The sequence below is a fragment of the Gordonibacter massiliensis (ex Traore et al. 2017) genome (assembly GCF_019731765.1).
Taxonomy (GTDB): domain Bacteria; phylum Actinomycetota; class Coriobacteriia; order Coriobacteriales; family Eggerthellaceae; genus Gordonibacter; species Gordonibacter massiliensis.
The window spans coordinates 1-57,671 of record NZ_JAASIO010000014.1; the positions used below are offsets into that span (position 1 = coordinate 1).

The following is a 57,671-nucleotide window of genomic DNA, read 5'->3' on the forward strand; positions in this document are numbered from 1 at the left end:
CAGTTGCATCGTAAGACGGAGAGCCTTTTTTGCTGTCCCAAAATAGGGACTATGTCAATATTGGTTTAACAGCGGAACGACCTTGAACATGCATTCGCTTTGCATGCCTGAATTCTGCTGCAAACACCACGACCGTCGGGGGCCGTAGAACGGGCCTAGCCTCTCTGCACATGGCGTGAAGCACGGCGTTGCGCCATTTCTTCATGAGTTGCCAGCACACGCCCTCAGCAGGAGTTCGCCGCCCACCCGTCGCGATGCCGCACGCGGAAGCGCCAGACGCAGGGGTTTCGACCCTGCGCGGTTGCGTCGCCCGTCAATGGAGCACCATCGCATCGACCCCCGCGATATTGGCCGCCGTGGTCGGCATAGGAACCAGTTACCAGTGGCACACCACCACGTCGCCGGTTGCGATGAGGTCGTACAACGCTGTCGCCTTGTCCACCGGCAAGTTCACGCAGCCGTGGCTGCCGTAGCCCGACGAGTACCGCGAATCGCCGAATGCCGGCTGCCATTCGGCGTCGTGCAGGCCGATGTAGTTCTCCACGAACGGCATCCACGCCTTCACTTCGGTTTGGTACTCCGGCTCGCCCGTCTCGGGCTTCATCTGGCCGATCAGCTTGGACGGACTCTCCTTGCTGTTGATGACGTAGACGCCCTCGGGCGTGTCGTGCTCGCCGTCGGGCGTGCCCGTGACCACGTCGGACTCCCACGCCAAATTGCCGCTGTCGTCGTAGAAGCGCGCATGCTGCTCGGTCAGGTCGATGTCGATGTAGCGGTTGCCCCAATCGCGGCCGTGCAAGCCGTTGAAGGCGCCGGCCTTCTGCTCGCAGGGGATGGGCACGTCGCCGGTCTGGGCCGACTGCACGCCGCTCGCCACCGTTTCCTTCAGCTTGTCCTTGTCGACGATCCAGCCGTACACGCCGCCCGACACGGTGACCTCCTTGCCGTCGGCGCGCGTGAAGGTGCGTCGCGCTTGGTACGTGTTGCATTGGGAGGCGATGTCCTGAACCCAAGCCGCCAGCAAATCGTCGTCGACGCCCACCGACACGTCCTCTTTCAGGCGCATCCAGCTAGCTATTTGGTCGGCGTTCACCTGGGCGACGGTCGCATCGGCCAGTTTCAAGGAGAAGTCGGCTTTGAGCAGCGCGTTCGCATCGGTCGCCGCCTTCGCCAAACGCTCGTCGTTAGAAAGCAGGGTGGGCTTTAGCAGCGCGTCTTCGGTGAGCGTTGCGGAGGGTTCCAGCTTGGCGACGGACGCGTTCACCGCCTCGGCCACGCGGTCGGCGTCGAGCGCCTGCCCGACGGTTTCGGTGCGCACCACGAATTTCTTGCCGCCCTCGTCGTAATCGAGTCCGGCATTGCGCGGCGGCTCGGCGGTCTCGTTGAACGCCTCCACCGCTTTGTGCACGGCGTCGTCGAGCTTGCCGTTCGAAGTGGCGAACTTGTCGGTTTCGTCGTGGGTGCCGAACACTTCAACCGGCCAGGCCCATGGGTTCATGTCGGCGTGCATGGCGTCCGTCACGCTTTCGCTGTTAACCCCCGTGCCCATGTCCGCAGCCGTAAGCTTCAGCGAAAAACCTTGGCCGGACACGTCGAGCGTGTAGCTCTTGGCCACATCCACCAGCATGTCCTGCACCTCGGCGGACGTTTTGAGCGACACGTCTTTGCCCATGACGGTGGTGTTGGGCATGAAGCGGTCCATGAACACGACCGCGCCCGCCACGTAAACGATCAAAAGCACGGCAACGAGGGCTCCGCCGAACACGAGGGCCGCCCTCTTCGGAGGCAGCTTCGGCTTCTGAGGTGCCGAAGCTCGCTGGTCGACATGCCCGTGGCGCGCCCTCTGAGCAGCCGGCACGAACGATGCGTAACCGTCGGAAGACACAGGATCGACGGAACTTGTCGGGCGCTCCGGATGCGGCGCGGCCCGATGGGATCCGTGCTCGCCGCGCGTATCGTGTTCTGGCGTCATCGTGCGCCTCCTCGCCTCTCACCGTGCGTCATGCTTCAATCCAACTTAGACGGTTCGGGCACAGAGTTCAATGATTCGCGTTAATTTACCGAAAGAAACGGTCAACCGGAGACGCCGAAAGGAAGCTCGGAGGCCGAGCCGCCGGGCCTTCCGATTCGTCGCAAGCTCAGGCAACCGGAAGGCCCGGATCGCCGCAAGCGGCGATACCAAGACGAGGGCTCCGCCGAGAGCCCGCAAGCGTCAGCTCGTGGCAGGCCTTTCATCGGAGGGGCTCTTCGCGGCCGACTCGGTGGAGGGCTCGGGCGCTTCTGTTGCGGAAAGCACTGCGGCGCCGGCAGATTCGGAAACCTCAGCGGCAGAAGGCGCGGACGGCCCGGCTGCAGAGGACGCCGATGCGTCGAGCGACGACCCAGGGGTCTTCGCGGCGGAAGGAGCAGGCGGCTCGCCGATTTCGTCGAGCATGCTGCGGGCCTCCTTGAACTGCTTCGACAGCTCTTCCATGGGGTCGACGCGCTTCTCGGCGGCGCGCAGGGAGTCCTCGGTGATGGCCATGGCGCAGGCCACGGCCTCCGCATGCGTGAACGACAGGGAAATCGGCAGCTCGCGCACGCCCTGCTCGTGGGCGATCTCCTTCGCGCGCCCCGACAGCACCACGTAGGGGCGCCCCTTGGCGTTGCGCCGCACCTCGATGTCGCGCACCCCGATCCCGCGCGAGAACCCGGTGCCGAGCGCCTTCACCACGGCCTCCTTCGCCGCGAAGCGCGTGGCGAAGTGAACCTCGGGCGACGCCGTGCCCTCGCAGTACGCCCGCTCCTCGTCGGAGAACACCCGCGTCGCGAAGCTGGGCGTGCGTGCAAGGATGGCCTTCATACGCGCGATCTCCACGATGTCCACGCCCAGCCCCACCTGACCTTCAAGAGCATCGCCGAACGTGTCGGCGACCTTGTCGGTTGCGGACGCCTGCGCGCTCGCGCGCCGCACGGAGACTTGCGGCTGTGCGGCTTCTGCAGCTCCCGCTTGCACATCCGACCCGGGTCCGAGATCCTTCGGCTCCGCGCTACGCGTCATCGCTTCGCGATGCCCCCCTGCGCTCGCTTCGCGTGCTCGGGAGTTCGACAGTCCACTGGACTGTCGAATGCTCAGGATGACAGGGGGGGCGCTTTCCGCACCACCCGAAACGACAGGTGAAACGCTTTCCGTCCCAGCAATATTATCACTCACAGGTTGACCTTCTCTTCTCTCCTCGCCGAAACCTGGCTGCCCCAGCCCGACGGCCACGCCTCGACCCGCCCCGAACCGACCGGACTCACCGTCGCCTGCTTCCACCTTGGAGCGAAAGGGGCCGGCGGCGTTCACCAAGCGAGTTCCGCAGCGCAGCGAGGACTGTCTGAGCGACTGGACGCCGCCGGCCCCTTTCGCGGTCCCGCAGGTCGCACGCCCGAGCGACTGAACGCCGCCGACGTCTTGCGCGGTCTCGCAGGTCGAAGCGCTACTCCACCGTCACCGACTTCGCCAGGTTTCGCGGTTGGTCCACGTCGCAGCCGCGCGCCACCGCGATCGACCGCGCGAACAGCTGCAGCGGTACGCTGGCCGTGATGGCGGAGAACGCGTCGCGCACCTTCGGAATGTATATCACGTGGTCGGCGTGCTGTTTGATGTCCTCGTCGCCCTCGGTGGCAACGGCCACCACCATGGCGCCGCGGGCCTTGCTCTCCTGCAGGTTCGACACGAGCTTGTCGTACACGGGGCTCTGCGTGGCGATGGCGATGACCGGGAACCCGTCGTCCAGAAGCGCGATGGGACCGTGCTTCATCTCGCCGGCCGGATAGGCTTCCGCGTGCAGGTAGCTGATCTCCTTGAGCTTGAGCGCGCCCTCCTTGCTGATGGCCGCCCCCATGCCGCGCCCGATGAACAGCGCGCTCGCCGCATCCTTGCAGGCGAGCGCCGCCTCGTCGATGGCGGCGGTGTCGGACAGGATCACCTCCACCTGCTCGGCCGTGTCGGCCAGTTCGCGGAACAGCAGGCGCACCTGGTTCGTGGTGAGCTTGCCCTTCGACTGCGCCAGCAGCAAGGCCAAAAGCGTGAGGCTCACCACCTGGCCCAGGAACGACTTCGTGGAGGCCACGGCGATCTCCTTGTTGGCCTTCGTGTAGATGACGCCGTCGCTCTCGCGCGCCACGGGCGAGCCCACCACGTTGGTGATGCCGAACACCTTCGCGCCCTTCACGCGCGCGTCGCGGATGGCGGCCAGCGTGTCGGCCGTCTCGCCCGACTGCGACACCGCCACCACGAGCGTGGACGGCGTGATGATGGGGTTGCGGTAGCGGAACTCGCTGGCCACCTCCACTTCCGTGGGAATGCGCGCCCAGCCTTCGATAAGGTTCTTCGCGATAAGGCCCGCATGGTACGACGTGCCGCACGCGATGACGTACACGCGGTCGATGAGGTTGAGCTCCTCGTGCGACAGGTCCAGCTCGTCGATGGCCAGATGCCCGTCCACCAAACGGCCGGCCAGCGTGTCGCGGATGACGCGGGGCTGCTCGTGGATCTCCTTCAGCATGAAGTCGGGGTAGCCGCCCTTTTCCGCCAAATCGACGTCCCAGTCCACGTGCGCGACCTTGGGCTCGTATATCTCCTCGCCGAACGCGCTGAAGTAGCGGATGCCCTCGGACGTGAGCTTGGCGGCCTCGCCGTCGCCCAGCACCACCACGTCGCGCGTGGCGTCGATGAGCGCGATCATGTCGGAGGCCACGTAGGCGCCGTCGGCCCCCTGCCCCACCACGAGCGGGGAGTCCTTACGCATGGCCACGATGACGCCCGGTTCGGCGTCGCACACCACGGCCAGCGCGTAGGCGCCGACGAGGCGCGCCGCCGCCTCGTGGACGGCCTGCAGCAGATCGTCCACGTACGCCTCCTCCACCAGGTGGGCCACCACCTCGGTGTCGGTGTCGCTCGTGAACTCGTGGCCGCGGGACGCCAGCTCGTCGCGCAGCTCGGCGTAGTTCTCGATGATGCCGTTGTGGACGACGGCGATGTGCCCGCCGCAGGACGTGTGGGGATGCGCGTTGCGCTCGCTCGGCTTGCCATGTGTGGCCCAGCGCGTGTGGCCGATGCCGCAGGTGCCCGCGATAGCAAGGTTGGCGACGGTCTCGGCGAGGCCGCCCACCTTGCCCTTGCGGTGCACGACCTCGAGCTTGCCGCCCTGTTCGACGGCGATGCCCGCCGAGTCGTAGCCGCGGTACTCGAGCCGTCGCAGGCCCTCGATGAGGATGTCCTGGGCAGGGCGCCCTCCGGTGTATCCGACGATTCCGCACATACGATCGCTCCTTCTCCGCTTTGCCGCCGCGTCGCGCGGCACGAAGAACCGGAGCGACCGGGGTTGCTTTCGCCAAAATTTTAAGGCAACAGCCCCGGACGGGCGTTCGCATGGCGGACGAAGTCGCAAATTCGCTCAATAAACGCATCTTTGGCGCGCTGTTGGTCGGCGTGGGAGAAGGCCTCTGCCACCGAGCACGGCTCGCCCTCGCCGTGGGCGCCCGACGCGTTCACGGGGAAGGCGGCCGGGCCGGATGCCGCCGCCTCGTGCGCACCGCCGATGGCGAAGCCCTGCGCCGTCCCGGACCCTCCGGCGGCAAGCGCCCCGCCCATCGAGCCGCCCAGATAGTACAGCGCGGTGGTGAGCACGAGTCCCACCAGCGCCACGGCCTCGAACGCCGGGTCGATCTCAAGGCGGATGAAACCCTCGTCCTGGCCGCGCTTCAACTGGCCTTCCAGCAAGTGCAGCAACCGATCCTCGAAACCGCGCATGGCGTCGGACCAGGCACGCCCCTCGCGCCACAGCTCCGACACGAAGAAGCGCCCGAACGCCTTGTTCTCGAAGATGCGCGTGGCGAACCGCTCGATCATGCCCGTGAGCGCCTCGGGGGCGTTGGGAGCCTCGGCCGCGATGGCCTCGAAATCCTCGATGAGCTCGTTGATGCCCTCTTCCAAGATGCTCTCGGCCATGGCGGCCTTGCTCTTGAAGTGGTAGTACGCCACGCCCTTCGACACGCCGGCCGCCTCCACGATCTCGTCGACCGTGGCGGCCGAGTACCCCTTCTCGCCGATGACGCCCAGCGCCGCCTCGAGCAGCAGCTTCCGCGTCGCGTCCGCCTTGCCGCCGCGCTTGGACGGCTTTCCCGCACGCGCCGCGTCCGACGCCGTTTCATCGTCGCGCGCGCGACCCGTCGGCGATTCCGCCTTCGCGACCCTTGCCGCAGATCCCGCACCCGCCTGCTTCTTCCCCATGATCATCACCTCCGCGGCCCGGCGCATCGCGCGTCGAGCCGCTCCATTATACGTTACCGGCACCTCGCGCGCGTCAACCCAGTTGCAGCACCGGATGCAGATCGTCCATGCGCACCGTGCGCTTGCGCCAAGCCACGAGGCACGTGAGCGCGAAGCACACCGCCCCGATGGCGAACAGCACGAGGCAGTCGAAGCCCACGATGCGGTAATCAAGGCCGGTCATGATCTGGCGCATGCCGGACACCACGTACGTCATGGGCATGTACGGGTTGATGGCCTGGAAGAAGTCCGGCGTCGTTTGGATGGGGAACGTGCCGGCGCAGGCCGTGAGCTGCAGCATGAGCAGGATGATGGCCACGAACTTGCCGGGGAACCCGAAGGCCGCCATGAGCATCTGCATGATGGCCGCGAACACGAGCGCCGTGAGGTACCCCATGGCGTAGAACGCGGGCACGTTATCGATTTGCAGCTGCAAGCCGAACTGGAGCACCACCATGAGCAGCGTCGCCTGGATGAGCGAGAAGAACGCCACCGGCAGGTAGTTGGCGAACGCCACCGTGAGGGGGCTTCCGCCCGACATGATAAGGCGGTTGTTGAGCGGCTTGAACACGAAGCCCGCCACCAGGCCGCCCACCCACAGGCCCAGCGCCATGAAGTACGGGGCGAAGCCCGTGCCGTAGTTCTTCACGGTGGTGTAGTACTCGTTCACGAGTTCGACGGGATCGCTCATGACCTCGGACTTGCCTGCGATGTTCGAGGTCTGGTCGGCCGCCGTGCGCGCGCCTTCGGCAAGCTTGGTGGAAAGCTCGCCCGAACCGTCCACGGCGTCGGTCAGCCCCGACGTGAGCGTGGCGCTGCCGTCCTTGAGCTGGCCCGCGCCGGACGCGATCTGCGCGGAGCCGTCCTTGGCGCTCGCCGCGCCCGAAACCAGCTGCGCGGCGCCGTCGTTCAGCTGGTTCGCGCCCGAGACGGCCGAGGAGGCGCCCGCGTCGACCTGCGACGCGCCGTCGGCCACCTGCGAAGCGCCGGAGACGAGCTCGGACATCTTGCCGTTCACCTGGTTGGCGCCGGCGTCGATTCGAAGGACGGCCTCGCGCAAAGCGGGCGACTGCTGAACGAGCGGGAGCAGCTGCGAGGAAAGGCTGCCGTAGCCGGCGGCGAGGTTGTTGAGGCCGCCGTAGAGCGTGGCGGTCGACGCGTCCTGCGGCGCGCCGATGCCGGCCGCGAGTAGGTTCGCACCGCCGAAAAGCGTCTGGTCGGTCGTGTCGGTCGCAGAACCGATGCCGTCCGCCACCTGGCCGACGCCCGCCTGGAGCTTCGCGACGCCGGCAGCCGCCGCGCCAACGCCGGTTTGGAGGGTGGAAGCCCCGGTCGCCAACTCCGAAGCAGCCTTGACGCTGGAGGGAGCGATGCTCTTTGCCTCTGCAAGATATTTGAGAGCCGTGTCCGGGTCGCCCCCGTCCAACGCGGCATAAGCCGCATCGACGGCGGCCTTCTCCGAGTTCACGACACCGTAGAGCGTGCCCGCCGTGTAGTCGTCCGACGCAGAGCCCACGCCCGCGACGAGCACGTTCGCGCCGCCGTAGAGCGTTTGATCGGTCATGTCGCCCGATGCGCCGATGCCGGCCGCAAGCAGGTTCGCGCCGCCGTAGACGGTCTGGTCGGTTTGGTCGGACGAGGTGCCGACGCCCGCCGACAGCCGGCCTGCCGCCCCCTGGATGCCCTGCGCACCCGCAGCAAGCTTGCCCGCCGCGGCTTGCAGCCCGGCTATGCCGCCGGATATCTGCGCCGAGCCCTTCTCGGCTTCCTGCACCTTCTGCTCGTCGGGCAGGCCGGACGTCCTGTTCGCCAGCTCGCCCGCGCCTGCGGCCAGGGCGCTCGTGCCCTCGGACTTCAGCTGCGCCGCACCGGAGGCCACGCTGCCCGCACCGCTCGCCACCTGGCCCGCGCCGCCCTTCAGCTGGTTCGCGCCCGACACGAGGGAGAGCATGCCCTGCCTGAGCGTGAACGCGCCGCTCTCCAAAGCGCCCAAGCCGCTGTCGAGCGCCGTGGCGCCGTCGGCCAGCGTGCCGAGGTTCGTCGTGATGGCACGGCTGCCGTCTTGGGCCGTCACCAGGCCGTCCTTGAGCGTGCCGGCGCCATCGGCCGCCGTCTGGATGTCCTTGCCGGAATCGGCCACGCGGTCGAGCACCGTGGTCCAATATTCGGTGGCCACCGAATCGCTCACGCGCTGGCGCACCTCTTTCCACACCGTCTCGCCGATCTGCGAGGCCAGCATGTTCTCGCTTTGATTGTACTCGATGTTCAGTTGCGCCTTCTCGGGCGCGCTCGTATCGACCGACGAGACGCTCTTCGAAAAGTCGGCCGGAATGGTGCACGTCATGAAGTACGCGCCGTCCTCCAAGCCCTTTTGCGCCTCGTCGGCCGAGACGAAGTTCCATCCCAGGCCGTCGTCGGTCCCCTTGAGCTCGTCCACCACGTCGTCGCCCAGGTTGCGGCTCTCGCCTGCTATGACGGCACCTTCGTCCTCGTTCACCACGGCCACCGGCACCGTGTTCAACCGCGCGTAAGGGTCCTGGAACGCGGCCAGGTACAGCGCGCCGTACAGAAGCGGCATGATGGCGATGGCGGCTATGACCACCCACATGACCTTCGAGGCCGTGATGTTCTTCCACTCCAGTCCGGCGAAGCGCAAGCCCTTGAACGCCATGGTTCACTCACCTTCCTTCGACAGGTACACGCACGCGTCGGCCATGGCGGCCAGGTCGCGCTCGACCACGCCCATGACGATGGCGACGCCGCGCGTGCGCGCCGCGTCGAGCAGCAGGTTCACAAGACCCTCCGACTGCGTCATGGTCAGCTGGTCCTCCACGTCGTCGACCACCACGGCATCGGGCTCCCCCGCGAACGCGAGCGCGATGCCCAGCTGCGTGAGCTTCTCGGACGTGAGGTCCTTCACGCGGATGGTCGCGACGTCGGCGAGGCCCCATGCGCGCAGGTAGTCGAGCACCGCGTCGTGGCGCGCCTTGCGGCCGTACAGCTCGAGCTCGGCGCCTGCGGCGGATGCCGCCGTCAAACTGTCTTGCAGGTCGTTGACGCCCTTGAACAGACTCAACCCCACGTGCCGGGCAACCTTCGCGCGCTGGCGCGGAAGCTCGAAGCCGCCCACGGTCAGCGTGCCCTCGGATTGCTTCATGCGGCCGGCCAGCGTGAGCAGCAGCGCCGTCTTGCCGCTGCCGTTGCGCCCGCGCACGGCCACGAGCTCGCCCTTGTGCACGTCGACGTCCACGTCGTGGTACGCATACCCCGCAAACGTCTTCAACCCCAAGCCGCGCGCGGAAATGTACGGCTCGCCCACGAGCTCGACGCCCTCGCGCACGAACGTGCCCGACTCGGGGCGGCCCTGCGCTTGCCCGCCCGACGCCGTTCGAACCCCGATCGGCGCGCTCGGCGCGAGCCGCGCCGACGGCTGTTGCGTCTCCTGCATGCCTTCACATCCTTCCCTCGCTAGGTCAGTCGTATCATTTTTGACTGACTAGTCAGTTTATTTTCTGCGCCAGTATAGCACCACCCACGAAGCATGCAAGCCTCCCCCGCACGAACGCTTCCCGATCGCCACAAACGGCGAAGGCAGAGCAGGGCGCAAAGATGCCCGCCAGCACACAAGCAAGGAAACGCTCGACGGCAAACGACGCCGCGCGAAGGGTGAGGACAAGCGTCGATCGGCCGCGCGGAAGGCACGCTTGCTTTATACTGTGGAATCACGCAGCGTCGCCGAACCGCTACCGGCGCTGCACGAACACGACAACGGCCGCGCCTGCGGACGGCCGGGAAAACGAAGGAGCGCCCATGAAAGCGAAGATGGTCCACGAATGCATCCACGTGCTCGACCTGGAGGCTTCCCTCGCGTTCTACGAGCGCGCGCTCGGCCTGACCGTGCAGCGCCGCATGGGACCCGACGACGGATCGTGGGAGAACGTGTTCATCGGCAACGACGAGGCCCCGTTCCAGCTGGAGCTCACGTGGAACCGCGGGCGCACGGAGCCCTACGACAACGGCGGGCGCGACACGCACCTGGCCTTGGAGGTGGACGACCTGGACGCCGCCCGCGCTTTGCACGACGAGATGGGCTGCGTGTGCTTCGTGAACGAGCGCATGGGCATCTACTTCATCCAGGATCCGGACGGCTGCTGGCTCGAGATCCTGCCGGCGGATCGCGCGGAGTAGCGCATGGCCGAGTACGCCTCGCCCGAAGAGCTCGTCGACTCCGAGCAGGGCAGCGTTCACGTCGAGTGCGGGCGCGACGTTTCCACCGCCCTGCTGGCCGTGGTGCGCGCACGCTTCCGCACGCGGCGGCTCGCCTTCGCGGTGGAGACCGACCGCGGCAGCGCGGTGGAAACGGTGACCTCGCATTTGCGCCTGTACAGCCGCCTGGCCGGCGGCGTGCACCACGAGGACGCCATCGCCCACTTCGGCCTGCGCGACGCGGCCAAGCTGCGCCTGCGCGACGCCTCTCCCGCCCAGATGGCGCTGGTGAACCTGGCCCGCGCGAGCCTGTTCGAGCCGGAGGTGTGCTTTCTGGAACGGCCCCTCGCCGACCTCGACGCCGAGGGGCGCAAGGCGGCGCTGTCCTGGATAGCCGAGCGCACCGAGCACGGGTGCCGCTTCTTCACCACCTTGGAGCCCATGCGCGAGGCGCTGCTCATGCCCGGAAGCGTGTTCTGGCACGAGGACGGCCGCTTCATCGAGGTCGAGCAGGACGACGGGAACGAGAGCGGCGCCGACGAGGACGGCCCGGCGTTCGCCGGCGACGAGGTGCGCGTGTGCAAGATCCCCGCCAAAACCGACACGGCCACGCTGCTGTTCGACCCGCGCGACATCGACTTCGCCGAGAGCATGAACAAGGCGAACTACGTCTCGGTGCACGGAACGCTCTACCCCACCCCGCTCACCATGGACGAGTTGGAGGCCCAGCTGGGCCGCTTCGGGTTCTTCCGCTGCCACCGCTCGTTCGTGGTGAACGTGCAGCGGGTGGCGAAGGTGGAGCGCTACACGCGCAACAGCTTCAACCTCACTTTGAACGACGCCGCGAAGACGTCCGTGCCGCTCGCCAAAGGGCGCGCGGACGAAATGCGCGAGAGATACGGCTTCTAGAGGCCGCACCGAGAAGACGGAGGAGACGAAACGATGCAAGGAACGCTGCGCACGACCGGCGCGCTGGTGGCGAAGTGCCTCGAGGACACCGCGAAGAACCTCGGCCTGCTCGTCATCTGCATCCTGCCTGTCGGGTTCACCGTTCTGTACCAGGCCGTGCTGGGAGGAGCGGAAGATGCCCGGCACGTTATGAGCTGGTTCGTGTTCCCCACCATGCTCACGTTCGCCACCACCATGGCCCCGCCCACCATCGCGCTCTACACCACGGCGCTCGACCGCGAGAAGGGCGCATTGCGCACGCTGCTTTTGGCCGGCGTCAGCCTGAAGCGGCTTCTGCTCGCGCGCGGCATCGCGTCGGTCCTCTTCACCGCCGCCGTCACCGCTGCGTGCTTCCTCTGCGCCGGCGAGCCGCTGCATCGGCTGCTTCCGCTCGTCGCGCTCGGCGCTGCCGGCGCGACCGTCATCACGCTGCTCTCGCTGGTGCCCGCCGTGTTCGCCCGCAACCAGACGGACTCCAGCCTGTACAGCGTGCCCATCCTGTTCGTGGGGCTCGCCCCGATGTTCTTCCAGTACAGCGAGGCGCTCATCCCGTTCACCGCCTTCCTGCCCACCGGCGGCATGTTCGCGCTCGCCCAGCTGCTCGCGCAGGATGCCCTCTTCTCTGCGGAGGCCGTGCTCCCCGCCGTGCTGACCGTCGCGTGGATCGCCGTCGCCGCCATCGCCTTGGCCGTCACGCTGCGGCGCGCCCCACGCGACGTGTGAGGGGAACAACGCCCTCGCCCTGCTCCTTTCGTACCCTCCTGCGCTCCTGTCGTCGCACGGGCCGCTCCTGACGTCGCGTCTCCCTTGTTCAGCGGCTTGCCCAATGCGTTAATGGGACCCGTCAACCAGCCGACGGGCCGCCTCGAGCGAGCCCCTGAGACGAAGGAGCGCTCCGTGCTCACCATCAACCAGTTGGCCATCTTGCTGCTCGCGGTCTCGTTCGCCTTCGTGGTGTACGTCGTCGCCAGCCTGTGGCTCCACGTCAAACTGGACGTCCGCGTGAAAAAACTCGAAGCCCGCGCCGTTGAAAGGAGTCGCTCATGAACCCCCTGCTGTCCATGGAGGACGTGTCCCTCAGCTTCAAGACGAAGCGCGTGCTCGACCATCTGGCGTTCCAGGTGGAGCGCGGCGAGTGCTTCGGCTTCCTCGGCCCCTCGGGCGCCGGCAAAACCACCACTATCAAGCTGCTCACGCGGCAGCTGGTGAAGGACTCCGGCCGCATCACGCTGTTCGGGCGGCCCATCGAGCACGCATCGAACGCCGACTACGAGCGCATCGGCATCCTGTCCGACACGAGCGCCCTGTACGAGCGCATGAGTATCGAGGACAATCTTCGCTTCTACGCCAAGATCCGCGGCGTGACCGGCAACAACCTGCCCACGCTGCTGGAGCGCATGAACCTGGCTGTCGACCGCAAGACGCTCATCAAGAACTGCTCGAAGGGCATGCGCCAGCGCGCGGCGCTGTTGGCGGCGCTCGTGCACGGCCCCGAGCTCTTGTTCCTCGACGAGCCCACGAGCGGCCTCGACCCGGCGGCGCGCGCCGAGGTGCACAAGATGCTGCGCGAGCTGAACGACGCCGGCACCACCGTGTTCCTCACCACCCACGACATGGCCGAGGCCGAGGACCTGTGCCGGCGCGTGGGCATCTTGGACGAGGGCCGGCTCGTCGCCTGCGACGCCCCCGAGGCGCTGCGGCTGCGCTTCGCCAAGAACGAGGTGCTCATACGCCTGGCCGACGGGCGCGTCGTGCGCGCGTCGAAGGACGCGGCGGGAGCGCCCGCCGTGGCCGAGGCGCTGGCCTCGGGAGGGTGCCTGTCCATCCACTCGGTGGAGCCGAATCTGGAAGAAGTGTTTCTCGAACTGACGGGAAGGGAGTTTTAAATGGAAGCCACGCTGCGCAAGACCGGGGCGCTTCTGGGCAAGGACCTCAAGGACGTGGCGCGCAACCCCACCATGCTCGTGTGCTGCCTGCTGCCCGTCGGGTTCATGCTGTTCTACCGCTACGCGTTCGGCGACACCGTGGGAGGCGAGATGGGGGCGGAAGGGCTGTCCCTCATGCTGGTTTCATGGTCGCTGCTGTTCACCACCACCATGGTAGCCTCCATGGCCACGCTCACGGCGCTGGCCGAGGAGAAGGAGAAGCACACGCTGCGCACGCTCATGCTGGCGAACGTGAGCGCCGAGCAGGTGCTGGCCTCCCGCGGCCTGGTGACGCTCGCGGCCATCGCCGTGGTCGACGCGGCCTGTTACCTGGTTATCGGCCAGCCGCTTGGGGGCCTTCCGGCGTTCGTCGCCATCGGTATCGTGGGCTCGGTGCCCCTCGTGCTGCTGTCGCTGCTGCTGGGGCTGGCGGCGCGCGACCAGATGTCGGCCGGCGTACTGAGCATGCCCGTGCTCATCTTGGGAATAGCCCCCATGTTCGCCCAGATGGTGGACGGCTTCTCGGAGGTGGCCGCCTACCTGCCCACCGGCGGCATGAACGAGCTGGGGCTGCTGCTGGCCCAGGGCAACCTGTTCACGCCCGACGCGCTCGTGCCGCTGGCGGTCACGCTCGCCTGGGTGGCGGTGGCCGCCGTGGCCTTCGCCCTGCTCTACCGACGCTTGACACGGGACAATTAGGAGCTCCATGGGAGCATGGGTCGAAACGGATGCTTTCCTCGCTTTGATCATCCTACGATATAATGGACTTTGGGACGTCGTTCGACGTCCCAAAGTCCATCGAGGAGACGCCCATGAACCCAGCATGCGAGGCGCAGGACGCGCTCATCGCCGACTTCGAGGAGCTCGACGACCCCTTTTTCCGCTACGAGTATTTGCTGGGATTGGCGGCGGAGCTGCCCGTCATGTCCGAAAAGGACAAGAAGCGAGCAGCGAAAGTGGAGGGTTGCCAGTCCAGCGTGTGGATGATCGTCGAGCGAAACGACGACGGCACGCTTTCGTTCGCGTTCGAAAGCGACACGCTCATCGTGCGCGGCATCCTGCGTGTCATGCAGATCGTCTTTTCCGAGCGCACGCCCGCCGACATTCTGAATTGCCCCTTTAACCTGCCCGCACGCGCCGGCCTCGACGACCTGTTCGAAACCCAACGCCGCAACGGCATGCGCGCCATCGCGTCCGCCATCTTCACCCAAGCCGAGCGCGCCCGCTAGCGTACGGCACTGGAAGGAGCTCAGCAGCGGGGCGGGCGGGGAGACCGCACGGGACGACGAGGTTTCGCGAAGTGTCCGAGGAGTTCCGTGCGGCTTCCCCGCCCGCCCGTCCCGCAGGTCGACACCCTCCTACCGACCCCTGCTCACCAGCGGCACGACGCGCTCGAGCGCCTCGATGCAGGCGCCGATCTCTGCATGCGTGTTGTAGAACGCCGGCGATACCCGCACCACCTTGGAAATGCCCAGCGTCTCATCCAACAGCGGCTGCGCGCACTGCGAGCCCGAGCGCACGGCCACGCCCAGCTTATCCATGAGCATGGCCACATCGAACGGTTGCGCGCCCTCCACCGTGAACGACACGCAGCCAGCTCGCCGCGCGGGCGCCCCCACCACCTGGACGCCGGCCACGCCACGCAGGCGCTCCTCGGCGTACGCCACGAGACCGGCTTCGCGCGCGGCCACGGCATCGCGTCCCAATCCCTCCAGGTATTCGAGCGCCGCAGCCAAACCGATGGCGCCCACGTAGTTTGGCGTGCCAGGTTCGAAACGCAGCGGAGGCTCCTCGAACGTCGTGAGCGCGGTCGCAACCTGTGCCACCATCTCGCCGCCGTACCAGGCAGGCTCCATCCGATCCAGCAGCTCCTTCTTGCCGTACAGCACACCGATACCCGTAGGTCCCAGCACCTTGTGCCCCGAGAAGCACAAAAAGTCGCAGTCTATCTCCCGCACGTCGACGCGCTCGTGCCGCACGCTCTGCGCCGCGTCCACCAGCACGGCCGCCCCGTGCGCGTGCGCGAGGCGCGCCACCACATCCACCGGCACCACGCACCCCAGCACGTTGGACACGTGCGCCACGCATACCATCGACACGCCGCCCTTCGCGAGCCGCGTCTCCAACGCGCCCAGGTCAACGTCGCCCGTCCCCGCAAGCGGGCACACGAAGAACTCGGCACCAGAGCGCGCGCACGCCTGCTGCCATGGCACGAAGTTCGCATGATGCTCCAATGCCGTGACGATCACGCACGACCCCGGCGCGAGCTGGGCTTCCCAAGCGCGCGCCACCGTGTTCACCGAGGCCGTCGTGCCGGACGTGAACACGATCTCGTCCGCCGAGGCCGCATTCAGGAACCTTCGCACGGCCTCCCGCGCCGCTTCGAGCTTCGCCGTTGAACGCTCGCTCAGCGTATGTATGCCGCGGTGCACGTTCGCGTTGTCGGCATGATAGTGGGCAACGATGGCGTCGAGCACGAATTCGGGCATCTGCGTGGTGGCGGCGTTATCCAAATACACGAGCGCCCGCCCGTTCACCTCTTGGGACAAAATGGGAAAGTCTGCCCGAATGCGCGCGCAATCGAGTGCCGTATCGGCGTTCATACCTGCCTCCTCATAACCGGATGCGCCCATGATAACAGGGCGGGCGCCCCCCATCGGAGAGCACCCGCACCCGACCAACAGGCAAACCGCAAACCGTCGGCTTTAGCCAACCGCCAACGGCTCCAAGCCCACGCTCTCGGCGAACAGCACCATCTCGTCGAACCAATCTCCGTACACGAGCGCCGTGTGGTTGCCCGTCCACATGGTGGCCTCGCGGAACGCGCGGCCGTCGGACACGCTGAAGAACACGCCCTCACTGCAGTTCTCGTCCAAGGCGCCTATGCCGCCCACGATCGTACCGCGAGCCACGAGCAGCTTCGAGCACGTGGGATCGAACTTGGCCAGCGTGATGGGCTCGCCGATGTCGCGCTTGAAGTCGTAGCGCACGGTGGCGCCCCAACGCCCGTCCATGGCGAACGGTCGGACATCGTAGGGAGCCTGCTCGGCATCGTAACCCTTGAACTGGCGGTTCGGCACCGCATGATAGATGGACATGATGGCATCGGCATGCTGTTCCTCGAGACGCGGCGTCTCCTCGTCGCACGAGTACGGGCGGAACATGATGCGCGTCTTGATGCGCAGCTCGTCATCGGCGTCCAACTTCACCGGCACCGTGTTGCCCATGTAGGGTGCGCTCTGCGACACGGCGGACAGGGCCACCATGGACAAAAGCGCCGACACGTCCTGCTCGCAGGCGGAGCACACGCCGTTCTCGTTGTTGAGCGTATGGTTCAGGCAAAGCGTGGTCTGCTCATGGTTCAGACGGCGGGTGGCGCACATATCGGGGCAGGGTGCCGCGAATGCATTGCAGTCCAGCTTCTTCAACAGCTTGTTCACCAAGTAGTGCGCGCGCATGGAGGGCACGATCTTGTCTCGGTCCATGTCGCAGACCGTTGCGCCCGTCATGAACTCGTCCACCATCGCCCCGACGGCCTTCTCGTCCTCGTCGTTGATGTTGTCGGCCACGCGGCCCGGCAGCGTGGGATTCGTGTCGGGAGCGACGTTGTGCAACTGGTCCAGGAACTCGTGCAGGTTGTAGTAGGTAAACGACGTGCCCAGCTTCTTCGTCACCTCGAAATGGTCGAGGAACGAATCGTAGTTCGTCACCGGATGCACGGAGTTGTTGCGCACCACCACGAGTGCCCGCGTGTTCGCCATGACCTTGCGGGCCCGCAGGGCCACGAGCGTCTTCTTGGCTTCTTCGAGCGTTGCCGGGCTATGCATCTCAAGGCCGCGTGCGCGATAAGCCGCCGACATATGGGCGTCGTTGTTCGGCGTGGGCAGGATCATGGACGGCTTGCCGTACTTCTGCGAGAACGCGATAGCAAGGTCGGCCCCGAACACGGTGAAGTTGAACACGTACAGATCCACGTCGTCGCGATCGGTCGCCATCTTCTCGAGCATAGCATCGTTCAGCGGGAACGTCTCGTCGCGCTTGATGACGATCTGGTCCATGACGTTCACGCCGGGGATGCCGTCGAACAAGTCGTGCAGCATTTTCTCGTCGTTCTTGCTCTTCATCTCTATGACCATCATGTCGTGCTCGCGCGTGAGCTCGTCGCCGCGCCCGAAGCGGCATGGCCCCTCGAACACGTAGTCGTGGTACAGGCCTATCTCGATGGGACGCACGTTGAGCGTGACTTCGCGGTTGTTGCGCAGTTCGAACTCGTCAGCAAGTTTCATGTCTCTCCTCTCTATCGCCAAGGCGCGCTAGGCGCGCACCTCGTCCTGATCGGCCGCGGCGGCTGAGCCCTTCTTGGGAAGGCGCACGAACAGCGAGCAGATCGTGCAAACGGCCACGATGCCGGCGCTGATGAGAAAGCCCGTCGTGCAGGCCCCCGTGGCGTCGAACGTGGCGCCCACGATGGTTGCGATGGGAGCGGACACGATCGTGGTCACCATGATGCCTGTGCTGAGAATCTTCGAGTAGTGGCCCGCGCCGAAGTAATTGGCCAGCGCCGTGGGGCCGACCGTGTTGATGGCGCCGAAGAAAAAGCCCAGCAAAATGTAGTAGCCGAACATCATGACCGGCGCGCTCGGCGTGGCAAACGCCCCCAACAGGATGGCGACGAACAGCATGACGCCGCACAGCCCCATGAGGCGGATGGGCTCGAAGCGGTCGGATATGACGCCCACCACCAAACGGCCGGTGAGCATGGCGAATCCCATAACCGACACGGCGGTGACGATAAGGCCGTTGTCGAAACCGAGCTGCGTGAAGTTCATGACGCCCTGCGAGGTGTTCAAGCTGAAAGCGGTGTAGCCGCCAGCCAGCGTAAGGGCGATAAGCCACATGGCCGGCGTTTTGAGGGCTTTTTTATACGTGATGCTGTCAGCGTTCTTGTACACCTTCGACTCTTTGGCCTCGGCGACAACGGCTTTGCTGTCGGCAACGCCGTCAGGCAGCTGGCCGATGGAAGCAGGCGTGTTCTTCACCAGGAAGACGGCCAGCACCAAGCCAATGAGGGCAGCGGCGATGAGTGCGTACCAGCCGGCCTGCCACGCGCCGCCGGCGGCGTCGATGGCGGCCTTGACGATCTGCGGGGCCAAGATGGAGCCCGCGCCGCCGATAACCATGACGATGGTCATGGCCTTGCCGCGGTTCGCGATGAACCAGCTGCCGGCCACCGTCTGGGTGGACAGCTGCCCCAGCGCCATGGAGCCCATGGACATGAGCACGCCGAAGAACAGGAAGTACGACCACGCCTCATGCACGAAGAACGACATGGCCAGCGTGCCCAGCAGCATGACGCAGCCGCCGATGATCATGGTGAAACGGGCGCCTTTCTTCGCAATGAGCTGGCCCAGAAGCGGTGTGGGGATGCCCTGGCACAGCACGAACAGCGTGAAGCCCATGCCGAGCATCGTGGCGTCCATCTGGATCTCGCCCGACTTGAACATCATGGGATTCACGATCTGGGCAGCCGCGAGCACGAACGCGCTCGAGCAGAAGTAGATAATGCCCAGCACCACGGCCAACTTCCAACCGTAGAACGATTTCTTTTGCTCCATAAAATTCTCCTCCAAGTAGTCATGGGTCTCCGTGCAAAGCCCCTTGCACTGCACGGACGGCGTCGGTCTTCGGCATTCCCCCTCTCGGTCGATGCCCTCCAATGCGCGCGTTGCACGCGGAACAGCCAGCCAGTCGGTCGAACCTCCCCCTTTCTCGCTTATTTGCGATAGCCGAATCCTCGCGCCGCCGGGCCGCTTGCGCATCGACTTCGCATGTTGAAACGCGCGCGGGCTTCATACGCAAAGGTTGAAACGGTTCCGCAAAGGCAAATCCGCTCGCCATGTTGATGCCCCCGTCCGCGAACGATCCTAGAATGGATGCCGCTATGCGGCGCTGACGCGCGCCAAGAACGGATACGACCGAAGGAGAGGAGCGGAGATGGGCTCTATCGAACACATCAAGCGGGCGAAGGAGCGCTCCAACGCCGTGCTGGAAGAGCTGCGCAGCGAGCCCGCCACCTACGAGGGCGTGTACGAGCGCCTCAAGGAGTTCATCCGCCTGCGCTACCTCATCAACGACGGGTTCTGGAGCGACGACGTGAACCAGCTGGCCGAGCACAGCATCGAGCTCCGCCTTGCGGCGCTCGAGGACGGTGGCGGGCTGGGCGATCTGTCCATGAACTGCGCAGGCGCGTCGTCCGTGGAGACGAAGTACGCGTTACTGCTGATCACACTCCGAAAAAGCCTGGATCTCACCATCGAGCCGCGCATGGCGGCCACGCTCGACACCGTGCCGCTGCTGGCAGCGGAAGTGACGCGGCAGCTTGCGCAACGCGCCCGAGCTTGCTAAGATGGCGCCAGCCAGTCAACGTCGAACCTCCTCGCGCCCCTCAGGCGCATAACGTGTCTATCGACAAAGGAGGATTCACCATGACGAAATTCCGCACCGTTGAAACCGAAGAAGCGGCCGACATCTTGGCATGCCAGGTCTACCAGTTCTTCGACGCCGACCTCATCGTCTACAAAACGCCCACTCCCGAAGAAGCCACCGGCGAGGGCCTGTGGTTCGAAGATCCGGCAGCCGACGATGCCGTGAAAATATTCTGGCTGAGAAACGACAACCGTGCGGACATCCGCATTTTCTTCGCCAACGCCGCTTTCGAAGCCGGCTGGAAGCCCGACAACGAAGTGCACGCGAAATACGACGGCGTGCTGTAGAAATCGATCGAGAAACATCGAACGGCCCGGCGAGGATTCTCGCCGGGCCGTTGTCGTCTCCGCGAACGCCTATCGAGGGATTACCGGACAGCCCTTCCCCATCTACTCCTCTTCGCAATCGTCGACGATGTTCATGAGGTGCTGCTGCGAGTTGATACCGAGCTTGCGGTAGATGTGGTAGATATGGGATTTCACCGTGGCCGGGCTCACCACCAGCTGCTCGGCGATGTACTCGGCGTTGCGCCCCTTGGCCAACAGGAAAAACACCTCGTCCTCCCGCGGCGTCAGACCGTACTGTTCGGAGGCGCGTTCGCAACGCTGTTTGAACGAGCGGGGCGGAGCCGTCGGCGCATCCTCGCCCTGCACTCCTCCGCCCGACACGAGCGCCTCCACAGGAGCAGGCGTCAACAGCGCATTCAGCCTCTTCTTCGTCTGCGACTCGTTGCCTCCGTAAACGGAGAACGCCACCACCACCACGAGCGCGAACACCGCCATGGCCAGATCGTACGCCCACCCGTCAATGTGAACCGTGAAGATGAACACGTACGCGATGATGGACCCCAGCAAAAAACCGACCCAATTAGGCGCCTCGCGCAACGCGAAGCGGTCGACCGGATGCAGACGGAACTCGTAGTTGTCGATACTCGTGGAGTACCAAGCGATGATGGAGGCGTGTGCGAGCGCCGTGATGACCAGGCAGCCGCACACCATACGCCCTACCCCTTCGAACAAGGGAAACAGCAACACGCCCGCCACAAGAAACGGCAGGGATATGCGTTGCACCACGCCGGTGTCTATATCCACCTTCGGCCCTAGGTATCCCCACAGCAGTGCGAACCCGCCTCCCACCAAGCCGCTGGCGCCGCCCACGAGAGCGGCGACGGGACCCATGGAACACAGTGCAATGGCCATGAAGCCGTAGACCGCCCCATGGCACGCCACCGACAGCGACGCCGGTACCGTGAGGACGGACGTGCGATGGAACGCGCTTACCGGCAGAATGCGATCCGGAGGGATGCGCGTGGACAGGAACGCCACGAGCGTCACCGACCCGATAATGAGCAACGCGATCTCGGCCAAGTTCATCCATAGCGCGTCGGACGCGTTCGCGAACACGAACATGAGCGTGCCGAGCGCCGATCCCAAACCGATGGACACCGCCGTGCGCCGGGTGGGAATGAGGCTGAAGAACACGCACCAGTACATCATGATGCTGCCCTGCGCGAACCCGAAAAGAGCCCATGCCGCCACCGACACCGCAAGCGGTATTCCGGAAAACGCAAGGTTCGCCACCGTGTTCGCCACTGCCACGAGGGCCAGCAACGATCCGACGGTGAGGAAGCGGTTGCGGTGCTCGAAAACCCAGTCGGCCTTCCAAGCATAGAACCCGAACGTAGCCGCCAGCGTGAGCACCGAAACGATGCGCAGCGCCGCCGCCTCGCGCATGTCGCAAAAGCTCAGCAAAGCAAGCGACGGGCCGAACACCGCCGACAGCTCCCACCCGATAAGGCAGGCGAAACCGAGCCCCGCCAAGATGTACGTCGAAAGCAAGTCGCCCGGCGTGTGCGTGCGCTCAGGACAAGAAACCGCAGGTGAAACCCCCATAAATACATCACCTCAACATTTGCGTATGACATTGAAATTCCGAAAAACCCTTTTTCAACCTTAGCAGTTGTAGATTATTTTGGCCAGACGAAAAATACTGTGCCCCACGAACTCGGACCAAACGAGAGGACTCGCCGCAGAGCGCGAAGACGCCCTGGCGGACCTCGCGAACCGAGGCGCGAAAGGTCCGCTCGCAAACGCCGCGCAACGACGACGACCACGGGCGAACCCGCATCAGAAGACGAGAAGGGGGCAGGGTATCACGATGGAGGATCGAGGATACACGTTCGTCGAGCACGAGAAGCCGCTGCGCTACGAAGAGGGCGACCTCACCGTCACCCGCGGCAGCGCTTGGACGGGGCCGGGGTGCCATCTGGGCTGCGGCGTGCTCATGTACACCGACGAGGACGGCCGGCTCGTGAAGGTCGAGGGCGACCGCGAGAACCCGTTCAACCAAGGCAGGCTGTGCGCACGGTGTCTGGCGCTGCCAGAAGTGGTCAACCATGAGAACCGTCTGACGCACCCGATGAAGCGCGCTCGCGAAATGCGCGGCAAAGACACCTGGGAGCGCATCTCATGGGACGAGGCATTCGACCTGATCGCCGATACGTTCCTGGCGCTGCGCGATCAGTACGGGCCCGAATGCGTGACGTTCTGGCAGGGCACCGGACGCGACATCGCACCGTGGATCACGCGTTTGGCCTGGTCGTACGGTAGCCCCAACTACACGGTGGCGCTGTCCGGAACCGCATGCTACGCACCGCGCATCGCCGGCTGCCGCGTGTCGAGCGGGGCGTTTTGGCTGGGCGATTACTCCCAGCAGTTCGCCGATCGCTACGACAACCCGGAATGGAACGTGCCGGGCATGATTCTCATCTGGGGCAACAATCCCGTCGTGTCCAATTCCGACGGTCTGTACGGACACTGGGTCACCGACTGCATGAAGCGCGGCAGCAAGATCATCGTGGTGGATCCGAAGCGCACGTGGCTCGCAAGCAAATCCGAGGTGTTCCTGCAGCTGCGCCCCGGCACCGACGCGGCGCTGGCCATGGGCATGCTCAACGTCATGATAGAAGAGGGCATCTACGACAAGGACTTCGTTGACTGCTGGTGCTACGGCTTCGACGAGCTGGCCGAGCGCGTGAGCGCGTTCACGCCCGAGAAGGTGGAGAGCATCACCTGGGTTCCCGCCGACAAGATCCGCGCCGCGGCCCGCGCGTTCGCCGCGGCCGACGGAGCCATCGTCCAGTGGGGCGTAGCCGTGGACATGACGAAGGAGACGTTGCCGGCCGGCCAGGCCATCAGCGCGCTGTTCGAGATCACCGGCAACGTAGACGTGCCCGGTGGCATGATAGCCCCGCCGTCCATCCTCTACTATGCCGCCGGCTGGGGCCGCGAGCTCATCCCCGAGGAAATCCGCCAGCAGAAGAAGATCGGCAACGACGTCTATCCGCTGTTCAAGGCAGCTATGGGCCCGGCTTCCACCGACGAGACCATCAACACGTTGGAAACGGGCAAACCCTACAAGCTGCGCGCGGGCTGGTTGCAGACCACGAACCCGCTGGCCTGCACGGGTCCCGACCCGAAACGCACGTTGGCCGCCCTCGACACGCTGGAGTTCATCGTGGTGGTGGACCTGTTCATGACCCCCACCGCCATGGCGCTGGCCGACGTGCTGCTGCCAGCATGCACGTTCCCTGAGCGCGACGGCATTCGCGTGGGCGACGGCGTGCAGCGCGGAGAGTCCATCAACAAGGTGACGACCATCGGCGAATGCAAATCCGACATGGAGATAAACCTGGAGATGGGCAAGCGCTTCAACGCCGACGCCTGGCCATGGGATACCGTCGAGGACATGTTCACGTTCATCTTGAAGGACACGGGCATGACGTTCCCCGAACTGCAGGAAAACGCCCCGGCCTACCTGCCCTTCACGTACAAGAAGCACGAGAAAGGCCTGTTCCGAGCCGACGGGAAGCCCGGCTTCGAAACCGGCACGGGCCGCATCGAACTATGGTCGACGCTCTACAGCATGGTGGGCCTGGACCCGCTGCCCTACTTCGAGGAGCCCGTGCCCGGTCCCGTCAGCACGCCCGATGCCTATGAAACCTACCCGCTCGTGCTGACCACCGGCGCGCGCCAACTGGGCCTGTTCCACTCCGAGCACCGTCAGGTGCCGCACCTGCGCGCTATGCACCCCGACCCCGTCATCGAGATGAACCCGGCGACGGCCGTGCGCTACGGCCTGGAGGACGGCGACTGGGCTTGGGTGGAAAACGAGCGCGGTCGCGCCAAACGGCGCGTGCGCACCACGAACGCGCTCGACCCCCGCGTGTGCTCCACCGATCACGCCTGGTGGCGCCCTGAAGCGCCCGCCGCGCTTGAGGACGGCCTGTTCGACCTCTGGAACATGAACATCAACCAGCTCATCACCTGGACACCCGGAAAGAGCGGCTTGGGAAGCAACTACAAGACGCTGCTCTGCCGCGTGTACAAGGTCCGGGAAGGAGAGTAGCCATGACCGCTTTCGGAATACTCGTCGACTACGAATGGTGCTCAGGCTGCCGTGCTTGCGAGGTGGCCTGCCAGATGGAGCACAAGCTGCCCGTCAGCCGCTACGGCGTGGTCGTGGCCCAGCTGGGCCCTTGGCAGATCGAGGGCGACCGTTGGCAACACTCGTTCGTGCCGAACTTCACGGACGAATGCGATCTGTGCACCGCGCGTACCGAAGCAGGCAAGCTTCCGACCTGCGTGCACCACTGCCAAGCCGCCGTTCTCGCGTACGGCCCTGTGGAAGAGCTGGCGCGCAAGCTCGACGAAAAACCCCGCCAACTGCTCGTCCGTCCCCGTTAGGCTGCAACCGTCGGCTGCTCGCGCAGTCCGACGTGCATGCATCGAACGACCCGAACCATGCGGGATGCGCCCGCAGAAAGGAAGAGCCATGTGCTTCAGACCCCCTACCGTCGATAACGGTCCCGTGAAATGCCCCCAGTGCGGTGCCGAAGTCGACCCCACAGCCGACGAATGCCCTAACTGCGGCGCCAAGGCCGCGCCGTCGCCCGGCATCCCCGCACCTCCGGGAGCGCCAACCCCGCCGCCGGTTCCGGGCGTGCCCGGCGCTCCGAAAGTGCCGAGCGTGCCGAAGGCGCCTTCGGCCCCCAAGCCGCCCGCGCCTACCGCGTAACCAAGGGGACCACCATCCCGGCCTTGCACTGCGCAAGCCGGGATGCCACGCGCCCGGCCGACGAACCGGGCGCAGAAAGCAGGAGAGGAGACCTACATGACAGACAACGTGAAAGGCACGCCCATCGTGAAGGGCCTGGGCTTCAACAGCTTCGGCATCGGCACGAACGCGTGCACGGTCGACATCGACGAGGAGAACGACAAGATCCTGCGCATCAGGCCGTTCCACTTCGACGAGCACTACACGCCGGAGGACCTGAACGCTTGGAAGATCGAGGCGCGCGGCAAGACGTTCGAGCCGGGCTTCAAGACGCTCATCTCGCCGCTGTCGCTGTGCTACAAGAAGCGCGTGTACTCGAAGAACCGCATCCCCTACCCGCTCAAGCGCGTGGATTGGGACCCGAACGGCGAGCGCCATCCCGAGACGCGCGGCACGAGCGGCTACGTGCGCATCAGCTGGGACGAGGCCGCGCAGCTCGTAGCCGACGAGATCAAGCGCGTACACGACGAATACGGCCCCGAATCAGTGCTGTGCGAGTACGACGGCCACGGCGAGACGAAGATCGTCCACGCGTCCCATGGCTGCATGGTGAAGATGCTCGAGCTGTGCGGCGGCTTCACGTCGCAAGCCCGCAACCCCGACAGCTGGGAAGGCTGGTACTGGGGAGCCAAGCACGTCTGGGGCATGGACCCGCTGGGCCAACAGTCGCTGCAGAACAACATCATCAAGGACATCTCGGAGAACGGCGACGCCGTGCTCTTCTGGGGCTGCGACGTCGAGACCACGCCGCTCGGCTGGGGCGGCTACATGGCCAGCCGCCTGTGCTACTGGTTCACCGAGCTCGGCGTGAAGCAGATCCACATCTCGCCCGACGTGAACTACACGAACGCCGTGCACGCCGACAAGTGGATCCCCGTGCTTCCCAACACCGACGCGGCCCTGCAGCTGGCGATAGCCTACACGTGGATCAAGGAGGGCACCTACGACCAGGCCTACCTCGACACGCACGCCGTGGGCTTCGAGAACTTCAAGTACTACGTCATGGGCGGGGAGGACGGCGTGCCGAAAACGCCGAAGTGGGCCGAGGCTATCTGCGGTGTTCCCAGTTACACCATCAAGGCCCTCGCCCGCTACTGGGCGAGCCACGCCGTGTCCATCGGTCACTGCAACGGCGGATCCTACATCCGCTCCACGTTCTCGCACGAACCGGCGCGCTTGGAAGTGGCGCTCTTGGGCATGCAGGGCGTGGGCAAGCCCGGCGCCAACCAGTTCAAGTTCATTGAGTGGACGCTGTTCGGCATGCCCACCGTCACGCCGCTGCCGCCCTCCACGAAGATCCCGAACCTGGGTGCCGCCTACCGCGGCTGGGTGCACGGCTCGCAGCCCAGCTTCATCCCGAAGACCATGATCCCCGAGGCCATCATGAACCCGCCCGTGCAATGGTACGGCCACGTGTCTGCAGGCTTGCCGCGCGAAGACCAGTTCACAGGCCCGTTCCAGTTCCCGCTCGAAGGCAAGGAGCGCATCCACATGGTGTGGTCCGACACGCCGTGCTGGGAGACGTGCTGGAACGGCGGCTTCCATATGCAGGACGCGCTGCGCCACGAGTCCATCGAATGCGTGGTCGTGCAGCACCCCTGGATGGAGAACGACACCATGTTCGCCGACATCATCCTGCCCTCGAACACGAAGTTCGAGACCGAGGACATCGGTACCGACTCCGACTCGGGGCAATGGAACGTCGTGTTCTACGAGCGTCAGGCCATCAAGCCCGTGGGCGAGTCGAAGTCCGACAAGGAAGTCGTGGCGGAGGTCGCCAAAAAGCTTGAGCAGTTCGGCGGCCTGTACGAGAATCTGCTCGATCGCTACCTGGGCGGCAAGACCGATGACGAATGGATCGAGTTCGGCTTCGAAACCTGCGGCGTGCCCGAAGAGCTCACGTTCGAGGAGTTCAAAGAGAAGCAGTACTACCCCTTCCCCACGCGCGAGGACTGGAAGGAGCTGCCCGCCGGCTTGAGCCAGTTCTACGAGGATCCCGAGGGACACCCCCTCAAGACGCCGTCCGGCAAGCTCGAGTACTACTCCACCACGCTCGCCCAGAACTTCCCCGACGACAACGAGCGCGGGCCCATTCCCCGCTGGGTGGCCACAAGCCCCTCGCACCAGGAGCGCCAGGCTACGGAGCGCGGGCGCAAGTTCCCGTTTTTGCTCGTGTCGAACCATCCGCACTTCCGCGTGCACGCGCAGCACGATGACGTCACGTGGTTCCGCGAGATGGAGGAATGCAAAGTCACCGGCCCCGACGGCTACAAGTACGAGCCGTTGTGGATCCATCCCGTCGACGCCGGCAAACTGGGCCTGGAGACGGGCGACGTGGCGAAGATATACAACGAGCGCGGGGCGGTGCTCGGCGGCGTGCGCGTGACCGAGCGCATCATGCCGGGCGCGGTGTACCAGGACCACGGTTCGCGCTGCGACACCATCAAGCTGGGCGAGCACGGCCTGGATCGCGGCGGTGCGAACAACCTCATCGCCCCCACGGCCACCACGTCCAAGAACACCGTCGGCGAAGTGACGAGCGGCTTCTTGGTCAACGTTGAGAAGGTCGACGTGTTCCAGCTGGCCGAAGAGTACCCCGAGGCGTTCAACCGCGACTACGAGCCCGATTGCGGCCTCGTCGCGACCGCCCGTATTGTGGAAGGAGCGTAAAGCCATGGGAAAGGCGTTCATCATCGACGTGGCCAAGTGCAGCGGCTGCCGCAACTGCCAGATAGCCTGCAAGGACGAGCACGTCGACAACGACTGGAGCCCCTGGGCCAAGCCGCAGCCGGACACGGGCCAGTTCTGGACCCGCGTGGACGAGAAGGTGCGCGGCCAGGTGCCGAAGGTCAAGATCAGCTACACCGTTCATATGTGCCAGCACTGCGAGGACGCGCCCTGCATGGCCGCGGCGCCCGACGCCGTGTACCGCCGCGACGACGGCCTCGTGATCGTGGACCCGGAGAAGGCGAAGGGCAAGAGGGAGCTCGCGGAGGCGTGCCCCTACGGCGCGATCTTCTGGAACGAGGAGCTCGCCATCCCGCAGAAGTGCACCGGCTGCGCCCACCTCGTGGACGCCGGGGAGGTCCCGCACTGCGTGGACGTGTGCCCGCACGGCGCCCTGCGCTTCGGCGACGAGGAGGACTTCGCGGCCGAGATCGCGGCGGCGGAGGCGCTCGTGCCCGAGCGCGCGGAGGCCGACCGGCCGCGCGTGCACTACCTGAACCTGCCCAAGCGCTTCCTGGCCGGCGTCGTCGTGGACCTGGAGGCCGACGAGGTGGTGGCCGGCGCCAAGGTCACGGCCGAGAACCTGGACACGGGCGAGGTCCTGGCGGCCGAGTCCGACGGGTTCGGGGACTTCTGGTTCCACCAGGTGCCCGCCGCGAGCTGGCGCGTGTACTTCGAGGCCGACGGCTACCTCACGCGCGTGCTCGAGGCCTCGACGGTCGACGAGGACCGCAACATGGGGCCCGTGGAGCTGTTCGCCGCCGAGTAACACGATCGGGTCGGCTCAGGCCGTTCGCAGCCGGAGCCGACCCGATATCAGCACGGAGCGTAAGGGGACGCGTTTCGTGCGATACTCGAAAACCCGCCGTCCGAGCGACGGCGGGAAAAGGGGGTGATTGCCTCTTAGCGTCTCGCACGTAAAAGCAATCGCACTAAAAAGGAGGAAACAATGGAAAGCACCACCGTGCCTCTTACCAAACGCATCATCGGCCTGGCGCTCGCCGCCGTGTTCATCGTCGGCTCGTGTCTCATTCCCGGTTCAGAGGCCATCAGCCATCAGGGCATCATGGCCCTTGGCCTCTTGCTCGCCCTCGCGTCCATGTGGGCGACTTCGGCGTTGCCTATCGGCGCCATTGCCCTATTCGTGGTCATTATGCTGCCGCTGCTCGGCATCGTGGACAGCGTGTCGCAGGCGTTCTCCGGCTTTGCCGGTTCGCCGCTGTTCTTCATCATCGCGGTGTTCTCGCTGCCGGTCATCATGGGCAAGACCAAGTGGGGCGTGCGCCTCATGGCGAAGCTGCTCAACTGGACGGGCTCTGACTCGCGCAAACTCGTGCTAGGCTTCATGATAGCCACCACGCTCGTGTCCACCGTCATGTCCGACGTGCCCACCACCGTGCTGTTCCTCGGCTTCGCCCTCACCATCTTGAAGGCCGCCGGAGCCGAGCCCGGCAAGTCGAATCTCGGCAAAGACCTCATGATCGCCGTCCCTGTGGCCGCCGTCACCGGCGGCGTGGCAACGCCGGCCGGCAGCTCATTCAACGTCGTAGCCATGCAGATACTGCAGCAAACCACCGGTCAGACCATCAGCTTCTTCGATTGGATGATCGTGGGCCTGCCCATCGCCATCGTCATGACGCCCATCTGCTGGTTCTTCATCACGAAGATCATCAAGCCGGAGCCCATCACCGACGCGTGCCTGCAGGGCATCCGGGACGAGGCGGCAGCATCGACCAAGGTGAGCGCCTACGACGTCAAGGCGCTGCTCATGATCGTGCTGCTCGTGGTGCTGTGGATCCTCGGCAACTGGATTCCCGTGCTCAACGTCACCGTGGTCGCCCTCGTGGGCCTCACCGTCATGTTCCTGCCGGGTATCGACCTACTTACCTGGGGAGAGTTCCAAAAATCGGTACCGTGGGGCATTGTGCTCATGTGCGGCACCATCTTCACCATCGGCGGCGTCGTGCAGGCCACGGGAGGTGCCGAGTTCCTAGCCAACCTGTTCATGGGCAGCGGTGTGACGAGCCTGGGCTTCTTCGCGTCCATCGCCATCCTCATGGCGCTCGTTTACATCCTGCACACCATCTGCCCCATCGGAGCGGCCATCCTCGCCATCTTCATCCCTATCTTCATCACGTTGTGCGCAGGTTTCGGCGTCTCCGCCGCCGTGCCCACCATCTCGCTCGCCATCGTCGTGGCAGGCAACGTGCTCTTGCCGGTTAACCCCACCGTCATGCTCACGTACGGCGAAGGGTACTACACGTTCGGCGACATGTTCAAAACGGGCATCGTGCCAGCCGTAGTGCTCATCGCCCTCATCACATTCTGGGTGCCGTTCATCGTGGGAGTCATGGGAATCTGACCGCGCCCTTTCGGCGTGACGCGGTTGGAATCGCTGCGAAGGCCCGGTTTCCGGGCCTTCGCCCTGTCCGGACGGCATTGATCGCCGACAGCCAATCGAGCGTGCGAATGTCGACGACGATTCCCAACCCTATACCGAAAAAGCTAATATTTTCATTTATTGACTAGTAGCAATCTGCAAATAGTTATGAGATGATAGTGTTTGTCAATTCACGAGGTAAAACGCACCCGCCCGTCGCGCAGTCCATCTGCAAGGGGTGACGAAATCAGAACGAGAAAGAGGGTCCGCCCATGTGGAGCAGCTGCCATCCCAAGTCCGACGAAGACATGAAGGAATGCGCCGAACTCGGAAAATCGCTTAACCGCCTGTCGCAGCCCACCATCCTCACCCTGCTCGCCTGCTCCGACAAACCGCTGCACGGCTACGTCATCGTGCAGCAGGCCGCCGAGTCCCCCATGTTCGGCGGCAAAAAGCCCGACGCCACCGGCATCTACCGCGCCCTCAAGCGCATGGAGGAGGCCGAGCTGGTCACCTCGGTGTGGGACACGCCCGAGGAGGGCTCCGCCAAGCGCCTGTTCTCGCTCACCGACAAGGGCCGTCGGTGCCTGCGCCGCTGGATCGACGCCTTGGCGTGCTACGAGCTGACGCTCGAGGAACTGCGCGGCCTGGCCGCCGGCGCCCTGAAGATCGATCTTCCCGACGCGCCCATGTGCTCGCATTAAAACGCCGCATCGAAACCTTTCGAAACGCGCGCATCTCGTCGTTCGCTCCGTAGGGCAAGGGCTCTGCCCTTGCCGCTCAACAAGGAACGTTTTCGCAGGTCGACGGCAAGGGCAGAGCCCTTGCCCTACAGGGTGGTCGTGAAAACCACCTGTTCCGACGACACTTTCAACCAGGTGCGCCTCCGCTGCGCCGCCCCCTCAATGCATGCTCGCCATGATCATGCGCGAGACGTTACGCTTCGCGTTCTCCACCGATGAGAGGAAGCGGTCGACGTCTTCTTCGGTGTTGTAAAGGGCGAGGCTGGCGCGGCACGTGGCGCGCTCGCCCAGATAGCGGACGAGGGGTTCCGCGCAATGGGCGCCCGCGCGCACGGCCACGTTGTCGCGAGCAAGCGCCGCAGCCACGTCGTTGGCGTCCACGCCGCGCACGTTGAACGACACCGCGCCGCAACGCGACGGCTCGGGCGCTCCCCCGCCCGCAACCCCATCCTCTCGGTGCGGCGCTCCGTGCACGCGCACGTCGGGAAGCGCCGCGAGCCCCGCCAGCAAGCGCTCGACCAGGCGCCGCTCGCGTGCGCGCACGGCGTCGTATCCCACCTCCAGCAAGAACCGCATGGCCTCGGCCAAACCGACGGCACCGGCGACGTTCGGCGTGCCGGCCTCGAACCGCGCGGGCGCGTCGGCGAACGCGGCGTGCTGTTCGAACACGCTCTCGATCATGCCTCCCCCGCGCAGCAAAGGTTCCATGCCGGCCAAAAGCTCGCGCCTGCCGTACAGCACGCCCACGCCCATAGGGCCGTACATCTTGTGACCCGAAAACGCCAGGAAGTCGGCATCGAGCGCCCGCACGTCCACAGGCAGGTGCGCGACGCTCTGCGCGCAGTCGGCCACCAGCGCGCCGCCGTAGGCGTGCACGGCGTCGGCAACGCGCCGCACGGGGAACACGCTTCCCAGCACGTTGGACACGTGCGCCACCGCCGCGATCTTCGTGCGGGGCCCGATCTTCGCGTCGATCTCCTCGTCGGGAATGCGTCCCTGCGCGTCGGGCAGCAGGTACACGAGCTTCGCACCCTTGAGCCGGGCAACCTGCTGCCACGGCAGCAGGTTGCTATGGTGCTCGGCCATTGTGAGGACCACCTCGTCGCCAGGCTGCAGGTGCTCCATACCCCAAGAGTACGCCACCAGGTTGAGCGCCGCGGTGGCGCCCGACGTGAACACGATCTCGTCTTCGGCCGCGCCTACGAAAAGCGCCGCCGTCCGCCGCGCCTCCTCGTACAGCTTCGTCGACGCCGTGGCCAGCGGGTACACGCCCCGGTCGACGTTCGCGTTCGCGCAACGGTAATAGTATTCGAGGGCCGACAACACGCACTCCGGTTTGTGCGTGGTGGCCGCGTTGTCGAGGTAGACGAGCGGCTTCTCCCCGCGTCGACCGGCCACGAGCAAGGGGAATTGCGCGAGGACGGCGTCGAGGTCGAACGCATGCACCGCGTCCGTCCTGCGGCCGGCGGCCGGCGGCGCGCCCGCTGCCGGCCTCACCGCCGGGCCCTTCGCCTCGAAGGTGCTATGGTTGGTGGGAAACCCCATCGCTATCCTATCTTGCCCAGCTCCTCGAGCCGCCTCGCAACGTCGTCCAAGCCGTACTTCTCCAGCTCGGCCTTCTTCGGATAGCCCTTTTCGTTCAAGCCGTCGTGCTCGTAGAGCTTCGACTTCACCGCTTCGAACTTGTCGCGATCGAGCGTGCGCCCCAGGTTCTGGCTGTACACCCACTCGCCGTTCTCGACGGCGGGCATGTAGTAGGGGGTGTCGGTGGGCACGCTGTAGATGTACTCGGCGAACTGCTCGTCCTCGCGCTCGCGCCCCTGCTCGATCCATATGGCGCGATCGAGCAAAAGGAACTTGCGCCCGTAGTCCTGGCTTTCCTCGTAGGTGAGGTCCCGCCCGGTGACGGCCTTGAAGAAACCCAGCTCGAAGCGGGGCGAGGCGCCGCCGTAGTCATCCTGGTCGAAGTTCACGAAGTTGACGAGGTTCGGCCAGGCCCAGTCGCACATGCCCATGGTCTGGATCCAGAAGCGGCCGTGGTAGCGGTACCATTCGATGGTTTCCACCATCTTGTCGGAGTACATGCCCTCTTCGCTGAAGTCGAGGCACTTCGGATCGGACAGGCCCATGAGCTCGGTGATCTCCGTGACGAAGTCCTCAGCGGAAAGCCACGGGTCGCCCAGGCGCGTCCAGATGAGCGGCGTCCAGTGGATGATCCAGTTCAGGCCGTGCTCGTTCACGTCGCGCTCGCCCAGAATGGTGGCGAACCCCCATTCCGATTCGACGCGCGGGTCGTAGTGCATGCTGTAGCCCCAGTACGGGCGCTGCAAGAGCCCCGTGGCCGTGTCCTCGTCCCAGCGTCCCCACTTCATAGCGGCGCGCGCCAGGCCTTCGGCCAAATCGTCGCCGATCTCCTCGCGGTAGGCGATGCGCTTGAGCAGCGTTTCGGGGAAGGCCACGGTGTTGTACTGGTCGAAGGGCAGGTCGGTGTCGATGTCCTTGCCGGGCCCCATGACGCCCATCTTGTTGAGGTTGCGCAGGTAGGGAATGAGGTCCACCTCGAAGCCGTCTATCCCCAAGTCGTTCAGCATCGTGTTCGTGGTCAGCTGGTCCTCCAGCTTGCCCGAGGCCGTGTAGTACGTGCTCGCGTTGCAGGTGGCCTCGTTGCCGATGCGGCCTTTGACGTTCACGCGGCAGTTGCGGTAGCACCCGAGGCACCCCTCGGGGCGGCCCGTGGTGTCGCGCAGGTTCCACGACAGCGTGCTGAAGCCGGGTTGGCGGATGATCTCGCCCATGGGGGCGTACGCCACGCTCTGCAGCTCGATGGTGGGGTTGTCCACATGGAAGCCGTAGTCGCGCTGCAATTCGATGCGCAGGTCGACGAGCGTCGCCGGATCGGCGATGTCGAAGCTCTTCGAGCCGATGAAGCTGAGGGCCTTGAGGTTCTTCGCTCCCCAAACGGCGCCGAGCCCGCTTTGCCCGGCCACATGGCTGGCGTCGTGCGTGATGGTGGCCGTGCGCACGAGGTTCTCGCCGGCGGGCCCGATGGCCAGAACGGCGGGACGGTCGGCCGAACGGCCGCCGTCACGGCTGCGCGTGAACTCGTACCACCCGCCGTCGGGCGTGCCGTGCGTCACTTCGCTCCACACGGCCTCCTGCGTGTCCCACGTGCCCATTCCCCACAGGCTGTCGGCTTCATGGAACGTCACCTCGTCGTTCTCCACGCTCACCCATACGGGGCGCTCGGCCTTGCCGCATACGACGCAGGCGTCGTAGCCGGCCGCCTTCATCATGCCGGCGATGCGGCCGCCGATGCTCGAGCGCGTGTACCACTCGGGATACGAGAACGGCCCCAGACCCGTTATCTCCACGCGCGCGGCCGACGACGGCACGAGCGTGCCGGAGAACGGGTTGCCGGCGACGACGGTGACGTTCTTCGGGTCGAACGCCTGCACGCTCTTGTCCTCGCAGTAATCCCAGAACAGCTTCGATGCCAGCCCGTGGCCGCCGATCCATTCGGCGACGTAGGGCGCGCTGTCGATGATCTCGTAGCTCTCGTCGGTCAGGTTGAGGACAAGGATGCTCCCCGCGTAACCGTAGTTCGTGTCAGACATCGTGGTCCTTCCTTCTCCTTTACGCCTTCGGCTTCGGCATGACCGAGTCGAGGTACACCTGCGCGGGGACGACCGCGTCGTCGTCGATGGGGAACGCCATGCGCGCGAAGTGCTCGTTGCGCAGGTTCACGTCGTAGCCCTGGTCGGTTTGCTGCGGCAGCTCGTTCGTGAACGCGATGGCCTTCATGGGGCACACGCACACGCAAGCCTGCTCGCCCTTCGGGCCGCCCTCGTGGTTCCAGTACGGGGTGTTCTTGCACAGATCGCATTTCTGCGCGTGCCGTTCTTCGAAGTTCCATTGCACGCGCGACGGCGTGAACGGGCACGCCTCCACGCAACGCTCGCAGCCGACGCATCGGTCCTCGTCCACAAGGCGCGCACCGGTTTCAGGGTCGCAGTGCATGGCGCCCACCGGGCAGGCGTTCACGCAGGACGGCTCGGGGCACTGCCGGCATTGGTGCTGGCTTATGTCCTCGGGGAAGCCGGCCAACGCGTTCTTGTGCACCTGCATCCTCGACAACGCCAGGTTCTCCTTGCCGCTGTGCACGAGCGTGCAGGCCAGCATGCAGCTCTGGCAGCCGGCGCACTTCTTTGAGTCCACCAGCAGATAACCGCCCGACGCCTCGATGGCGTACACGCCGTCGGGCAGCGCGATGCCCACGACGCCGGCGCCCAAGAGGGCGCCGATGCCAAGGCCTCCCAGGCCGGCGAGGAACTGTCGACGGGAGATCCCGCCCGATTGCTTTTGGGGCGCTGGCGGCTGCGGTGCAACCGAGCCTGCGGAATCGTCGTGCCCTGAGTTCGTCATTTCGTCTGGTCTCCTTACTCGCGGGCGCTTTCGCCTGCGACCGCACCCTCGTCGGCGTCCGACGCGCCGTCTTCGCCCGCATCGTCCTCCTCGTCGGCGGGGAGGTAGGGAATGTACTGCGTCATGCGCAGGTCGAGCAGCTGGCGCATCGTTTCGATCTTGTCGTTGTAAGCGTCGAGGGCGCCCAGCTTCTCCTCCAGCACGGCGGCGAACGGCTCGTCGCCCACCGTGTCGCGGATCCACGCGACGAACCGGTCGAGGTCGACCCAGGCGAACGAGCCGGACGAGCCCAAGGTCACCCCGCCCGAGTTCCCGTCCAAGAAGAAGATCGCGGCCTCCTGCAGGCTGTAGAGATAGGCGGTGGAGTTGCCGCGTGCGGCCGCCATGCGGGTGGCCACGATATGCTCCCCCCAGGTGAGGTCGCGCAGGTTGTGCTCGGCCTCCTCCGGCGTCGGCCGCGGGAACAGGCGATCCGCCTCGGGAGAGGCGTAGTCGTCGGGCAGGGCCGCATCCGCTTCGACCGCCGGAATCTCGGTGCTCAAGACGTCATTTCCATTCGCAGAGTCGCTTTCGCCCGGGCTTTTGCTGAAGATGGCCTTCGTCAGCCGGGCGGCGTCGCGCTTGTCAACATATGAGGTTGCCACGATATCACGCTCCCTTGCCCGCCGCGGCGAGCGCGTCGGCCACGTCGGCCAAGCCGAACTGTTCCAGCACCTCGCGTTTCGGGTAGCCGTGCTCGCTCCAACCCTCGCTCGCGTAGAAACGCTGCTGCACGTCTTTGAACTTCGCGCGGTCGAGCGTGCGGCCGAGGCAGTCGGAGTACGACCACGTGCCGTTCTCGTATACGGGCAGTTGGTAAGGCGTGTCAGTGGGCAGCTCGAACACGTAGTCGGCCAGCTGCTCGGTTTCGGGCTCGCGCCCCTGCAAAACCCAGATGGCACGGTCGAGCAGCAGCTGCTTGTGGCCCAGCTCCAGGCTCTTCTCGTACGTGAAGTCGTCACGGCCGGTCACGGCCTTGAACAGCTCCACTTCGAACGCGGGCGAAACGCCGGCGTAGTCGGTGTCGGTCATGTTCGTGAAGTTGACCAAGCTCGGCCACATCCAATCGCACAGGCCCATCGACTGTATCCAGAAGCGCCCGTAATGGCGGTGCCACGACACGGCGCGCACCTTCTCATCGGAGTAGATGCCCTTCTCTGAGTAGTCGAAGCACAGCGGGTCTTCGAGCCCCGTGCCCTTCGCCACCTGCTCCACGAGCTTGTCGGCGGGGAGGAAGGGGTCTTGGCCGAACATCATGGGAACGAGCGCGCTGTGGTGCACGCACCAGTTGATGCCGTGCTCGTTGATGTCGCGCTCCGTGAAGATGGAGCCGTAGCTCCACTCGACCTCGAGGCGCGGATCGTAGTGCTCGGGGTAACCCCAGTTCGGGCGGCGCAGCAGGCCCTTGCTGTCCTCGTCCCAGCGCCCCCACTTCATCGTGGCGCGCACGAGCCCCTCGGCCAGGTCCTCGCCGATCTCCTCGCGGTTGGCTATGCGATACAGAAGCGTGTCGATGAACTGGTACTTGTTGTAGTTCTCGAAGGGAAGGTCGGTGTCTATCTCCTTGCCCTTGCCCATAACGCCCATCTTGTACAGGTTGTACAGGTACACGGGCATGTCGGTTTCGTAGCCGTCGAGTCCCAGCTGGTTCAGCAGGGAGTTGCACCTCTTCTGGTCTTCGCGCTTGCCGCTGGCCGTGTAGTAGGCGGCCGCGTTGCAGGTGGACTGGTTGCCCATGCGGTCGCGGTAGATGGCGCGGCAGTTGCGGTAGCAGCCTTGGCAGCCGTCGGGGCGCCCGACGGTCTGGCCCACGGTGCCGCCGCCGGGGTTGTGCAGCAGCGAGCTGTACAGGGGCACGGCCTGGGGAACGGGAGCCTCGTTCACCGGGTCGTCCACCTTGTAGCCCAGCTTCTCCTGGATTTCCAGGCGCAGCTCGACGAGGCGCGCCGGATCGGCGATGTCGATGGACTTCGTGCCCATGAAGCTGAGGGCCTTGAGGTTCTTGGCGCCGAACACCGCGCCGAACCCGCTCTGCCCCGACACGTGGCTCGCGTCGTGCGTGATCGTGGCGCTGCGCACGAGGTTCTCGCCCGCCTGCCCGATGGCGAACACGGCGGGACGCGAGGTCGAGCGGCCGCTTTCGCGGTTGCCGGGAAGGTCGAACCACTCTCCCAGCGGCGTGTTGTTCGTCACGCGGTCCCAGATGGCCTCCTGCGTCTCCCAGGAGTCTTTGCCCCAGAGGTCTTCGGCGTCGCAGTACGTCACGTCGCCGTTCACCACGTTCACCCACACGTGGCGCGGTGCCGTGCCGCGCACCACCACCGCGTCGTAGCCCGCATTCTTCATGGAGCCGCCCAAACGCCCGCCCACGCTCGAGCGCGAGTACCATTCGGGGTAGGAGAAGGGCCCGAGACCGGTGACCTCCACGCGCCCGCCGCCTGCGGGAACGATGGTTCCGGCGAAGGGGTTCGAGGCGATGACGATCACGTTCCGGTCATCAAGCGCGTCGACGGTCTTGTCCTCGCAGTACTCCCAGAACAGCCTCGAGGCCAGGCCGTGGCCTCCCACCCATTCCCCCACGTAGGGATCGGTGTCGACGGTCTCGCAGGATTCGTCCTCCAGGTTCAGCACCAGTATCTTCCCGGCGTAGCCGTATGCTCTATCGGCCATCGTGCGCCTCCTCGTCCGCGGTTGCGTTCATCGTCTGCCTACGCCATTTTTCCGGAGTCCGTCGAGGCGTCTTCGCCAGCGGGCTTCGCCGCCTTCGCGCGCATATAGGTTTCCGCCGAGACCTTTCCCGCGTCGTCGATGGGAAAGCTCAGGTTCGACCAGTGGATGTTGCGCATGTTCTCCTCGTAGCCTTCGTCGGATTGCACGGGAAGCTCGGCGGTGAAGGAGATGGCCTTCATGGGGCACACCGCCACGCACGCCTGCGTGCCGCCGGGGCCGCCCTCGCGATTCCAATACGGCGTGTTCTTGCACAGGTCGCACTTTTGGGCGTGGCGCTCCTCGAAGTTCCACTGCACGCGCGACGGCGTGAAGGGGCAGGCCGAGATGCAGCGTTGGCACCCGATGCACTTGCCCTCGTCCACCGTGCGCACGCCGGTGGCCTCGTCGGCGTGCATGGCGCCGGTCGGACACGCCTCCACGCACTCGGGATACGGGCACTGGCGGCACTGGTACTGCGCCGAGTCCTGGGGAAAGCCGGCGAGCGCGCTTTTCGCCACTTGGATACGCGACAAGGCGAGGTTCTCCTTGCCGGTGTGCACGAGCGAGCAGGTGAGCATGCAGCTTTCGCAACCGCCGCACTTCTTGGTGTCCACCAGCAGGTAGCCCTGGCTCGCCGGAACGGCGTACACGCTGTCGGGCAGCGCAAGGGCCGCGAGCGAGCCGCCCAACAAGGCGCCGACGCCCAACCCGCCCACGCCCGCGAGGAACTGGCGGCGAGAAACGCCGCCCTTCTCAGCGGCCTCGGGCGGCCGAGAGGCCTTTTGTCCTGTTTTCGTCATTCGCCCCGCTCCTTACTGTCGGCTTTGCCTCCAAGCGTCGGGTGCCCCGCGACGAACGCATCCGGCGCTTGTCCCGCAGATCGCCGAGCCTGATTCGCCGGGGCTTCCGGGCCGCTCTCCCCGTCGCCGCAAGCACCTTGCTCGGCAACGTTGGAACCAGACTGGTCGGCTTGCTTCTCGCTGAAGTAGCCCTCGATGATCGACAGGTCGATCGGCGCGGCAAGAACCGGCTTTCGCTCGAATTCGCTTTTCCTGCCCTTCCGGGAGGCTGGGCGTTCGAAGATCGAGCGCTCCACGGCACGAGCCTCTTGGCTGTCGAGCGTATGCGCCCGGTGGCTGTAAAACTCATCGCACATATCACTGCCCTCCTTGCTCGACAGCCGCCGAAACGGTTTGAGAGGAACCGGTATCCGAAGGCTCCTCGCCGGCGGGCGCGGCGACGGGCGCGGGCGCCCCCTCTACGCGCCCCATGGCTGCAAGGCGCGCCAACCAGCCCTTATGCTCTTTCTCGGCCTCGCCGAGCGGCATCCAACCGGTGAACATGGACGGGAACGTCTTCCACGAGAACGGCGCGATGACGGCGAAGAACACGTGCGCCACGAAGAACAGCAGCATGAGCGCGGCGGCTATGTCGTGGGTCCACGTCAGCACGTTCATGAACGCGTCGGGCAGGGTGAGCACGACATGCGCGAGAGCCTTCACCAAACCGGACACCACCAGCAAGATGGAGCAGGCAAGCGCCATGATATAGGCGACCTTCTCGCTCTCGAAATACTTGTCTTCGGGCGGCATCGAGAACTTTTTGATGCCGATCGTGCGACCGTAATGGCGGATGGTGTAATCCACGGCGTGCCTCGTGGGCAAGTGCTCCTTGAAGCGGTAGCGCGAGATGACGGTGTTGCCCAGATAGAAGAACGTGCCGAACAGAAACGACACGGCGGCCACGAAGTGGACGTTCATCCACAGGATGGCATCGGGCCCGTCGGCCACGAAGGCCGGCGTGAAGCGCGCGCCCATGACGATGCCGGACACCAGGCAGAAGCCCACGCCGAGCGCGTGCGTCCAATGGGACACGCGCGCAGGGGGATCGTGACGGTACACACGGTCGCCGATGACTGCCGGATCCCTTCGCTTGACGACGGCCGACAGGAACAGCCCCGCGAAAGGCGCCAACGCGATGAGCCACGGGAATTGGTCGAACCACGGCATCCTTATCACTCCTCACACGTCTCGGCGGCACCGTCAGAGCGGCACGCCATCGTTGTCCTCATGATAGGAAGGCGGTCTTGTTGTTCAGACGATCAACTCGGTCGCTGGGAACCGTCACCTCGCCGACCGGTCGCAGGCGTCATCAAGCGGCGCGATATCGACGGCGAGCGGTTTTCTACTTTTTATTGTTTTCGCAGGTCAATATATGATTTTTGGCGTATTCCCCACGGGGAAAACCCTTGAACGGGGCCGACATCGCGCCGGCGAACGGAAAGCCGGAAGCGGCATGCGGCGACCGCGGCTGGCGGACGGTACGAACCGAAGGGCCCAACGGCGCCGTACGCGATTTCCCTGATGCGACTGCACCATAACAGACGGCGAACTGCGCCTAAGCGCCTACGTTAAAGGGCGCGCGGGGCCTCCTCCGCGTCGGAGGAGGCCTTCGGTCGGGGCGGACGAGGCATTTCCAGGCCGCATTGGACGCATCGCCTCGCGCCCGGCTCGTTGTCGTGCCCGCAACGGAAGCACACCGTGGTGATGTTGAGCTTCCTCGACTCCCCTCGGCACCGGCCGCAGCCGATGCACGCGTACCCGCACCCCATGCGGCATCCTCCCCTTCTTGCGATGAGGGCTCGCGTGCCGTAAGGCGCGCGAGCCCTCGGACGGCGCTATCTGTTGAACAGCACCTGCTTCTTCTTGGCCGTCACTTTCCGCGCCAGCTCCTCGAGGGGCCCCACCTCGATGCACTGCGCCTGGCAATGATGCTGGCACGTCGGCAGCTTGCCCCTGCCCACGCGGTCGGCGCAGAAGTCGCATTGGTCAGTGGGCACGGGAACGTAGGCCAGCTGCCATGCGTCGGGCGCGTACTCGTACGGGCCGACGGCAGTGAGCTTGATCCCGAACTGCCCCACGGGAAACCCATGCTCCATCTGGCACGCCGTTTCGCAGGTGTGGCAACCGGTGCACCACTCGTAATCGATCAACATGCCCCATCCAGCCATGATCACTCACCTTCCTCGAGCCTGCGCACCCGGCACAGCACCGCTTTGTAGTTCGCCCCGAAACCGGATTCGCCGGGAACGTACGAGGGCAGCAGTTGGTTGACGTTCAGGTCGAACACGCCGTACAAGCCGTCCTCTTCGGCTCCGGGCGCCTCGGGCAACCACCAGCCGTGATCGGCCATGAGCACGCGCTCGTCCATGATCTCGGTGCATTCGACCACGCGCTTGCAGCGGCCGCGTTCGTTCTCCAGCCACACCCACTCGCCGTCGTGCACGCCCAGCTTCGCGGCGGCCTTGGGATGCATCTGCACGATCGGATCCGGACGACCGGCGCGAAGATGCGGAACCTGGCGATGCTCCGAATGGAACATGAACCAGTTGCGCGCGCCGGTGGAAAGCACGAACGGGTACTCCTCGAATTTCTCCGGGGTGGACAACGGGCTTTCGGCGGGCTCCTCGAAGTACGGAACCGGGTTCAAACCGGCCGCATGGTAGAACGTCGACCACAGCTCGATGCGGCCCGTCTGCGTGTTGAAGCCCACCTGCCCGTCGGGGCGCAGCAGGCCCTTCTCGTGGCGACCGTACTCGAAAGGCAGGTACGCCGGCGCTATCTCCTGCAGCTCCCCGAACGAGTAGCCGGTGCACTCCAAGATGTGCGAAAGCATGTCCTCGAGCGTGTCCCACGGCCACGCCTCGGGGTTGAAGCGCTTGCCGATCTCGAGCGCGATCTGCGCGTCGGGCTTGCATTCGCCCACGGAGACGGCCTTGTTGATGGTCTCCCCGCGCTGCGCGCCGTCGCCCACGCGTATGCCGTTGCGCTCGGCGAAAGTGCACGCGGGCAGGAACACGTCGGCCAGCGCCATGGCCGTGGGGGTCATGAAGAGATCGACCACGACCACGAAGTCGAGCTTTTTCCACGCTTCGAGCGTGCGGTCGGGATCGGTTGCCGTGCAGGCTAGGAAGTTCGACGTCTGAATCCACGCGCCATGCAGCTCGTAGGGCTCCCCCGTTTCGAGCGCCTTCACCACCTCGTCGGACGACGCCACCTGGAAGCCGAACTTCAACAGCGCGTACTTGTCCAGGCCGATGCGGTGCGCGTCCATCTCCTCGGTGACGAGCTCGCGTCCGAACCCGCCCGAATAGGCAAGTATCTCGGGAGGCACGATCATGCAACCCGGCTTCTCGCAGAAGCCGCATATCTGCCACAAAGCGCCGATGGCGTGCGCCGCGGGCAGCGACTCCTTCGTCGTGTCGACCGCAAGACCCCATTGCAGGACGCCGGATCCGCCCGTTGCCCAAGCGCGCGCCGCCGCGCGTATCTTCTCCGCGGAGATCCACGTTATCTCGGCCACTTTGTCCACCGGATAGGCGGCCGACGCAGCGGCGAGCTCCTCGAAGCCGTAGCACCACTGGTCGACGAAGTCATGGTCGTAGAGATCCTCCCGCACGATGACGTCGATCATGCCGAGCGCCAACGCGGCGTCGGTTCCCGGCCGGATCTGCAGCCAATGCTCGGCCCGGTACGCGAGCCACGTCAGGCGCGGGTCGACCACGATGAGCTTCGAGCCGCGCCTCATGACGTCGACCATCCAGTGGCCGTAGAAGCCGTCCGAGTTGGCGACCAGGGGATTGTTGCCCCACACCATGATATAGGCAGGGGGCTCCCATGCGGGATTGTCGTAGCGGTCGGGGAACTGCTGGGAGAAGTCGCCCACCCAGAAGCTGCCCGTCGTGGCGGCGCAGCCGGCCACGCGCGGCAGGTAGCACGCCATGCCCGACATGTTGAACATGTAGTTGGGGCTTCCGAACGACCAGGCCAAGCGCGTGATCCACGGAGCGATGTCGCGCCCCGTGCCCTGCACGAACGGAATCGACCACGCTCCGTAGCGCGCCTTGATGTCCTCGAAGCGCTCGCAGATCATCTCGAACGCCTCGTCCCACGTCGCCCGCCTCCACGCGTCCTCGCCGCGACGCGCGCGGTCGCGCACGAGCGGCGTGACGACGCGGTCGGGATTGTACACCACCTCGGTCAACGCCAGGCACCTGTTGCAGAGCCTTCCCCCGTTGAACGGGTTCTCGGGATCGCCTTCGACCTTGACGAGCCTCCCGTCGTCGTCGGTGTGCAGCAGCACCCCGCATCCGATGTGGCACCCCGGCCCCGACCACGCGCTCGTGCGCGTGACATGCAAGCCGTCCTCGTCGTAGCGGAACGGCTTGTCATGCTCGACCAGTCGATATCCATCCACCCTTACCACGCTCCTTCCTTCTATCGCAGCTTCTCGCAAACCTCTCCGAACGCTGCGCCGACCGTCGGCACGCCCTTGCCGCCAAGGCCGTGCCGACGGAACAACCTGCCCCGCTTACGCGCAGGCGACGTCGCCCAGGTTGACGTCCTTCTCCCGCGCGTCGGCGGCGAGCTCCTTGCCGGCGATGCGCACCGTGTAGGCGGCGGGCTCCACCTGGTCGAACATGAAGTCGCCGAAGTCGTCGGTGGTCATGCAGGCCGCTTCGGCGCCCGCCTCGTCCAGCAGCGAAACCTCCGTGCCCACGCACACCTCGCGTGCCTCGAAGTCCACCACGCAGCCGGCCACGAAGCGCTTCGGCAGGTTCTTGTACCAGGCGTGCGCCCCCAAACCGGCCACCGGCTCCAGCAACTCGGCGCCCGCGAGGTCGAGCTCGTCCTCCTCGCCGAACGCCAGCGCGCCCGTGGGGCAGGCGTCCACGCAGCGCGGCTCGCTCCAGCCGTCGTCCAGCAGGTGCGCGCAGCCCGTGCACTTCTGCGGCAGGTCCAAATCGTCGTTCCAGTACACCGCGCCCATCGGGCACGCCTCCATGATGGCGCGCTGCCCCTTGGCGCGGACGGGGTCGATGATCACCAGCCCGTCGTCGCGGCGGTACACCGCCCCGTCCTTGGCGGCGGCCATGCAGGGCGCGTCGGCGCAGTGGCCGCACACAAGCGGCGTGTACGACACGCGCACCACCGGCACGCTGCCGCGCACCTTTTCGTCGACCTTGCACCAGAACTGCCCGCACGTGGGCTGGTCGGCCGCATAGGGCATCCAGGCGGTGCCGCAGTGCTCGTCCTTGCAGGATATCTGGCAGTTATGGCAGCCGTTGCACTTCGCAACGTCGATCAGAAACGCTTTCATGGTTACTCCTCCACAATCAGGCTGTCCAGCACCCGGCCGCACGCCGCGTCGTAGGAACGCGCGAACGCCTCGGGGTACTGCTCCGCCAATTCGAACACGTCGACTTTCTTCACGCCCACGAGGAAGCTGTTCGTCACCTCGCCGGCCGCGTTCTTCGACGTGGTGGCCGAGGGGCAGATGAGGTTGTTGGCTCCGCCGCGGTCCAGGCCGCCCATGCCCACCACGATGCTGTCGCAGCGCGCGCCGTGGTCCTGCGACACCGCGCCGGGCATGATGCGCTCGGACAGGATGACGCCGCCCAGCACCATGCCGCGCTCGTTGTAGATGCCGGCGATGTCGCCGTCGGCCAAGCCCAGCTTCTCGGCGTCGGCGGGGTTCACGTACAAGGGCTCGTAGCCGTAGCCGTCGGGACCGACCACCTTGCCCGTGGCAAGCTCGCGGAACCAGGGCACGTCGTCGTGGTTCGCGTGCACGCGCCAACGCGGATGGTTCGTCACCAGCAGGTACGGGTACTCCTTGGCGCGCTCGCTCGAGATGCGGTCGTCGTGGCCGTCGCCCTTCTCGATCCAGTGGGCCACCGGGCCGCGCACGTGATCGTCGGGGAACGTCTCGGCCAGCGTCGTGGAGTAGTACTCGATCTTGCCCGAGGGCGTGAGCAGCGGGTTGTTTTCCGGGTCCTCGTAGAAGCCGATGAGGCCCGCGGGAGCCTCCTCCCAGTCCTCCTTCGTCGGGAACAGCTTGAAGCGGTCCTCGAGGAACCGGTCGAAGTCGGCCGTGTCGCCGTCGGGCATGCCGCACTCGCGGAAGCCCTTCTCGATCCAGTCGATGACCTCGTTGCCGTGGGTGTAGCGCTCGTAGAGGTTCTCGTAGACGCCGCCCAGCTTCTCCAGCGCGCGGGCCACCTCGCCCACGGCCTCGTAGTCGGTGCGCACGTCGCCCACCGGGTCGACCGCCTGGCCTTCGTAGGCGATGGCGTTCCACTGGCCGTTGCGCACGTCGACGTTGAAGTCCTCCAGCTCGAGCGTGGTCGAGGTCGGCAGGATGATGTCGGCGAACAGGCAATCGTTCTCCATCCAGGGATGCTGCACGAGCACGAACTCGAGGTTCGGGTGGCGCAGCGCGTCCTGGAACTCGTGCCCGCCGTTCCAGCACGTCGACCAGCAGGGCGAGTCGGACCAGATCATGCGGATACCCTTGCCGGGCTCGGGCGCGTACTTGAACGGGATGAGCTGGTCGGCGCGGTCGATGCCGGCGATCACGTGGCCGTGCCATTCGATGGACGGCTCGGTGATGGCCTTGTGGATCATGGTCTTGGGGATGAACGGCTCGCTCAAGTCCATCGTCGCGCCGCGGTAGGCGCCCTCGGACGAGGGCAGCACGCTGCACGAGGGCAGCGGGTTGAGCGTCTTCACGTCCATGAGCTGCCACTCGATCATCTGGAACTGGTTCACGCCCGGCTGGCCCACGCCGCGCATGCCCAGCAGGTACACCTCCATGCGGGCCGGCTCATGCGCGAAGGCCGCGCGGATGTAGCCGCCGCCGTTGCAGTGGGCGATGGACACCTTGTGCTTGGCCCAGTAGCGCGCGAGCGCCTTGATGCGGTAGTCGGGCACGCCGCAACGCTCGGCCGCCCACTCCGGCGTCTTCGGCACGCCGTCCTCGCGGCCGAGCACGTAGTACTCGAACCAATCGAAGCCCACGGCATGCGTGTCCAGGTACTCCTTCTCGTAGGTGCCCTCGGTCATCCACACGTAGGCGATGGCCAGCTGCAGCGCCACGTCGGTGTTGGGCAGCACGGGGATCCACTTGTCGGCGTGCACCGCCGCCGCGTAGTTGCAGTCGGGCGCCACGAACACCGACAGCACGCCGATCTCGTTGAACCAGTAGCACAGGCGGCTGGCCATCTGGCCGCCCCAGCCCCACGGCGTGGTCTCCGGGTCGGCGCCCCAGTAGAAGACGGCGTCGCCGTTCTCGGAGATGTCCTTGATGACGTTCGTCGTGATGGTCTGCATGCCCACCGGGTCCATGCCCCAGGCGTGCTTGGCGCCCCAGTACCAGCCTTCCCAGCTGTCGGGCTGGCGGGCCTGCTTGAGGAAGCCGCCGGTCAGGTTCAGCAGGTTCGTCTGGCAACCGTGGGCGGCGTGGACGTTCTTCGTCTCGCCGTGGCCGTCGGACTGCGCCAGGATGGAGAACGGGCCGGCCTCCTCCTGGATGCGCTTGATCTCGGCGGCTATGAGGTCGCATGCCTCGTCCCACGAGATGCGCACGAACTTCGACGTGCCGCGGTTCTGGGTGTTGCGCTCGCCGTTCGGATCCCAGTCCACGCGCTTGAGCGGGTACGGTATGCGGTTCGGCGAGTACGTGCGCGTCTTGTACGCCACCGACAGCGGCGGCGGATAGCTCTTCATGCCCGGTTCGAGCACGTGCCCGCGCGCCTCGATCTTCCAGGCGTTCAGATCCTCGGGCTTGTACAGCTGGTCGTAGTGCAGCGGGCGGATGCGCGCCACGCGCCCGTCCTTCACGTCGACCTCGGTAATGTTGGAGCCCATACCGAAGCCGCAGAACCCGAGGCACTTGACGACCGATTTGTCAGCGGTCTTTTCTGACATGGTTTTCTCCTTTCAAGAGAATCGTGAACGAAACTCGTTCGATGCTCCGAACTCGAGGCGCCTTCTCATGCGCCCCGTTCCGACTCCGCCGCCCTCTTGCGCGCAGCGGAGTCGACGCATTCGGAGCGTGCTACCTATTCAGCTTCAGAAGCACTGGCTGCTTCGAGAGAAGCGTTCGCCTCTTCGCCCACCATGATGCTGTGGTCGCCCTTGGTGAAGAAGAGCACGACGACGGTGATGGCCGGGATGATGGCGAAGATCATGCCCGCCGTCGCCCACGACAGGGCGCCCGCGAGGTTCATGAAGAAGCCGGCACCGAACCCGCCGAGGGTCGTGCCCACTGCCATGCCGGTGAGGGCCCAGTCGCACTTCTTGGGGTCGGGGCAGAGCACCGGCACGAGGCAGCGCGTGCACACCGGGATGACGGAGAACGGAACGATGCCCAAGACGATCGCGCACGCCCAGGACATGGTCTCGTTGCCGGTGTTCGACCAGGCGAAGAAAGCGAACAGCACCGCGAACACGACGTAACCGGCGATGAGTATCTCCTTGCGGCGGTTCGTCTTGTCGCACAGGATGCCGGTGATGACGCCGGCGGGGATGGTGAGCAGGTTGGCGACGAGGATGGCGTTGGAGGCGACGGAGACGTCCATGCCCATCACCATCTGAGCGTAGGTCGCGAAGAAGTCGTTGTAGGCGTAGAACACCAGCTCGAAGCCCACGAACGAGAACCCGACGATGAGCGCGGACGCGAAGAATATCTTGCGCATCTTGCCCGTTTTGGCCTTCACGCGCTCTTCAGCGAGAAGGTTCTCGGGGATGCAGGGCAGCTTGAACAGCGCCACGAAGACCGCGACCGTCACGACCAGGATGACGAGCGACATCCAGAACGCTGACGTCCAGCCGAAGGCGCCGTAGGCGAGGGGCACCGTGAAGGTCGCGATGACCTGGCCCACGGGGAACCACATGGAGTAGATGCCCATTGCCAAGCCCTGCTTGCCCAGCGGAATCAAGCGGGGGATGATGTTGGGCCCGATAACGGCGATGAGGCCGAAGGAGCAGCCCTGGAGGGTGCGGCCCACCAGCATCATGGTCCAGTCACCGGCCGCGAGGCAGATGGCGGTTCCGATTACGCTCACCACGGCCGTCACGATGACGGCCATCTTCACGCCGACGTTCTGCATGATCCAGGTCGCCGGATACGCGACGATGATGCCGACGATGGCGAACACGGACATCATCATGCCGAAATCGTTGGGATCGGCTCCGAACGCCCCGCCGACCTGGGGGAGAATCGGGGGAACCATCATGTACTGGAACACGCACCCGATGGCGAAAATAAACAGCACGGCAAAACTCAGCCACTTCTTGCCCATGCTCAGCTGGTCGTCGGCAACTCCCCATTGCGCGACCGCCGATGTGCCGTATGCCGACTTGTCGGCAACTGCTTCACTCATAACTTCCTCCTTATTGCTTTCTCTACAACCGCATTTCTGCGGAAAACCAACCTATACCAAGTACAGACCTATCGCGTTCGTCAGGCAGGCGTTCACGCAGCGTCCGCAGCCGACGCAGTTTTCAGCACCCTGCACCCTTGCGAACAACTTGCCTTTCACCTTGACGGCGCCGAGGACGTCGCTGCGAGGGCACGCCCGCACGCATCGCATGCAAGCGGTGCAGAGCAACGCGTCGATGCGCACGCGCGGCTTGTTGCGGTAGAACCCCGCCGGAGGCCCGTAAGCTCCCATATGCGACCCTTTCTATCAAACGATCCGCCTACCAGCCAAAGAGCATCGCCTGACGCGGCGCCCTCGGACAAACTACGCCGTCTTCGAGCGATGTGCCCGCGTCAATCCATCGCGAGCTCGCCCACCTGCGCTTCGATCTTGGCCTCGGCCTCGCGCAAAGCCGCCGTCGCCTTCCTGTCCGAAGTGACGAACACCAGCACGATAACCGCCGCGACCATGCTCAAGGGGCCCAGAACGAACACCGCGTTGCCGTTCCAGCCGAGCGCCTGGACGGACTGGCTGGCGGCCACGCCGAACACTTGAGCCACGCACGTGACGAAGGTCATCGTGGCGAGAACGTAGTCAGTCTTCTTCGGATCGGGACAGAGAACCGGGACGATCGACCTCGTCGCCATGGGAAGAACGCTGCCGCAGACGCCGATAATGAACATCGTCGCCCACGGGCTCGCCATGTCGTTGGGATCCTCGGTGAAGCCGATGGTGAACATCGTGACGGCCACGACGGCGTAGGCGACGACCGCAAAGGTCTTGCGCGAGCTCAGCTTGTCGGAGACGATCCCTGCGAACGTGCCGAGGGCGATGGTCACCAAGGCCAGCACGGTGGGCAGCATGCTCGAGTCGAACACCGACAGGCCCTTGACCTCTTGCAGGAACGTCGGGTACAGCCCGTTGATGTTGGCCAGGTATACGAAGCACCACACGGTGAACGCCACCTGCATCATGAGACCCGCGAACACGAAGTTCTTGGAAGTGTCGCGTTTCTTGGTGGGATCGCCGTCGACTATCTCGTTCTCGGCGATCTTCGGCAGCTTCATGAACGCGAACAAGACGACGCCGGCCACGATTTGCAGGGCAACGGCCACGTACCACACGGAATGCCATCCGAACGCGTCGAACATAAGCGGCGTTATGACGAACGCGCACACGCTGCCGACGGGCATCCACAAAGACCAAACGCCCATCACCAATCCAAGCTTCTTCAAGGGAAACAGGCGCGGCATGAGATTCGGCCCCATGACCGAGAACAAACCGTAGCTCACACCCTCGATAGCACGGGAAACCAAGAACATCTCGGACGTCGTGGCAACGCAGCCAAGGGCCGTGCCGATAATGGATATGACCACCACGATCATGACGGAGAACTTCATGCCGACCTTGCGCATGATCCACGCACCGGGATACGCAAGGATCAAGCCGGCAATGGAAAAGCTGGTCATGACCATGCCGACATCGCCCGAAGCGATGCTCAAGTCAGATGCGATGTAAGGAAGCACCGACGAAGCTTTGAACAACATGAACGACGTCATGAACCCGTACAGGAAGAGCGCCCAGAAGCACAGCCATCGTTCCTTGTTGTTCAGCTGCCGATCCAGCACGCCGTAGCGCGCCGTAGATAGAGTAGACAAATCAACCACCATCCCCTTTGTTGAATTGTTCAGCTGTTAACCCATCCCCTGAGATAGTCCGCCGGATCTTGCCCGGATCTCGCCACGCAGCGATCCGGCGGAACGTTTATTGACCGCAAGAAAGGCTTAAGAACGCGGCTTTCTCGCTATGCGCTGTCAATTCGCGCTATTTCTTCTCCCAGAAACCCAAGTTCTCGTACGCGCGGTCCCACACGGTGTCGTGCGCGCCGTCGTACTGATCGGCCGGGACGTTGTCGTCGGAGCCGTCGCACGGATCGATGCACGGGTACACCTTGCACAGAAGGCCGCGGCAGTTCCACGTGGCCGTCATCTGGTCGGCCTTGTCCGGGTCGTCGTCGATGAGCACGTTCGCGGCGGCCTCGAACACGCCCTGCGACCACGGCTCCTCGGCGGGCAGCTCCGGATACCACCAACTGGGCGGAACCTGCACCACGCCCTCGGGGATGTCCCAGCCCAGGTGAGCCTTCTGGCGGATGCGGCCCATGGGCGTCTCGATCCAGATCCAGTCGCCTTCCTTGATGTGCAGGGCGCGCGCGTCGTTGAAGTGCATCCACGTCAGGGGATACGGGGCGACGGTGCGGGTGCCGTGGCCGGGCGTGCGCATCTCGGAGTGGTACAGCGGGCTGATACGGCCGGCGGTGGTCAGGCGCAGCGGATACTCCTTGGCCATCTCCGGGTTGCCGAGCGGCGACTCGGGCTCGCGGTACACCGGCAGCGGGTCGTAGCCCAAATCCTCGATGACCGAGGCGTAGATCTCGGCCTTGCGCGAGTTCGTGGCGAAGCCGCAGATCTGGCCGTTCTCAAGGCGCTGGGCGTACTTGTAGTACTCGGTGGGATACGGGAAGTACGTGCCGTCGTTCACCACCTTCTCGTAGGTGAGGTCGGGAACGCGCTCGATGCGGTACTTGATGAGGTCCTCGTAGGTCTCCCACGGCCAGTGCTCCTCCTGCCCCATGGCGCAGCCCAGGGCGCGGAAGAAGTCGTAGTCCATGCGGCGCTCGGCGAAGGGCTCCACGCCGCGATCGCCCACGGTGATGAAGTCCATGGAGTCCTCGGAGGTGGTGCACATGGGGCGCTCCATCCAGTCCGCCGCGGGCATGATGTAGTCGGCCAGCGCCGCCGTCGGGGTCTTCCAGTACTCGCACACCACCAGCAGGTCGAGCTTCTTCAGGGCCTTGTACATCTTCTTCGTGTTCGGCGCCCAGGCCAGCGGGTTGGAGCTCCACGCGATCATCGCCTTGATGGGATACGGCTTCTCGTCCAGGATGGCGTCCATGACGAGCGCCGGCGAGCACAGCATCTGATGGAGCATCGGACGGGGCAGACCGAACATCTTGCGGTAGTTCTTGTCGATCATCTTGAAGCCGGGCCACGCCATGACGCGGAAGCGGTCGTTGCCGATGTACTTGGACTGGTTCTCGGGCTTCTGCAGGTGCGAGAGCTCCATCTCGGCGTCGCGCACCGGGTAGAGCTTCTCCTTGCCCACGGCGTTGGGGTCGGCGGGGCGTCCCACGAACTCGCCGCCGGGGTTGTCGATGTTGCCCGTCAGGATGCGCAGGATGGTCTTGGCGATGCCGAAGCTCGAGGCGTTGTTGCCGTGCTGGTCGCCGCCGCCGAGGCCCCAGATGATGCAGGCGGGGCCGTTCGTCGCGTACAGGCGCGCGGCCTCCTCGATCTTGCGGGCGGGCACGCCGGACACCTTGGCGGCGTAAGCCGGCGTGTACTGCGCCATGCGCGCGGCGATGGCGTCGAACGCCGTGCGGCACTCGACCTGCGAGCCGTCGGCGAGCGTCACCACGTAGGTGCCGTACAGCGCCGCGTCCACCGGCGCGTCCTCGGGCGCGTAGTAGCGGTTCTCGTCGGAGCACCAGCAAAGCGTGTCGTTCGTCACCTGATCCCAGACCACGAAGTCGTCGTGCAGGCCGTCGGCGGACACCTCGCTCGCGCGCAGGAGCTTGTTGGTGTCGGTGCGCACCAGGAACACGGCGTTGGACCAGTACTTCAGGAAGTCCTCGTTGTAGAGCTTGTTCTCGATGATGTAGTTGATCCACGCCAGCGAGATGAGGCAATCGGTGTTCGGGTAGGGCTGCAGCCAGATATCCGCCTGGCCGGCCTCGCTGATGCACACCGGGTCCACCACGATCATCTGCGCCGGGGACTCCTCGTTCACGGTCGTGCGGCCCTTGATGGTGCGCCACAGCGGCGCTTCGGGAGCGTAGGATTCGGAGCAGCGTTTGCCCCAGTTCACGATGGTCTGGGACAGCTGCGGCGAAGCGGGCATCATCGATTCGATGGGCCAGCCCACCATGGCCATGTTCAGCGAGTAGTTCCAGCACCAGCAGATGGTGCCCGGGTCGATAACGTTGCCGGGGTTGCCCAGCAGGTTGGTGAAGCGGCTGCGCGCCCACAGGTGGTCGGAGCGGTACGTGCCCTCGGAGGAAACGAGCGCCTCGGGGCCGTACTCGTCGACGATGGCCTGGAGTTTCTCGGAGATCTCCTTGATGGCCTGGTCGTAGGATATCTGCTCCCACTTGTCCTCGCCGCGCTCGCCCGCGCGCTTGAGCGGGTGGTTGATGCGCTTGGGGTGGTAGTGGAACTTGATGGCGCGCTCGCCCTTCTCGCCCAGGCGGTTGCACAGCACCGCGCCCTCGTCGTCGTTGGGCCGCAGCTCCACCAGCCTGCCGGTCTTCGTGTCGACGCCGGCGAAGATGCCGCAGTTCATATGGCACATGTGGCAGCGGGTGCGCCGCCAGCGGATGCCGTTCTCGTCGACGTGGTTGTTCGGCACGCCGACCATGCTCTCGGACATATCGTTCCCCTCTCTCCTTTTACCTGTTCGATGCAATGCGTTGAAAAGAGCAGTTCCCGGAAATCTCCCTTTGCAATGACCCTACTTTATTGAACGCGGCGGCAACTTTCATGACCCCAACCTATGGCATCGCATGGGTTATGCGCGAGGGTTACGGGTCGGGGTTACCGCGAGGGCCAGGCGCAAGCGGTATCGAGCACCCTGCGCCCAGCGCCTAGGCGGATCGGCCTAGGCGCAGGCTTTCGGCCTTAGGAACGAGGCGCGGGCGGCGGCGTGGGAGCGCTCGGCGCACCCGGCGCCGGAGGTACCGGCGGCGCACCCGGAGCGCGCATGCTCGGCGCCTGCGACGTGTTGCCGCATTGGGGGCATGCGGTGGCGTTGGGAGCCACCTCGGCTCCGCAGGCTGGACATTTCATAGGACCGTTATCGGCAGCGGGCGGTCTGAAGCACATGGCGTATCCTTTCCTCGATTGCTTGGCGCAGCCCGAACGGCAACGCTTGCTGGAGAGGATACGCAAGGGCAAAAGGGTAATCATGACCTTTGCAAGACCGAACAAGAGGGTGATAAGAGAGGGTAATGCGGAAAGTAACCCTACGCTTCGAGAGGGGTCGCGCGCTCCTTGCCGCCCTCGGCAGAGCGGTTCGGCGCGTATTTCCTCAACGCTTCTTCGCGCGTGCCCACGCCGAGCTTGCTGTAGATGTTCGCCAGGTGCTTTTTCGCCGTGTTGATGCTGATGCAAAGCGTGTCGGATATCTCCTTGCGCGACATGCCCATGTTGAGGAGCTTGAGGATCTCCAATTCTCGGGGCGTGAGCGGATCGGGGCCGTCGTTGGCGAACGCCCCCGGATCGTCGATGCCCGACGGCACCGTCGGCAACTCCTTCTCGAATTCCACGAGCAGCGATTTCACGTAGGAGCGCACGGCTGCGCCCGCCTTCCGGGACATCGAGTAATCGCGCAACAGGTCGCGCATGGGCGCGCCCGCGTCGAGGAGGCTGCGGACGAAGCCGTGCCGGCTCGCCAGCATCAACAGCTCGTTCAGCCGGGCGCACGCGCGCGTCTCGTCGCCCAACGCGTGCAGATCGACCGCTTGGATGGCGAGAGCTTTCACCGCCACGCAGATGAACCGACCTTCACGAGCGCGCGCCGTCAGCGAACCAAGCGTTTCGAGGGCCGTTTCGACGTTCCCCTTCTCGCGTTCCGCGAGTGCGTGCACGAACGAGAGCAGCAGCTGGCAGTACACGTCCTCTTCGTGCACCCGCGCCGCGAACTTGCGCTCGATGACGAGCAGATCGCGCAGATTGCACCGGCGGGCGGCTATTTCGGCTTGCTTGAAGTAGGCGTGCAGGAGCACGGCCCGGGGAACGTCCTCCTGTTCGCCGTGCAGTATCCCTTCGACGATGGTTTCATAGGCCTCGGAGAGGTTTCCCCTCGCGGCGAGGCAGCCCGCTTGGGCGATCTTCGCCTCCAGGCACATGTCGATGTGTCGATAGTACGACGTGCGCTTGAGCGAGCGCTCCACCAGAACGGCGGCGCGATCCTTCTCGTTGCGCTCGAGCAGCACGCGTGCGAAGAGCGCGCAGATGGCCCCGTATATCGCGAAATCCGACGGGCATATCTGCAGCAGCTTCTCGCAACCCTCCCGCGCTTCGTCGAGTTCGCCGAAGCAGTACTGCACTTCGGCGAAGCTGTACGAGTTGAACAAAAGCTGGTGCATGGTCGCATCGACGCTGGCGCTGGCCTGCGCCTGCAAGTATATTTCCTGTGCTTGGGCCATGTTGCCGATACGCTCGTACGCCTCGCCCAACGATTGGTAGATCATGCTCATGAGCGACGGCTTGATCTCGTAGCCGCTGTTCAGCAATTCGTCGCACTGCGCCAGGGCCTCTCGACCGTCGCCCTCCATGGCGGTGCATTTCATCTTGAGGCACTTCGACGAGAATTCCACGATACAGGGATCGAGGCTGCCGGCATGCTCGGGGCCCTCCATGCTGCGCTCGAACCGGGCGATCCAGAGCTGAGCATCGGCAACGCGGGCATTCGTGATGTACGACCAAGCGGAAAGCATGCACAAAAGCGGCGATTCTGCGAACTTTGCCGACGGAACGCGGCAGAGCCAGAGCAGGTAATGGGTTCGCCTATCCCCCCTCGAAAGCGAGCAGGTCGCTTCGGTGAGGTTCGCGACGTAGTCGAAATCGCTCGCCAGCAGCAAGTACTTCGCCGCCTCGTCCTTCATGCCGTAATCGTAAAACCATTCGCTCGCCCGAGCGCATCGCTTGCGGATATCCTCCATGCGCAATTGCAGCAGCTCGTTGCGCAGCCAGTCGGCGAACAGGTGGTTGAAACGGAACCATTCGCCCTCGTCGTCGCAGGGCACGACGAACAGGTTGCGCCGAATGAGCTCATCCAAAAGCGCTTGGGTCGAGCCGGAGCCGAAAACCGCTTCGCACAGGGAACGGTTGAACGTCTCGAGAACCGATATCTCCAGCATGAACGAAAGCAGATCGCCCGTCACCAGCCGCGACACCTGCGCCTCGAAATAGCGGCGCACGACCAAGAGGGCTCCGTCGAGTCGAACGTCGGTAGCACAGCGTGCACCTGACAGCGTTCGAGCGACTAACACGAGCCCCTGCGGCCAGCCTTCAGCACACCTGCAAGCTTCGGCCAGCGCCTCGTCGGACGGCGGCTCCTCGCATGAGGCATCAGCCAGCCGCCTGGCCTCGTCAAACGTCAACGAAAGATCTTCGCCGGTGAGGCTCCCGAAGCCTAACCGATAGGCATCGGTCTGGAAACTCCACGAAAACGCCGAGGACGTTATCACCACGTGCAAGCTGGGAGGCGTCGACGAGCAGAAGCGCAGCAGATGCGCGTCGAAACCCCCCAGTTCCGCGCTACCGTAATCGTCTATGAACAGGTAGCAGGGCTTGTCGGAAGGGAGAGCCTCGAACAACGCGTTCCCCACGGACACGAACGCGTCCTCGTCCAAGCCGCCGTCGACTCCGTTCGCTTCGACCACCTGCTCGATCTTCGAGGCGGCCACTTCACCGAAACCCCCCAACGCCGTTACGGCATGCCGGCAGAAACGAGCCAGATCGGCGTCTTCCTCGTCGACGGTCAACCACGATACGAGGCAGCCTTCGGCCGCTTTCCTCTGGGCGAACGACGCCATCAAGCTGGTCTTGCCGTAGCCCGTCGGCGCGCTTATCAACGTCAGTTTTTGCTGGGCGAGAACGTCGAGCTTTTCGACGAGCTCCGCCCTGTCCACGTACCCTATCGGCAGCATCGGCTGCGTCAATTTCGCGCGTACGACAGGTTTTCGCGGTTCTCTTTCCGCCGAAGTGACCATATGCCCCCTTTGGCCGCACGCGCCTGCACTGTCGACCTTTGTTGCCGACGGTTTGGCGCATGTTTGCGGTTTGCCTATAGTAGGACTTTTTTCGAACCGCTTCAATCATGACGATACCGCTTACCAGATGCGTTTCTAATTCCCTCATGCGGGTTCGCGTCGTAATATGTTGTATATACCATATTATTATGCCCCGCACGACATACCCTTGGAGCATGCAGACTAACGAGCGCAGGGAACGACTGGGTGCCGCCATCCGCCAAGAACGGGTGCGGCAGCGCCTCTCCCAAACCAAATTCGCGTATATGATCGGCAGCGATCAATCTTACGTAAGCCAACTCGAACACGGCCAGTGCAATCTGAAATTCGACAGACTGTGCGAGATAGCGGACGCGCTCAACCTCGACGTGTCCGAGCTTTTAAGTCGGTGAGTAACGCCTAGATATTTGGACGGCAGAACAGCCCGCCGACGCCCTAGCCCAGCCTCTTCCGCATGGGCACCGGCCCGCATTCGTCGCGCAGCTCGCAGTGGTCGCAGTCGTCCACCAGCTCCATTTTGATGAGGTCCCACCCGATGCGCTCGTAGCCCAAGGCTTCGTAGAACGGCAAGCTCCCGCCGCGCGACACGAGCCGCAGCTCGCCGTGACGCGCAAGCGCCTCGTCCATCAGAGCGCGCCCCACCCCGTAGCCGCGCCACGTCTCATGCGTGATGACCGGGTTCACGAACGCCGTGCCGTCCTCCTCGTCGAGCGCGATGCGGATAAACCCCACCACCTCGTCGTCGCCGTTCACCGCCACGCGCACGCCCTCTATGTCGGGGATGGCGTCCATGCCCTCCGCGTTCGCGTAGGCATCGAGCACGGGCTTGTCATCGGCGCGCGCATCGCGAATGGTGAACAACTCGTCGGTCATAAGAGCTCCTTTCATGCGGCCGAAGGCCGCATAACGGGCACGCAAGGTACCGCAGGGCGCTCGCAAGAGCGCCCTTTCGCGCGCCAGCGCGAAAACAACCGCCCAGGTTGGCGGGCGGAAGCGAAGCGACCCGCCCATGCGCCCGGAGGGCGCATAACTGCCGCCCAGGTTGGCGCAGTAAGTCAGCGAGGGCCGTCCTCGTGCCCGAGATCGTGGGGATGGCGGGGGCGAAGCGTACTTCGGTACGCGAGCTCCCGGCATCGCCGCGAGATCGGGTGCGAGGACGGGCCGCAGCGTCGGCAGGTTCCGCGGGCCGTAGGCCCGCGGAACCTTACATGATGGGCGGCACGTATATCTTCATGCGCGAATCCGGGATGGCCTTCTTCGCCAGCTCCGTCAGGCCCTGCGCCACGATGGGCAGCTTGTCGACAGGCAGGCCCATGAACATCATGTCCTCTCCCAAATCGGTTGCCGCCCGGCAACCGTAGCAGCCGAACGTGATGTTGGGCTCCTGCTCCGTCAGCGGGTAGAGCACCGCCTCCACGCACATGGAGTTGAACCCGCTCGCGTGGAAGTCGAAGCGGTGGCCCGAGTAATAGCTCATGGACATGCACAACCACATCATCTGCTCGGGCGTGCCGGTTATCACGACCACCTCGGGCT

46 protein-coding genes (1 of these 46 running past the window's edge) are annotated in these 57,671 nt (G+C 65.1%); 17 read left to right on the plus strand and 29 right to left on the minus strand.

Features of this window, described 5'->3' with window-relative positions:
- Positions 1-376: 376 nt before the first annotated feature.
- From HCH03_RS13385 to HCH03_RS13410, 6 genes are all read right to left on the minus strand, one after another.
- Complete coding sequence (locus HCH03_RS13385) at positions 377-1,972, minus strand: L,D-transpeptidase family protein (protein WP_221689891.1); 1,596 nt, start codon at positions 1,970-1,972, stop codon at positions 377-379.
- 240 nt (positions 1,973-2,212) lie between these two features.
- The gene (gene acpS / locus HCH03_RS13390) at positions 2,213-3,040 is read right to left on the minus strand and encodes a holo-ACP synthase (RefSeq protein WP_221689892.1); all 828 of its coding nucleotides are present in this window, start codon (positions 3,038-3,040) and stop codon (positions 2,213-2,215) included.
- A gap of 421 nt (positions 3,041-3,461) precedes the next feature.
- Complete coding sequence (glmS, locus tag HCH03_RS13395) at positions 3,462-5,288, minus strand: glutamine--fructose-6-phosphate transaminase (isomerizing) (RefSeq protein WP_221689893.1); 1,827 nt, start codon at positions 5,286-5,288, stop codon at positions 3,462-3,464.
- 80 nt (positions 5,289-5,368) lie between these two features.
- Positions 5,369-6,259 (minus strand): TetR/AcrR family transcriptional regulator, encoded by an 891-nt coding sequence (locus tag HCH03_RS13400; protein ID WP_246600041.1) that lies wholly within the window; start codon positions 6,257-6,259, stop codon positions 5,369-5,371.
- 73 nt (positions 6,260-6,332) lie between these two features.
- Positions 6,333-8,969, minus strand: coding sequence for a YhgE/Pip domain-containing protein (locus HCH03_RS13405; protein WP_221689894.1), 2,637 nt, complete (start codon positions 8,967-8,969; stop codon positions 6,333-6,335).
- 3 nt (positions 8,970-8,972) lie between these two features.
- The gene (locus HCH03_RS13410) at positions 8,973-9,746 is read right to left on the minus strand and encodes an ATP-binding cassette domain-containing protein (protein WP_221689895.1); all 774 of its coding nucleotides are present in this window, start codon (positions 9,744-9,746) and stop codon (positions 8,973-8,975) included.
- Between the two features lie 362 nt (positions 9,747-10,108).
- On the opposite strand from HCH03_RS13410, the gene HCH03_RS13415 reads away from it, so the two are divergent.
- The 7 genes from HCH03_RS13415 to HCH03_RS13445 all read left to right on the plus strand — a co-directional run bounded on the left by HCH03_RS13415 (position 10,109) and on the right by HCH03_RS13445 (position 14,606).
- On the plus strand, positions 10,109-10,486 hold the full coding sequence (locus HCH03_RS13415) for a VOC family protein (RefSeq protein ID WP_221689896.1): 378 nt from the start codon (positions 10,109-10,111) through the stop codon (positions 10,484-10,486).
- Positions 10,487-10,489: 3 nt separating this feature from the next.
- Entirely contained in the window at positions 10,490-11,413 is a 924-nt protein-coding gene (locus HCH03_RS13420) for a LytTR family transcriptional regulator DNA-binding domain-containing protein (RefSeq protein ID WP_185904964.1), read from the plus strand.
- 33 nt (positions 11,414-11,446) lie between these two features.
- A complete protein-coding gene (locus HCH03_RS13425; RefSeq protein WP_221689897.1) occupies positions 11,447-12,175 on the plus strand; it encodes an ABC transporter permease in 729 nt (242 codons plus the stop codon).
- Positions 12,176-12,349: 174 nt separating this feature from the next.
- Entirely contained in the window at positions 12,350-12,499 is a 150-nt protein-coding gene (locus HCH03_RS13430) for a hypothetical protein (protein WP_221689898.1), read from the plus strand.
- Positions 12,496-13,338, plus strand: a complete 843-nt coding sequence (locus HCH03_RS13435) for an ABC transporter ATP-binding protein (RefSeq protein ID WP_221689899.1) — start codon at positions 12,496-12,498, stop codon at positions 13,336-13,338. The genes HCH03_RS13430 and HCH03_RS13435 overlap by 4 nt, the downstream gene beginning before the upstream one ends.
- Positions 13,339-14,076, plus strand: coding sequence for an ABC transporter permease (locus HCH03_RS13440; RefSeq protein WP_221689900.1), 738 nt, complete (start codon positions 13,339-13,341; stop codon positions 14,074-14,076).
- A 113-nt stretch (positions 14,077-14,189) separates the two neighbouring features.
- On the plus strand, positions 14,190-14,606 hold the full coding sequence (locus HCH03_RS13445) for a SufE family protein (RefSeq protein WP_221689901.1): 417 nt from the start codon (positions 14,190-14,192) through the stop codon (positions 14,604-14,606).
- A gap of 129 nt (positions 14,607-14,735) precedes the next feature.
- Here the strand turns inward: HCH03_RS13445 and HCH03_RS13450 are convergent, their stop codons facing one another.
- The 3 genes from HCH03_RS13450 to HCH03_RS13460 form a co-directional block, all read right to left on the minus strand.
- Positions 14,736-15,980 (minus strand): aminotransferase class V-fold PLP-dependent enzyme, encoded by a 1,245-nt coding sequence (locus HCH03_RS13450; RefSeq protein ID WP_221689902.1) that lies wholly within the window; start codon positions 15,978-15,980, stop codon positions 14,736-14,738.
- Between the two features lie 102 nt (positions 15,981-16,082).
- Complete coding sequence (locus HCH03_RS13455; protein ID WP_221689903.1) at positions 16,083-17,663, minus strand: hypothetical protein; 1,581 nt, start codon at positions 17,661-17,663, stop codon at positions 16,083-16,085.
- A 27-nt stretch (positions 17,664-17,690) separates the two neighbouring features.
- A complete protein-coding gene (locus HCH03_RS13460) occupies positions 17,691-18,992 on the minus strand; it encodes an MFS transporter (protein ID WP_185904971.1) in 1,302 nt (433 codons plus the stop codon).
- A gap of 379 nt (positions 18,993-19,371) precedes the next feature.
- Between HCH03_RS13460 and HCH03_RS13465 the strand changes: the two genes are divergently transcribed.
- Positions 19,372-19,782, plus strand: a complete 411-nt coding sequence (locus tag HCH03_RS13465; RefSeq protein ID WP_221689904.1) for a hypothetical protein — start codon at positions 19,372-19,374, stop codon at positions 19,780-19,782.
- 80 nt (positions 19,783-19,862) lie between these two features.
- A complete protein-coding gene (locus HCH03_RS13470; RefSeq protein ID WP_080144768.1) occupies positions 19,863-20,150 on the plus strand; it encodes a DUF6150 family protein in 288 nt (95 codons plus the stop codon).
- Positions 20,151-20,252: 102 nt separating this feature from the next.
- On the opposite strand, the gene HCH03_RS13475 is transcribed toward HCH03_RS13470, so the two are convergent.
- Positions 20,253-21,755, minus strand: coding sequence for a helix-turn-helix domain-containing protein (locus tag HCH03_RS13475; RefSeq protein WP_221689905.1), 1,503 nt, complete (start codon positions 21,753-21,755; stop codon positions 20,253-20,255).
- Positions 21,756-22,020: 265 nt separating this feature from the next.
- Here HCH03_RS13475 and HCH03_RS13480 point away from each other — a divergent pair, with 265 nt between their 5' ends.
- From HCH03_RS13480 to HCH03_RS13510, 7 genes are all read left to right on the plus strand, one after another.
- The gene (locus HCH03_RS13480; RefSeq protein ID WP_221689906.1) at positions 22,021-24,270 is read left to right on the plus strand and encodes a molybdopterin-dependent oxidoreductase; all 2,250 of its coding nucleotides are present in this window, start codon (positions 22,021-22,023) and stop codon (positions 24,268-24,270) included.
- 2 nt (positions 24,271-24,272) lie between these two features.
- The gene (locus HCH03_RS13485; RefSeq protein ID WP_185904974.1) at positions 24,273-24,608 is read left to right on the plus strand and encodes an oxidoreductase; all 336 of its coding nucleotides are present in this window, start codon (positions 24,273-24,275) and stop codon (positions 24,606-24,608) included.
- Positions 24,609-24,696: 88 nt separating this feature from the next.
- Positions 24,697-24,939, plus strand: a complete 243-nt coding sequence (locus tag HCH03_RS13490; protein WP_185904975.1) for a zinc-ribbon domain-containing protein — start codon at positions 24,697-24,699, stop codon at positions 24,937-24,939.
- A 96-nt stretch (positions 24,940-25,035) separates the two neighbouring features.
- Positions 25,036-27,648, plus strand: coding sequence for a molybdopterin-dependent oxidoreductase (locus HCH03_RS13495; protein ID WP_221689907.1), 2,613 nt, complete (start codon positions 25,036-25,038; stop codon positions 27,646-27,648).
- A gap of 4 nt (positions 27,649-27,652) precedes the next feature.
- Positions 27,653-28,474, plus strand: coding sequence for a 4Fe-4S dicluster domain-containing protein (locus tag HCH03_RS13500; RefSeq protein ID WP_221689908.1), 822 nt, complete (start codon positions 27,653-27,655; stop codon positions 28,472-28,474).
- 180 nt (positions 28,475-28,654) lie between these two features.
- A complete protein-coding gene (locus HCH03_RS13505) occupies positions 28,655-30,067 on the plus strand; it encodes an SLC13 family permease (RefSeq protein ID WP_221689909.1) in 1,413 nt (470 codons plus the stop codon).
- Positions 30,068-30,357: 290 nt separating this feature from the next.
- Positions 30,358-30,789 carry a PadR family transcriptional regulator gene (locus HCH03_RS13510; protein WP_185905963.1) on the plus strand — a complete coding sequence of 144 codons (432 nt, stop codon included), beginning with the start codon at positions 30,358-30,360 and terminating at the stop codon, positions 30,787-30,789.
- A gap of 198 nt (positions 30,790-30,987) precedes the next feature.
- On the opposite strand, the gene HCH03_RS13515 is transcribed toward HCH03_RS13510, so the two are convergent.
- From HCH03_RS13515 to HCH03_RS13600, 17 genes are all read right to left on the minus strand, one after another.
- Positions 30,988-32,373, minus strand: a complete 1,386-nt coding sequence (locus HCH03_RS13515; RefSeq protein WP_221689910.1) for an aminotransferase class V-fold PLP-dependent enzyme — start codon at positions 32,371-32,373, stop codon at positions 30,988-30,990.
- 2 nt (positions 32,374-32,375) lie between these two features.
- Positions 32,376-34,442, minus strand: a complete 2,067-nt coding sequence (locus HCH03_RS13520; protein WP_221689911.1) for an aldehyde ferredoxin oxidoreductase N-terminal domain-containing protein — start codon at positions 34,440-34,442, stop codon at positions 32,376-32,378.
- Between the two features lie 19 nt (positions 34,443-34,461).
- Positions 34,462-35,250 (minus strand): 4Fe-4S dicluster domain-containing protein, encoded by a 789-nt coding sequence (locus HCH03_RS13525; protein ID WP_221689912.1) that lies wholly within the window; start codon positions 35,248-35,250, stop codon positions 34,462-34,464.
- Positions 35,251-35,264: 14 nt separating this feature from the next.
- Positions 35,265-35,894 (minus strand): hypothetical protein, encoded by a 630-nt coding sequence (locus HCH03_RS13530; protein WP_221689913.1) that lies wholly within the window; start codon positions 35,892-35,894, stop codon positions 35,265-35,267.
- A gap of 4 nt (positions 35,895-35,898) precedes the next feature.
- Positions 35,899-37,959, minus strand: a complete 2,061-nt coding sequence (locus tag HCH03_RS13535) for an aldehyde ferredoxin oxidoreductase N-terminal domain-containing protein (RefSeq protein WP_221689914.1) — start codon at positions 37,957-37,959, stop codon at positions 35,899-35,901.
- 38 nt (positions 37,960-37,997) lie between these two features.
- Positions 37,998-38,798 carry a 4Fe-4S dicluster domain-containing protein gene (locus HCH03_RS13540; protein ID WP_221689915.1) on the minus strand — a complete coding sequence of 267 codons (801 nt, stop codon included), beginning with the start codon at positions 38,796-38,798 and terminating at the stop codon, positions 37,998-38,000.
- Complete coding sequence (locus tag HCH03_RS13545) at positions 38,795-39,154, minus strand: hypothetical protein (RefSeq protein ID WP_221689916.1); 360 nt, start codon at positions 39,152-39,154, stop codon at positions 38,795-38,797. Before HCH03_RS13545 ends, HCH03_RS13540 begins: the two co-directional genes overlap by 4 nt.
- 1 nt (position 39,155) lies before the next feature.
- Positions 39,156-40,007 carry a cytochrome b/b6 domain-containing protein gene (locus HCH03_RS13550; RefSeq protein ID WP_221689917.1) on the minus strand — a complete coding sequence of 284 codons (852 nt, stop codon included), beginning with the start codon at positions 40,005-40,007 and terminating at the stop codon, positions 39,156-39,158.
- Between the two features lie 668 nt (positions 40,008-40,675).
- Entirely contained in the window at positions 40,676-41,008 is a 333-nt protein-coding gene (locus HCH03_RS13555; RefSeq protein WP_185905972.1) for a 4Fe-4S binding protein, read from the minus strand.
- Positions 41,009-41,010: 2 nt separating this feature from the next.
- Positions 41,011-43,254, minus strand: coding sequence for a molybdopterin-dependent oxidoreductase (locus tag HCH03_RS13560; RefSeq protein ID WP_221689918.1), 2,244 nt, complete (start codon positions 43,252-43,254; stop codon positions 41,011-41,013).
- A gap of 114 nt (positions 43,255-43,368) precedes the next feature.
- Positions 43,369-44,157 carry a 4Fe-4S dicluster domain-containing protein gene (locus HCH03_RS13565; protein WP_221689919.1) on the minus strand — a complete coding sequence of 263 codons (789 nt, stop codon included), beginning with the start codon at positions 44,155-44,157 and terminating at the stop codon, positions 43,369-43,371.
- A gap of 2 nt (positions 44,158-44,159) precedes the next feature.
- Positions 44,160-46,766, minus strand: coding sequence for a molybdopterin-dependent oxidoreductase (locus HCH03_RS13570; protein WP_221689920.1), 2,607 nt, complete (start codon positions 46,764-46,766; stop codon positions 44,160-44,162).
- Positions 46,767-46,900: 134 nt separating this feature from the next.
- Positions 46,901-48,223, minus strand: a complete 1,323-nt coding sequence (locus HCH03_RS13575) for an MFS transporter (protein ID WP_221689921.1) — start codon at positions 48,221-48,223, stop codon at positions 46,901-46,903.
- Between the two features lie 51 nt (positions 48,224-48,274).
- Positions 48,275-48,514, minus strand: coding sequence for a 4Fe-4S dicluster domain-containing protein (locus HCH03_RS13580; RefSeq protein ID WP_221689922.1), 240 nt, complete (start codon positions 48,512-48,514; stop codon positions 48,275-48,277).
- A gap of 101 nt (positions 48,515-48,615) precedes the next feature.
- Positions 48,616-49,920, minus strand: coding sequence for an MFS transporter (locus HCH03_RS13585; protein WP_221689923.1), 1,305 nt, complete (start codon positions 49,918-49,920; stop codon positions 48,616-48,618).
- 166 nt (positions 49,921-50,086) lie between these two features.
- Positions 50,087-52,750 carry a molybdopterin-containing oxidoreductase family protein gene (locus tag HCH03_RS13590; protein ID WP_221689924.1) on the minus strand — a complete coding sequence of 888 codons (2,664 nt, stop codon included), beginning with the start codon at positions 52,748-52,750 and terminating at the stop codon, positions 50,087-50,089.
- Positions 52,751-53,342: 592 nt separating this feature from the next.
- Entirely contained in the window at positions 53,343-56,033 is a 2,691-nt protein-coding gene (locus HCH03_RS13600) for a LuxR C-terminal-related transcriptional regulator (RefSeq protein WP_221689926.1), read from the minus strand.
- Between the two features lie 278 nt (positions 56,034-56,311).
- Here HCH03_RS13600 and HCH03_RS16855 point away from each other — a divergent pair, with 278 nt between their 5' ends.
- Entirely contained in the window at positions 56,312-56,527 is a 216-nt protein-coding gene (locus HCH03_RS16855) for a helix-turn-helix domain-containing protein (RefSeq protein WP_221689927.1), read from the plus strand.
- 43 nt (positions 56,528-56,570) lie between these two features.
- Here the strand turns inward: HCH03_RS16855 and HCH03_RS13610 are convergent, their stop codons facing one another.
- Together HCH03_RS13610 and HCH03_RS13615 are read right to left on the minus strand one after the other, a co-directional pair.
- Complete coding sequence (locus HCH03_RS13610; RefSeq protein ID WP_221689928.1) at positions 56,571-57,008, minus strand: GNAT family N-acetyltransferase; 438 nt, start codon at positions 57,006-57,008, stop codon at positions 56,571-56,573.
- A 331-nt stretch (positions 57,009-57,339) separates the two neighbouring features.
- Positions 57,340-57,671 carry the end of a DUF169 domain-containing protein gene (locus HCH03_RS13615; protein WP_221689929.1) on the minus strand. Its footprint extends 643 nt past the window's final position, so the window shows 332 of its 975 coding nt (coding positions 644-975); its start codon lies off the right edge, out of view; the stop codon is at positions 57,340-57,342.

What these genes read in the sequence shown, in the direction of transcription:
- HCH03_RS13415 (WP_221689896.1), top strand. Translation starts at nt 10,109, where the DNA reads ATGAAAGCGAAGATGGTCCACGAATGCATCCACGTGCTCGACCTGGAG.
- HCH03_RS13385 (WP_221689891.1), bottom strand. Translation starts at nt 1,972, where the DNA reads ATGACGCCAGAACACGATACGCGCGGCGAGCACGGATCCCATCGGGCC.
- HCH03_RS13545 (WP_221689916.1), bottom strand. Translation starts at nt 39,154, where the DNA reads ATGTGCGATGAGTTTTACAGCCACCGGGCGCATACGCTCGACAGCCAA.
- HCH03_RS13525 (WP_221689912.1), bottom strand. Translation starts at nt 35,250, where the DNA reads ATGACGAACTCAGGGCACGACGATTCCGCAGGCTCGGTTGCACCGCAG.
- HCH03_RS13405 (WP_221689894.1), bottom strand. Translation starts at nt 8,969, where the DNA reads ATGGCGTTCAAGGGCTTGCGCTTCGCCGGACTGGAGTGGAAGAACATC.
- HCH03_RS13495 (WP_221689907.1), top strand. Translation starts at nt 25,036, where the DNA reads ATGACAGACAACGTGAAAGGCACGCCCATCGTGAAGGGCCTGGGCTTC.
- HCH03_RS13515 (WP_221689910.1), bottom strand. Translation starts at nt 32,373, where the DNA reads ATGGGGTTTCCCACCAACCATAGCACCTTCGAGGCGAAGGGCCCGGCG.
- HCH03_RS13520 (WP_221689911.1), bottom strand. Translation starts at nt 34,442, where the DNA reads ATGTCTGACACGAACTACGGTTACGCGGGGAGCATCCTTGTCCTCAAC.
- acpS (WP_221689892.1), bottom strand. Translation starts at nt 3,040, where the DNA reads ATGACGCGTAGCGCGGAGCCGAAGGATCTCGGACCCGGGTCGGATGTG.
- HCH03_RS13600 (WP_221689926.1), bottom strand. Translation starts at nt 56,033, where the DNA reads ATGCTGCCGATAGGGTACGTGGACAGGGCGGAGCTCGTCGAAAAGCTC.
- HCH03_RS13400 (WP_246600041.1), bottom strand. Translation starts at nt 6,259, where the DNA reads ATGGGGAAGAAGCAGGCGGGTGCGGGATCTGCGGCAAGGGTCGCGAAG.
- HCH03_RS13435 (WP_221689899.1), top strand. Translation starts at nt 12,496, where the DNA reads ATGAACCCCCTGCTGTCCATGGAGGACGTGTCCCTCAGCTTCAAGACG.
- HCH03_RS13475 (WP_221689905.1), bottom strand. Translation starts at nt 21,755, where the DNA reads ATGGGGGTTTCACCTGCGGTTTCTTGTCCTGAGCGCACGCACACGCCG.
- HCH03_RS13555 (WP_185905972.1), bottom strand. Translation starts at nt 41,008, where the DNA reads ATGGCTGGATGGGGCATGTTGATCGATTACGAGTGGTGCACCGGTTGC.
- HCH03_RS13445 (WP_221689901.1), top strand. Translation starts at nt 14,190, where the DNA reads ATGAACCCAGCATGCGAGGCGCAGGACGCGCTCATCGCCGACTTCGAG.
- HCH03_RS13420 (WP_185904964.1), top strand. Translation starts at nt 10,490, where the DNA reads ATGGCCGAGTACGCCTCGCCCGAAGAGCTCGTCGACTCCGAGCAGGGC.
- HCH03_RS13485 (WP_185904974.1), top strand. Translation starts at nt 24,273, where the DNA reads ATGACCGCTTTCGGAATACTCGTCGACTACGAATGGTGCTCAGGCTGC.
- HCH03_RS13575 (WP_221689921.1), bottom strand. Translation starts at nt 48,223, where the DNA reads ATGAGTGAAGCAGTTGCCGACAAGTCGGCATACGGCACATCGGCGGTC.
- HCH03_RS13610 (WP_221689928.1), bottom strand. Translation starts at nt 57,008, where the DNA reads ATGACCGACGAGTTGTTCACCATTCGCGATGCGCGCGCCGATGACAAG.
- HCH03_RS13590 (WP_221689924.1), bottom strand. Translation starts at nt 52,750, where the DNA reads ATGTCCGAGAGCATGGTCGGCGTGCCGAACAACCACGTCGACGAGAAC.
- HCH03_RS13490 (WP_185904975.1), top strand. Translation starts at nt 24,697, where the DNA reads ATGTGCTTCAGACCCCCTACCGTCGATAACGGTCCCGTGAAATGCCCC.
- HCH03_RS13580 (WP_221689922.1), bottom strand. Translation starts at nt 48,514, where the DNA reads ATGGGAGCTTACGGGCCTCCGGCGGGGTTCTACCGCAACAAGCCGCGC.
- HCH03_RS13450 (WP_221689902.1), bottom strand. Translation starts at nt 15,980, where the DNA reads ATGAACGCCGATACGGCACTCGATTGCGCGCGCATTCGGGCAGACTTT.
- HCH03_RS13550 (WP_221689917.1), bottom strand. Translation starts at nt 40,007, where the DNA reads ATGCCGTGGTTCGACCAATTCCCGTGGCTCATCGCGTTGGCGCCTTTC.
- HCH03_RS13470 (WP_080144768.1), top strand. Translation starts at nt 19,863, where the DNA reads ATGACGAAATTCCGCACCGTTGAAACCGAAGAAGCGGCCGACATCTTG.
- HCH03_RS13455 (WP_221689903.1), bottom strand. Translation starts at nt 17,663, where the DNA reads ATGAAACTTGCTGACGAGTTCGAACTGCGCAACAACCGCGAAGTCACG.
- HCH03_RS13460 (WP_185904971.1), bottom strand. Translation starts at nt 18,992, where the DNA reads ATGGAGCAAAAGAAATCGTTCTACGGTTGGAAGTTGGCCGTGGTGCTG.
- glmS (WP_221689893.1), bottom strand. Translation starts at nt 5,288, where the DNA reads ATGTGCGGAATCGTCGGATACACCGGAGGGCGCCCTGCCCAGGACATC.
- HCH03_RS13410 (WP_221689895.1), bottom strand. Translation starts at nt 9,746, where the DNA reads ATGCAGGAGACGCAACAGCCGTCGGCGCGGCTCGCGCCGAGCGCGCCG.
- HCH03_RS16855 (WP_221689927.1), top strand. Translation starts at nt 56,312, where the DNA reads ATGCAGACTAACGAGCGCAGGGAACGACTGGGTGCCGCCATCCGCCAA.
- HCH03_RS13425 (WP_221689897.1), top strand. Translation starts at nt 11,447, where the DNA reads ATGCAAGGAACGCTGCGCACGACCGGCGCGCTGGTGGCGAAGTGCCTC.
- HCH03_RS13440 (WP_221689900.1), top strand. Translation starts at nt 13,339, where the DNA reads ATGGAAGCCACGCTGCGCAAGACCGGGGCGCTTCTGGGCAAGGACCTC.
- HCH03_RS13565 (WP_221689919.1), bottom strand. Translation starts at nt 44,157, where the DNA reads ATGAAAGCGTTTCTGATCGACGTTGCGAAGTGCAACGGCTGCCATAAC.
- HCH03_RS13500 (WP_221689908.1), top strand. Translation starts at nt 27,653, where the DNA reads ATGGGAAAGGCGTTCATCATCGACGTGGCCAAGTGCAGCGGCTGCCGC.
- HCH03_RS13535 (WP_221689914.1), bottom strand. Translation starts at nt 37,959, where the DNA reads ATGGCCGATAGAGCATACGGCTACGCCGGGAAGATACTGGTGCTGAAC.
- HCH03_RS13480 (WP_221689906.1), top strand. Translation starts at nt 22,021, where the DNA reads ATGGAGGATCGAGGATACACGTTCGTCGAGCACGAGAAGCCGCTGCGC.
- HCH03_RS13510 (WP_185905963.1), top strand. Translation starts at nt 30,358, where the DNA reads ATGTGGAGCAGCTGCCATCCCAAGTCCGACGAAGACATGAAGGAATGC.
- HCH03_RS13505 (WP_221689909.1), top strand. Translation starts at nt 28,655, where the DNA reads ATGGAAAGCACCACCGTGCCTCTTACCAAACGCATCATCGGCCTGGCG.
- HCH03_RS13540 (WP_221689915.1), bottom strand. Translation starts at nt 38,798, where the DNA reads ATGACGAAAACAGGACAAAAGGCCTCTCGGCCGCCCGAGGCCGCTGAG.
- HCH03_RS13570 (WP_221689920.1), bottom strand. Translation starts at nt 46,766, where the DNA reads ATGTCAGAAAAGACCGCTGACAAATCGGTCGTCAAGTGCCTCGGGTTC.
- HCH03_RS13465 (WP_221689904.1), top strand. Translation starts at nt 19,372, where the DNA reads ATGGGCTCTATCGAACACATCAAGCGGGCGAAGGAGCGCTCCAACGCC.